Raw genomic sequence first — 42101 nt, 5'->3', positions numbered from 1 at the left:
GGGGGGCCGCCCCCCGCCATGACCGGCGGGTTTGTCGCCACAGGCCAGGCGAAATAGCCAGACTTGGCCACCGAGTAGACCCGCCCTTCCTTTTCCAGCAAAGAGTAAGCGTACTGAATCGTCGAGATCGACACGTTCATCCGTGTCGACAACTGACGCAACGACGGCAACTTGACCGGCGTTTCCAGGCTGACTTCGTTGATCAGGTTGATCATGTAGCGGTACACCGCCTGATAGGCAAAGTCTGCCTGCCGCTCTCCCCTCAGGTTCATCGCCGCTCACCGGCATCTATACGCCAATGCACGGTGCTAGCGCCCCGACACTTGGGCGATCCGGGCCTCGGGCCGGCTAAACAGTTGTTTGTGGATGCGAGAGCCGTGCGCAGCCGGCAATGTTCGCTTGCGATACAAATGCTGCAATAAGGCCAGCGGCAAACCACTGGTGTCTACCAGCCACTGATGCAACATGTCCGCAGCAGGCTTGCCCTGCAGCGCCTTGTGCAGTTCGGGCAGTGCCACCAACATGCCGGGATGGCATTGACGCAAGAAGCCCTCCAGCCGTTCGCCATGCTGAACGAAAGGCGCGAACAGCAGGCAAGTCAACTGACTTTCGTCCAGACCAAAAAACGCCTGGGCGTAGGTGGTCGACAATACCCGCCCATCCGGGCTGGACGCCTCGGTGATCAACTCAATGGGAACGCGTCTGCGCAGCATGTAGTCTGCCGCGTGACGAACAAAACCTTCGACACCGTGCTCATAGGAGAGCTCACGCAGGCATTGGGCCTGCAAGCCATACATATGAGCCATGAGCAACGGGTTTGGATAGGCTGGGTGGCTGAACTGGAACTCGAACGGGTCGCGCTTGTGAGCCAGAAACTCTGCAAGCAGCGGCGCGCGCGCGACGTCGACATCGTCGAGCAGGTCGGCAATACCGATGTAGGCCAAATGCCGGTGCCCGCCCCGGCCTGGGTTCTCGGTGCCCGCGTAGTGCTCGCCATAGAGGTCGCGGTAGCAGCCGACGCTCCATTCTTCCATGCGTGCAAACAACCCGTTGAGCGATGTCGGCTTGCCGGACGCGAACGCGAGACCGGTTGCCAGGGCATTTTTCTTCAGCCACGCGATGTATTGGCTTTGCTTGCGCACCGAATCGCCGCTGACCACTGCGTGCACACCGCCGTTCCAGGTAGCAACCCGCTGATAGAAATCGCCAAGGGCCAGATACGTGTCGTTGCGCAGGATGGCGCGAATGTCCCCGGACGTCAGGTGCCCTATCATCAGCATATTGCGCTGGCTGACTTCACGCCCGGCACTGGACGCCGGGCGCTGATGATTAAAGGGCAGTACTTCATGGTTTTCGACCATCAGCAGTTCAACCCGAGAATCATCATGGAAGAACAACGCGCCATAGCCCTGATGCAGTGAATCAAGCGTTGCCTGAGTCATACCCGGATGCCGCAACGTTGCCACGCGCAGATGAAAAGTCTTGGGTGCACGCCCGGCGATGCTCAGTTGCGCCGCACGCAACAGCGCCAGGGTGTAACTGCTGACCTCACCCCCGCCGTGAGCAATCAGCACTTTGTAGTTGCCTACTTGTTCCATGCCACCGGCCGCTACCACAATTCGCTGGATCAACAGTTGCAGTGCGGTACGTTCGTCACGGGTAAAGTGCCCGACCAACCGTTGCAGAACTTGCTGGTAAACATAGTTCATGGCTTGCTCATGAATAGCGCTCATCGTTCTACTACCTGAATTGAAATATTAGCTTCAAGCAATTATCAATTGTCATTGCTCGACCCATTACATCTATAAGTTTGTCGTCAGTTGCATCGTGCGAGGTTGATTCAACATTAGCACCCTGCAACAAAATCGCAGGACCGCTCACCGGAGCAGTCAATGGCGCCACCGATGCTGAGTCGTGGGCGTGCACGGCTTCCAGCGCGGCTGGCCGCATGTCTTAGGAATATTCCGACAACGCCCTACACCACTTTAACTAAGCAACTAAGGAAACGTCCGACGCATATTAGTTACCCCCTCATTGTTGGCTCAGGTAAAGCGACTGCGTATTTGTTTTGCACTTTCGAGAAGGCGACCCGTGCATCGCTAGTTTCAGAGGTGCGAGACGTTAATGTCAGGTATTCAATCATTGCTCAATCCTTGAGATGACAGCGAAGACACAATTATCGGCACTCAAATAATGATTAACAGATACAGAACAACGCCTGAAAGCAGTTCAGATGGGCAGGCGACCGAACTTTTTTGGCGCGCACGCAACAGCGCCGCGCTGGAATTCAGGGCGGCGTAAGGAAAAAAGGTATTGTTTGCAGGGCGCAACACCCTCGCGGCGGCTCAACCCCGATGCGGGTTAAGCCCTGTCAAATGGCGCATTTGCCTCATAGGCTCAGACGCCAACGTATTCATTTACGAATACTCCTACAGCTCAAACAGCTTCAACCTGCAACGCCACACGCTCGCGACACGGGCATTCGTCCATGTATCGATGTGCTTCGACGAACTTACCGAACGGAAACACCGTGGTTTTCAGTGGGACCAGCACCCGGTCGGCCGTCAGTTGGTTGATCTCACGCAAGGCGCGCTGCACTGCCACCTGGTCCTGGATGATGCCCAGTTCCGGCTTGCCCGTGAAGTTGCCGATACAGTGCACGAAGAACTGAATGTTCTTCTGGAACGCCGCACAGGCCGGGAACGGCGTCTGGTTGCCGCCTTGCAGGCCATACAGCACCAAGCTGCCACGCGGTGCCAGCACATCACCGAGCAGCGACATCTGCGGGCCACCCAGGCCATCGAATACCACGTCCACGCCACGGTTATCGGTGAACTTGTTGATCTGCATGAGCAGGTCTTGTTCTTCGGTGACGATGACTTTTTCTGCCCCAAGGGACAGCAGGTATTCGCGCTCGGCACTGTCTTTGGTAGCGGCGATCACCCGCACACCCAAGGCCTTGCCCAGCTGTACAAACGATGGGCCGGAACAATGGCTGGCATCGGTCACCAAGGCAAACTGCCCCGGTTTGACCCGCGCCAGATCCATGTAGGCAAAGTAGGCAATCAGCAACGGCGTGTAGTGCACGCTGGCTTCAATCGGGCTCAAGACATCCGGGTAACGGGTCAGGGCCGAACGGGGCAGGACGATCTGCTCGCCGTACACCGGGTAATCATTGGGGCTCTCTGCCGGAAAACTGGCCACCTTATCGCCCACTGCCAAGTCATCCACGCCGTCACCGAGGGCGACAACAACGCCGGCCATTTCATGACCAAGGCCCGAAGGCAGGCGCGCATGGGAAGACGCCAGGTTCTGGCGCCACAGAATGTCGTACCAACTGATGCCAATTGCCTCGACACGCACCTGCACTTCGCCCGGTGCGGGCTGCGCGGCTGCATGCTCTTCGCATTTGAGCACCTCGGCCGGACCAAACTTGTGAAAACGGATCGTGCGGGACATCGCAAACCTCGTCAAAGTAACCTCTAATGCCATGAACTTTATCTGGGCTTTCCAGGTAAGACCACCGGTCGCCATTAATAGTCGACATGTCTGTCATTGATTCCGCGAAGGAGGAGCAGACCTCAACTATCGTAGGAAAAATCAATTAGCCGGTGCAGAGTACCAGCCTTTCCCCGTAAGATTCATGCCGGTCATGCTTCTGAATAGGACCTTATGGGTTCCTGTGTGACCGCTCACATCAAGTTTGCAGACTCTTCCAGGACACAAGATGAACCGTAACGACCTGCGTCGTGTCGACCTTAACCTCTTGATCGTATTCGAAACCTTGATGCATGAGCGCAGTGTGACCCGCGCGGCCGAGAAATTGTTCCTCGGCCAGCCGGCCATCAGCGCGGCCTTGTCGCGCCTGCGTGGGCTGTTCGATGACCCGCTGTTCGTGCGCACCGGGCGCAGCATGGAACCCTCGGCCCGCGCCGTAGAAATCTTCGCCCTGCTCTCCCCGGCCCTGGACTCGATTTCCACCGCCGTCAGCCGCGCCGCCGAATTCGACCCGGCCACCAGCACCGCCGTGTTCCGTATCGGCCTGTCCGATGACGTGGAATTTGCCCTGCTTCCGCAATTGCTCAAACGCCTGCGTTCCGAAGCCCCCGGCATTGTGCTGGTGGTACGCCGCGTCAATTACATCCTGATGCCCAGTCTGCTCGCCTCCGGTGAAATCTCCATCGGCGTCAGTTACACCGCCGACCTGCCGGCCAATGCCAAGCGCAAGGTACTGCGGCGCAGCCTGCCAAAACTGCTGCGCGCCGACAGCGTGCCCGGCTCGCTGAGCCTGGACGACTTCTGCTCACGCCCCCATGCATTGGTGTCATTCGCCGGCGACCTGAGCGGGTTTATTGATGAAGAGCTGGAGAAACTCGACCGCAAACGCCACGTAGTACTGGCCGTGCCGCAGTTCAACGGGCTGGGCACGTTGCTGGCGGGTACCGACATTCTGGCCACCGTGCCGGATTATGCGGCTGAAGCGTTGACCGCGGCGGGAGGGTTGCGCGCCGAAGACCCGCCGCTGCCCGTGCGCTCGTTTGAGCTGCATATGGCATGGCGGGGGTCGCAGGATAATGATCCGGGGGAGCGGTGGTTGAGGTCGCGGATTCAGATGTTTTTCGGCGACCCGGATAGCCTCTAGCAAGCGTCGGCTAGATATGCATTCGCTGTGCAACGAAAAGACAGCGACCCAGCGCCACGCTTGAATCCAGACCTGTGCAGGCCTACCCTGCACGCGTCGAACAATCACCCAACACGTCAAGGAAGACTTCAAATGTGGGATGGCAGCGTTACCTTTGGCGACTCGTGGGCCGGCTACATTGGCCGTGCGGATCAAAACACTGCTCACTCCCATGTCGCCATCCAACTGTGCATCGGCGTAGGTCATCCCGCCACCCTTGAGTTGCCCGGAAGGGTGCTGCGTGCGGCAGGTGTGATCATCGGTCCCAACGTCGAACACCGTGCCGTGGCGGAGAGTCATCCGGTAGCGTTTTTATATGTCAGCCCGGACACGGCGTTGGGCCGTGCACTCAATGCGTTGCTCCAGGACGATGGCATCGCCCTGGCCAGTGATGAACTGCTGACGTGCTTTCGCCGTAGTACATCCCTGTCGCACTTTGTCGATGCCCTCTCGCGTTTGCTGGCAATTACCGCGCCGATCGACCATAGGCTCCACAAAGCCCTGAATATTTTGCGCCTGGACCGCGACGGCCCAGGTTGCGTCAGTCGCGCTGCCCAGGCGGTGGGGTTGTCCAGCCCCCGGTTGCGCTGCGTCGCCACCCACCAGATGGGGGTTTCCCTCTCCCAGTGGATCATCTGGAACAAATTGGAACGGGCCTCCAAATCCCTGGCCGGCGGTTCGACGTTATCGGACGCGGCCGCCGACGGCGGTTTCTCCGACCAGGCGCATCTGGCTCGCATGATGCGCCGCATGATTGGCATGACGCCGCGCACCGCCGCTGAGGTTTTGCGTAAGACAAGCGTTTCGTTCAAGACGCACTGATATCAAAACGCCAATATCGATCGCATCTTATTCGCGACAACGTTAAGCGCTGATCACCTCCTCCCAGAGCACCTCAGCGCCACCGAAAGTGAATAGAAGAGTGTTCGCCCGGGGCACCTGTGCCTGCAATTCGGCGAAACGCACCATGAATTCTTTCGATGAATCCGCAGGATGCGCCCTACATGTCAGCACAGCAAAAACTAACCGTCCTTCTCACTGGAGGCTCAGGGGTGCTCGGTGAGTCACTGATCGACTGCCTGGCAGAGGACTTTCACCTGGTCTGCCTGGCGCGCAAGAGCCGTATCCGCGATCCCCGAGTGGAAGTGCTCAAGGGTGATATTTGCAGCGCTGACCTGGGCTTGGCCTGCGACGTTTATGCGGCGCTGGTTGAGCGTGTCGACTGGGTGATCCACGCCGCGGCAGTGACGCGCCTGGACGGTGATATCGATCAGATCTTTTCGGTGAACTACCTTGGCACCGAAAACGTCGTGGCCTTCGTGCAGCAAGCCAAGGTGCCGCTGTATCACATCAGCACCGCCTTTACCCACCCTTGCGACTATTACGAAGGCGTGCAAGCGGAAACGCCATACGAAGTCGCCAAGCGCCAGGCCGAAACCCTGGTGCGCTCGGCTGGCATCGATGTGTCGATCTTTCGTCCGTCCATCATTATCGGTGACGCCAGCACAGGGCATATGCCCAACTTTCAGGGTTTCCATATGACCATGGGGCTGATGATGTCTGGCGTACTGCCCATCGTACCCTGCCCGCCTGCTGGCTATGTCGACCTGATCGCCCGTGACGTCGCGGCCCGAGCGATTGCCAACGCGCTGCACCAGCGTTTGATCGGCGACGACTACTTTCTCACCAGCGGCCCACAGGCTCTGGATCTGACGGGGCTGCTGGACCTGATGTGCCAATCCATGGAAGCCCAGATGCAACCCTTCACACGGCCACGCTGCATGGCGCCGGATATTTACGAACGGTTGATCCGCCCGGTATTTCTGCCGGCGCTGAGCGGCAATATCCAGGCTGCCCTGACCCGTGCCACTCAGTTGTGCCGCTATGCCTGCCTGCGCACGCCACTGCCCACTTCATTGCCACAGTTACTCGGTGAGCCGGCGTTCAGCCAGCGTGATGTTGGCCGCGAGTTGCTGCTGTCGCTCAACCACCTGGCACCCAAGCTGGGGGCACTGACGCGCATGCTCAAGCAGCCGGTGACACCGAACACAGAAGTGAGCGTGGCATGAACCCGACAGTCATCGAACCCACCCTCGACGCCGCACAGGTCGACCAATACCTGCGCCAACACGTCAACTCGGGCTACGCACGCCTCGCTTCGCTGATGAACCTGCCGATCGAGCAATCCAGCCGTGGCGTCTACATCTACGACGAGCAAGGCCGTCAATACCTGGATGCAGGCGGCTATGGCGTGTTTTTCCTCGGTCATGGCCACCCGGTAGTCGTGGAAGCGGTTACCCGGCAACTGCAGCAAAACGCTTTGGCCAGCAAGTTGTTGCTCAACCCGCAACAGGCCTTTGCCGCACGCGCCCTGGCAGCGCAGTGCCCGGGTGACCTGGACTATGTGTTCTTTTGCAATTCAGGCGCCGAGGCCACCGAAGCCGGCTTGAAGCTCGCCCGCCTCAACGGTTGCCGCCGTACGCTGTCGACCTTCGGGGGGTTCCACGGCAAGACCCTCGGTGCCCTCGCCGTCACCGGCCGCGAGAGCTACCGAGAACCCTTCAATGGGTTGCTCAGCGACAGCGAGTTCGTGCCGTTTGGCGACAGCGTCGCACTTGAGCAGCAACTACGCGCATCGCCGGACAAGGCCTGCGTGATCCTCGAACCGATCCAGGCCGAAGCGGGAGTCATTCTGCCGCCATCGGGTTACCTCAGGCGTGTGCGCGAGCTGTGCAATCAGTATGGCGCCGTGCTGATTATCGACGAGATCCAATCTGGCCTGGGTCGCACCGGCTATTGGTGGGGCTGTGACCAGGAACAGGTGGTGCCCGACATCATGCTGGTAGGTAAAAGCCTGTCCGGCGGTTGCGTACCGGTGAGCGCCATGGTCGCCAGCGCCACGATCTATGCGCCGTTCAATCGCAACCCTACGGTCCACACCTCGACCTTCGGCGCCAACCCGCTGGCCATGGCGGCCGTGCAGGCCACGCTGCAAGTGATGGTGCAAGAAGACCTGGTCGCGCGTGCCCGGTTACTGGGCCAGGACCTGCACGCCCGCTTCAGCGCGCTGTTGCAACAAAGAGGTTGGGCCGAACGTGTGCAACTGCGCAGTGCGGGTTTGCTGTTGGGCTTTGAGTTCGCCGAGGCCTCAATCGCCGCCAACATGGTCATGGCCCTGATCGAGCAACGCATCATTGTGTGCCACTCGCTCAATGATCACCGAGTGATAAGGCTCACGCCGTCGTCATTGCTGACGGCCCAGGATTGCAACTGGTTGATCGAAGGCTTCACCCAGGCACTGACCACTTCGATGCCATCCCTTTAAATGGAGTTTTCCCCCATGCAAGAAGTCAACGTGCAGGCCCATATTCCCCATGCCTGCGCTGATGAAGTATTTGCGGTGATCAGCGATTTCAGCAATTACGTCGAGCTCTGCGAGTCGGTGCGCGATATCAGCATCAACAAGGTCAGCGACCAGGTGTCGTTTACGTCCTGGGAGGTCAACTTCCACAGCGGCATTCTCAAGTGGCAGGAGCGTGACACCTTCAATGCCGACACCCGGGAAATTCATTTCGAGCAGATGGCCGGCGACGTCGATCACTTCTCCGGCACCTGGCACGTCTTGCCGGACGGCAAGGACGCGATCATCTCCTTCAAATCGCGCTTCGACCTGGGCCTGCCGATGCTCGCGGACATGCTCGACCCTGTGGCCAAACAAGCCATCCGGGACAACATTCACTCGATCATCACCGGCCTGTTTCCGGCGAGCTACTTGAAGGCCTGAACCATGTCACTGTCGTTACTGAATCGCTCACGCGATCTGCTTCAACGCTACGCCCCTGGTTTTGACGAGCGTCTGGCGGCCATTCCTCCGGCCCAGCGTGAGGCGCCACAGAGCGAGGTCATCGCCCTGTTCAAGCAACATGGCCCGGTGGGTTTGCTGGTCAACCGCGAAGCCGGCGGGCTGGGCGCGAATATCCTCGACGCGGTGCATGTGCAGATCGCCCTGGGGGCCCGCTCGCCCTCGCTGGCAGTGGCCAGCACCATGCACCAGTTTTCCGTGGCGAGCTTATTGGCACTCACGCAGAACGGTGGCGGCGCCGAAGGCCTGTTGCTGGCTGCCGTCGCGCAAAAACGCTTGTTGCTGTCTTCGGGGTTTGCCGAGGGCACCAGCGGAGCGGGCATTCTCGACTCGGCCATGCAAGCGGTGCACACCCCAGAGGGGGTGTTACTCAGCGGCAGCAAGAAGCCCTGCTGCCTCGGACAGTCGATGGACTTGCTCACCGCCAGCTATATCCGCCAAACCCCTGGCGGCGAAGAGCTGATGGTCGCATTGATTCCGGCCACTGCGCCGGGCATCAGCCGTAATCCCTTCTGGCAGAACAGCGCCTTGGCCGGCGCTGAAAGCATCGAAGTGCGCCTCAACGAAGTGCTGGTGCCCGAGCGCATGGTGTTTTCCGCCGGTTACACCCACCAGCTGGGCGACGTGCAAACCGTGGGTTTTATCTGGTTCGAACTGTTGATTTGCGCATCCTATGTGGGTGCCTGCGCCGGCCTGATCGAGTCGGTCACAGACGCCGCCCGCTGGACCGCGCATCACCGCGTGGACCTGGCAGCCGACCTGCAATTGGCGATCAGCGCGCTGGAAGGCGCGGCCCTGGATATCGAGCGCAACCCACAGGACTTGCCTAACGTGCTGGCCCGTCTGCTGCTGGTGCGTTACGGCATCGAGCAACGCCTTGCCCAGCTCTCCGACCAGGCTCACGCCATGTTGGGCGGGATGGCGTTCATCACCAGCAACCTGAGCTCCAACGGGTTGATGGCCTGCCGCGGTCTGCAATTTCATCCACCGGCCAGGATCTCGATGGCGACCAACCTTGACACCTACTTGTCCGCATCAACCTTCAGCATGACCGGAGCGCACTCATGAATCTGCTCGGAAAAACCATTGTTATCACCGGCACCGCGCGCGGCCTGGGTTTCGCAGCGGCCTGCAAACTCAAGCAACTGGGCGCCACCGTGATTGGCCTTGACATCCTCGCACCGCAAGACAGCAGTCTGCTGGACGCGTTTTATCAAGTCGACCTGTGCGACCGCCACGCCGTGGCCAACGTGATCAGCGCTATCAGCACCGATTTCGGCGACATCGACATTCTGGTCAATAACGCCGGCACCCTGACGCTGGAACGCGGCGAAACCGGCGTCACCGATGAGGTGACCCGCGCGGTGGATGTCAACCTGTTCGCGCCTTGGCAACTGACTTCGGGGTTCCTGCCGGGGTTGCTGCGAAAGCGCGGCAAAGTGGTCAACGTGTCCTCACTGTTCGCGCTGGTGAATGCACCCTACGTGGCCGCCTATGCTGCGAGCAAACGTGCGCTGAGCGCTTATTCGGATGTGCTGCGCATGCAGTATCGCGGGGAACTTGACGTGGTCACGGTGTACCCGGGGTTCATCGACACGGCGATCCACTTGCCCGCGCAGCGTGTTGGCCTGTCGGTCAAACGCCTGGTGACCTTCAAGTGGGGTGACAAGACCCTGCTGTCCCTCGAAGAAAAGCTGGATGCCGCCGCGAACGGCCTGGTACGTGCCTGCCAGAAAAATGGCCTGCGCAACCGGGGGCTGACGTTCATGGGCACGCTGGCCATGTATACCGCACGCAGCGTGCCGAGCGTGGTGGATGGCTTTATCGCCATGCGCCTGCGCACGCTCACGCGCGGCGGCCACCTGGTGCTCAACCCTGAACTGATCGAGTAAGCCGTCGCCAATGGCCAGCCACCTGCACCCCAAGCCCCAGGTCCGTCTCGACCGGGCCTTGTTCAAGGCCCGGCCGAGGGAGTCCTTGCTGATCATCGCCTACGCCTTGAGCCTGTACCTGTTGCCACTGGCACTGTTTGTGTGGGTGACGACCACAGCTTCCACCCTGTGGACGCTGGTGTGTTTGCCGTTGGTGGTATTGGCGGGATACGGGTTATTTCTGCAAGCGATCCTTGGGCATGAAGGTTTCCACTTCAACCTGAGTGCGAACCCCATGCGCAGTTGCTACCTGGGCATTGCCACCAGTTCGCTGCTGCCGGGGTTCTATGTGACCGGTTACTTTGTAGACCATTGGCAACACCACCGTTACAGCAACAGCACGAAGGACCCGGACTACCGGCTCTTTTCGCGTTACCACACACTGGTAAGCCGCATCACCCTGTCGCGCTTGATCGCCACCTTGAGCTATCTGCAGACCACCTGGCGCCTGGCGTTCGGGCCATTGGGCAATCCCTCGGCGCTGCCGTTGAGTTCAGCCCAGGTGCAATGGCTGGCGCGCTGCAATATCGCCTGTCAGGTTGTATGGCTCAGCCTTTATGGGCTGGCCATGTGGCTCATCGACGGGTTGCTGCTGGGGTTTTCCTTGAGCCTGGCGGTGGCGTTCATGCTGTCGGCGGTCAATGCCTATCAAGAACATGCTTTCGACGCAGGCCCGCACTTGCCGCCAGCGCGTTCACGCACTTCGCGCCTCAACACCTGGCTGCACGCGGGTTCGAACTTTCACCTGGAACATCATTTTTACCCCGCGGTGCCTTGCTGGCGACTGCCCAAGGTACACCGTCAACTGCTGGACGCGGGGTGGTACGAAAACCGGCAATACCTGCTGGAAAAGCACTTCGTGCGGTCTTTCCGGTATGCCACCGGGCGCCACCCCTACCGTACAAACACGGTAAACGACACACACCCTTAATTTCCGCTGGATTTTCTGCCTGACCCTTCAGGCCGCAGGAGCACGCATGCCTTTTGATATCGATAGCCACATTGAAACCGAGCGCGAGCAGCTGTTCAGTCACCCCTTGTTCGCCAGTATCCGCACGGTAGAAGACGTGCGCACCCTGATGGAATTTCACGTGTTCGCCGTCTGGGACTTCATGACCTTGCTCAAGCGTATCCAGCGCGACCTCACCTGCGTGGAGTTGCCCTGGGTACCGCCGGTACACATCACCGCCGCCCGCCTGATCAACGAAATCGTGGTCGGTGAAGAGACCGACGAGCATCCCGAGGGCGGTTTTATCAGCCACCTGGACCTGTACCTCGCGGCCATGGATGAAATCGGCGCCGACAGCAGCGTATTCCGCCGCTTCCTGGCCGCTATCCAGGCCAAGGTTCCGCTGGCCAAGGCGCTCAACCACGGAGAGATTCCAACGGCGGCCAAAGTGTTCATGTGCCAGACCCTCGATATTGCGCAACACGGCAGCACCGAAGCGGTCCTGGCGTACTTCTTCTTCGGGCGTGAAGACATTATCCCCGACATGTTTGGTCGCCTGCTGTCGCAATGGTCGGTCAGTGAAAGCGAGGTACCGATGCTCACGTATTACTTGAAGCGCCACATCGAGATGGATGGTGACGATCACGGCCCGGCGGCCAAACGCATCATCGCCGAAATCGTCACCAGCCCCGCGCAACACCTGCACATGGTCGAGAGTGCGAAAACCGCAATCAACTCACGGATTGACCTGTGGAATGGCGTGCATCAGTTCCTGTTGGACAAGGCTCAGCCGACGGTGAGCCGTCCTGCGCGGGAGGTCCACACCGTTTCTGAGCCTGCTTGACCTCAACGTGCATCGACAGGGAGTACCACATGACCAAAGGCAAGTTGATAAAACTGACGCTGTGCGGCGTCGTGGTCGGCGGGTTGCTGATACTGGGCTGGCAGCGCTGGCAGTATTCCAGCACCTACGTGAGTACCGACAACGCCGAACTCGACGGGGTGATCATCCCGGTACGGGCCAAGCTCTCGGGCGTGGTGATCAGTGTGCCGGTGGTGGACAACGTCACGGTACAAAGCGGCGACCTGCTGTTTCAGATCCGCGACAGTGAATACCGCTACCAGCTGCAGCAGCGCGAAGCACAGTGGCAAGCGCTGCTCGCCGCCGCCGGGCGCGCAGGCGTGCCGGGGGCGCTGGACAGCCAGGTGCTCGGTGCAGTGGCCATGCGCGAGGCCGCGCAAGCGGCCCTGGCTCAAGCGAGCGCCAACCTTGAGCAAGCGCGTAACGACTACCAGCGTGCCCGTCGCCTCGGCGCTCAAGGCGTGCTGAGCACCCAGGACCAGGAAGTCGCCAAGGCGCGTTTCGATGCCCTCAGCCATGCCCAGGGGGTAGCGCGCAGCAACGCCCAGGCCGCGGCCCAAAGCACCTTGGCCAACAAGGCCGAACTCAAGGTGCAGGACTATCGGATCGCGGCCGCGCAAGCTGAGCTGGAACAATCCAGGATCCAGCTCAACGACACCCGCCAGACCGCGCCGTTGCGCAGCATTGTCTCGAAAAAAGAAGTGGAGCCTGGCCAGTTTGTGGTCGCCGGCCAAAAGCTCATGAGCCTGATCGCCACCGAACCGCTGTGGATTACCGCCAACTTCAAGGAGACCCAGGTGGGCCGCGTGCGCGTCGGCCAGAATGCCCGAGTTACCGTGGACGCCTTTCCCGGGCACGCCTTCGACGGCGTCGTCGAAAGCCTGGCACCGGCCACCGGGGCGAAGTTCTCATTGCTGCCCCAGGAGAATGCCACGGGCAACTTCACCAAAGTGGTGCAGCGAGTGCAGGTGCGCATCGCGCTCAACGCTGTGCCGGATGACTACAAGTCGCTGTTGAGCCCGGGCATGAGCGCGTTCGTCGAAGTGGCCGCACCTGACGACGCCGGCCAGACGCTATGAGGTCGCCCTACCTGATTGCGTTTACCGTCACGCTGGTCTCGATGATGGAGCTGCTCGATGTCACCATCGTCAACGTCGCGATTCCCAGTCTGATGGGCACCTACGGGGCGTCGGTGGATGAAATCTCCTGGGTCTCCACCGGTTATGTGGTGGCCAACGTGGTGATTCTTCCGGTCAGTGGCTGGCTATCGGCGTGGTTCGGCCGGCGTACTTATTACCTGGTCTCTACTGCGCTGTTCGTACTGGCATCGTTGGGTTGCGCGATGTCTGCCGAACTCTGGCAACTGGTCGCGTTTCGGGTGCTGCAAGGCCTGGCGGGCGGCGGGTTGCTGGGCATTTCCCAGGCCATCATCTACGACGTGTTCCCCAAGGAAAAAGTCAGCAGCGGCATGGCGTTGTACGGCGTGGGGGTGATGATGGGGCCAACCCTCGGCCCGACCGTCGGCGGCTACCTGATCGACACCTTGTCGTGGCACTGGATCTTCTTGATCAACTTGCCGATCGGTGCCGTGGCCTTGTTGCTGTGCTGGCTGTGTATCAACGACTCGCCCAACGAACAAAAACCTTCCAGCGTCGACTACAGCGGCTTCTGCTTGCTGGCTCTGGGCGTCGGCAGCCTGCAGATCCTGCTGGAGCGCGGCGAACACTGGGACTGGATGGCGTCCAACTGGACCGTAGCCTGCCTGTTGCTCAGCAGCTTCAGCCTGGTGGGCTTCTTCTGGTGGGAGCGGCGTGTGGCCAACCCAATCGTTAACGTCGCACTGTTCCAGAATCGCGAGTTCCTGATGGGATGCATCTGTGCATTTTGTGTGGGCTTCGGGCTGTACAGCACGTTGTTCATGGTGCCGCTGTTCTTGCAGACCTTACTGGCGCAGAGCGCTTACCAGAGCGGGCTGGTGATATTCCCCGGGGCAGTGGCCAGCGCCATCAGCACCTTGGTGATCGGCAAGCTGTCCCAGGAAAACAAGATCGACGAGCGCGTGTTCGTCACGCTGGGCATCGTCATGTACTGCTATGCCATGTTCCTGCACACCCAGTTCACCCTCGACAGTAACCCGGACACGCTGTACTGGCCCTTGGTGATCCGCGGCCTGGGCCTGGGCATGATCTTTGTGCCGCTGACCAACCTGGCGATGCGCCGCCTGCCGCTGACATTGATCTCCGGTGCTTCAGGCGTACTCAACCTGATGCGCCAGTTGGGGGGCAGCGTGGGTATCGCCATCGCAGCCACCCTGCTCACACGGTTCTCGTGGGAACGCTACCGCCTGCTTTCCGAACATGTCACCGAATCGAGTCTGGTTGCCAGCGGCTGGGGAGGTGTGGAAACCGACCCGCTGTTTCTTTCCCTGGGCCTGGCGAGCCATCAACAAGCCCTGGCCCTGATGCCTTACCTGCAAGCGCGCGAACAAGGGCAAATGCTGGCGTTCAGCATGCTGTTCGGCACCTTGGGAGCGGTAATGGCCATTGGTATTCCCATGGTGCTGATGATGCGTAGAAGCCACATCAGTCGATAAATCTTTCAGTGGAGCACACCCCTTGCGTATTCCAGGTTTGCATCTCAACACCACCTCGCTGCTCACGCCCCTGTATTGGCTGGCACTCGCCTGCGCGCCCACCCAGGTATCGGCAAATGACTTGTACCACCTGTACCAGAAGGCACTGACCCACGACATGCAGTTCGCCGCCGCACAGGCCCAGCAATTGGCCACGGCAGAAAAGGAACCGCAAAGCCGTGCCAACCTGCTGCCAGACCTGTCTGTCACCGGCGGCGCGGCCTGGGTCGATGCCGAGGACTCTTCCGATTATCATCGTAATCGCAATAACACCAACGCCTACGCGGTGGTCCTCACACAGCCGCTGCTGCGTTGGCAGAATGTGATCGCCCACGACCAAAGCAAACTGTTGATCAGCGCCAGTGAACTGCACACTGAACAGGCGCGCCAAGCGCTGATGCTGCGCGTTGCCCGCGCTTATTTCGACGTGCTGCTCAATCAGGAACTGTTGAACACCCGCACACAACAGCTACAAACCCTGCGCGAGAGCCAGACGCGCAGCCAGCGACTGCTGGCCGACGGGGCTACCACCGCTAACGCGCTCGCGCAGGTTCAGGCCAAATACGACCAGGCATTCGCCGAACAGATTGCCGCCCGTGGTGCATTGGACATCGCCAACGAAACACTCACCCAATTGACTGCCGCACAGGCGGGGCCGTGGTCAGGCAAAGAGCCGCAGTTCAGTGCCCCGGTGCCCGCTGCCATCGATGATTGGGCCACGACCGCGCAACAGGGCAACCTTGCCGTACAGGCGGCGCAGATTGCCCAGCGCCTGGCCGAAATGGACATCGACAAGGAACGGGCCGGCCATTTGCCCACCCTCGATCTGATCGCCGCCCATGGCCGCTTCGCCTCTGTCGGCGGTGATGTATACGATGTGACGTTACCGGAAAATCGCTATAACCAGACCGTGGTCGGGGTCAAACTGAGCGTTCCGCTCTACAGCGGTGGCCGCACCAGCAGTCGCGTGCGCGAAGCCCATGCACTGCAAAGCAAGGCAGCGGACGAAGTCGAAGACGCACGCCGCAACGCCGGGATGAAGGCCCGTCAGGCCTACCTGCAAGTCACCAACGGCATGAGCCAATATCAGGCACTCAAGCAGGCCTTGAACTCCAGCCAGATCAACCTCGCCGCCGTGACCCACGGCTTCGAAGCCGGTTCCCGCATCAACACCGACGTACTGGATGCTCAACAGAAAGTCACCGATACCCAACAACGCCTGGCCCAACAACGCTATGCGATCCTGATGGCCCAGTTGCACCTGTTGGCGTCCACCGGCAACCTGAGCGACGCGCGCCTGCGTGAGGTCAGCCGTACACTGAACTGACGCACGGATGAAAGCGCTGACATTCGCTCAACGTAGGGCCTGAGTTGGATTAAGCTGGGGGCATCTCAAAAATGGAACACTGCCCATGTTCGACCTGAACGAACTCTTCCTTTACGCCAAGGTGGTCGAGCACGGCGGCTTTGCGGCGGCGGGCCGAGCGTTGAACCTGCCCAAATCGACCCTGAGTCGCAGAGTCGGTCAGCTTGAGGCAAGGCTTGGGGCGCGGCTGATACAGCGTTCGACGCGCCAGTTCCAGGTTACTGATATCGGCCAGGCCTATTATCGACATTGTGTGGCGATGATTGCCGAGGCCGAGTCGGCAGAAGATGTGGTGGCCTTCAACAAATCAGAACCACGCGGCTTGATTCGCCTGAGTTGCACCACCGCGCTGCTCAACTATTGGGTGGCGCCGATGCTGGCTCAATTCATGGCGCAATGCGGCAACGTCGAACTGAATGTGAAGAGCTTCAACCGTAAGGTCGATGTGATTGCCGAGGGTTATGACCTTGCCTTGAGCCTGTGTTTCCCACCCCTGGAAAGCAGTGAACTGGTGATGAAACTGCTCGGTAAAAGTACTCAGGTGCTGGTGGCGAGCGCGGCTTTTTTGCAGGACTATGCCCTGCCCTCGCAACCCGCCGACCTTGCCGGGCTGCCCACCGTGCACTGGGGCAACCTGATGATTCAGTACGTGTGGGAGCTGACCGGCCGGGATGGTGCGACGACGCAAATCCAGCACACGCCGCGCTTGGTCAGCGATGATGTGCCGACTTTGAAAAACGCGACACTGGCGGGAGTAGGCATCGCCAACCTGCCGTGGGTGGTGGTCAAGGAGGATGTCGCCGAGGGGCGTCTGGTTGTCTTGCTGCCTGAGTGGCAGCCCGTGCAAGGCGTTATCACGGCGGTATTTCCATCCCGGCGCGGGCTGATGCCGTCGGTGCGCGCCTTGATCGACTTTCTGGGTGAAGCATTCGATGCACCTTAGGCAACAGTCTTTTGTCATCAAAGCTATTGATAGCTCCCTAACGAAACCCCCATGCTAGAGGGCTGACTCCCCTCTTATATCATTCCGAATGATAGTTACCTTTGCTTCATTCGATTCGTGACATAGCACCCCGCCGCGCATGATCCGCCCATCTCAAATACATTGGCGGATGCACCTCATGGAACAGTCACTCAAACTTTTGCGCTTCCCCCTGGCGATTCTGGCCGTGGTGGTGATGAGCGCGTGCGGCAAGTCTCCCGAACAAGCGGCCGCCATGCCCCCAGCCAAGGTCAGCGTGGCCAAGGTACTGGAACAGCCGGTCAACGAGTGGGACGAATTTACCGGACGGCTGGAAGCCCCGGAAACCGTGCAAATTCGTCCTCGGGTGTCCGGCCAGATTGACCAAGTCGCTTTTACTGAAGGCGCTTTGGTCAAGAAAGGCGACCTGCTGTTCCAGATCGACCCGCGCCCGTTCCAGGCCGAAGTGCGCCGCCTGGAAGCCCAGTTGGCTCAGACCAAAGCCGCCGCCACCCGCAGCGAAAACGAAGCGCAACGCGGCGAACGCCTGCGCCAGAGCAATGCGATCTCCGCCGAACTGGCCGACTCGCGCACCACCGCCGCCCAGGAGGCCCGCGCCGCCATGGCCGGGATCCAGGCGCAGTTGGACCTGGCCCGCCTGAACTTGAGCTTTACCCGTGTCACTTCACCGATCAGCGGCCGCGTCAGCCGTGCCGAAATCACCGCCGGCAACCTGGTGACCGCCGACACCACTGCGCTGACCAGTGTGGTGTCCACCGACAAGGTCTACGCCTACTTCGACGCCGACGAGCGTGTGTTCCTCAAGTACACCGAACTGGCCCGTGAAGGCCGTCGCGGCGCAACCACCCCGGTGTATCTGGGCCTGTCCAACGAAACCGGCAACCCGCACCTGGGCCAGATGAACTTCGTCGACAACCAGGTCAACCCGTCCACCGGCACCATCCGTGGCCGTGCGGTGTTTGACAACAGCAAGGGCGAATACACCCCTGGCCTGTATGCGCGCTTGAAGCTGGTCGGCAGCGGCACCTACTCCGCCGTGCTGATCAACGACGAAGCCGTCGGTACCGACCTGGGCAAGAAGTTTGTGCTGGTGATGGACGGCGACAAGCCGGCTTACCGCGCGGTGGAATTGGGGCCCAAGATCGAAGGCTTGCGCATCGTACGCAGCGGCCTGACCAAGGACGACACCGTGATCGTCAAGGGCCTGCAGCGTGTGCGCCCCGGCTCACCGGTCGCGCCGGAAACCATTCCGATGGCCAGCAAGGAAACCCTCGCCGCCTTGGCCCAACAACGACAAGCGCTTGAAGCCAGCAACCTGGAGCAAGTGGCGCCGGACACGACCGCGCCCAAGCTCGCCAGCACTGCGACTCCACGCGGTTAAGGGATAAGACTCAAGATGAATTTTTCCAAGTTCTTCATTTCGCGGCCGATCTTCGCAGCGGTGCTGTCGCTGTTGATCCTGATCGCGGGTGCAATCTCGCTGTTCCAACTGCCGATCAGCGAATACCCGGAAGTAGTGCCGCCGACTGTGGTGGTACGCGCCAACTTCCCGGGTGCCAACCCCAAAGTCATCGGTGAAACCGTGGCCGCGCCGTTGGAGCAAGCCATCACGGGTGTCGAGAACATGCTGTATATGTCCTCGCAATCCACCGCTGACGGCAAGCTGACCCTGACCATCACCTTCGCCCTGGGCACCGACCTGGACAACGCGCAGGTGCAGGTGCAAAACCGTGTGACGCGCACCCAGCCCAAGCTGCCAGAGGAAGTGACGCGCATCGGCATTACCGTGGACAAGGCCTCCCCCGACCTGACCATGGTGGTGCACTTGACCTCCCCGGATCAGCGTTACGACATGCTGTACCTGTCCAACTACGCGATCCTCAACATCAAGGACGAACTGGCCCGTTTGGGTGGCGTCGGCGATGTGCAGCTGTTCGGCATGGGTGACTACTCCCTGCGTGTTTGGCTGGATCCGAACAAGACCGCCTCGCGCAACCTGACCGCTACCGATGTGGTCACGGCGATCCGCGAGCAGAACCGCCAGGTGGCTGCCGGTGCCCTGGGCGCTCAGCCTGCGCCGAGTGACACCAGCTTCCAGTTGTCGGTCAATACCCAGGGCCGCCTGGTCACCGAGGAAGAGTTCGAGAACATCGTGATTCGTGCCGGCGCCAACGGTGAAATCACGCGCCTCAAAGACATCGCCCGGGTCGAGCTGGGCTCCAGCCAATACGCGCTGCGCTCGTTGATCGATAACCAGCCGGCCGTTGCGATTCCGATCTTCCAGCGCCCCGGCTCCAATGCCATCGACATCTCCAACGATGTGCGCAGCAAGATGGCCGAGCTGAAAAAGAGTTTCCCGGCGGGCATGGATTACCGCATCGCCTATGACCCGACCATTTTTGTACGCGGCTCTATCGAAGCGGTGGTGCACACACTGTTCGAAGCGCTGATCCTTGTGGTGCTGGTGGTGATTCTGTTCCTGCAGACCTGGCGCGCCTCGATCATTCCGTTGGTGGCGGTGCCGGTATCCTTGATCGGTACGTTTGCGGTGATGCACCTGTTCGGATTCTCGCTCAACGCCCTGTCATTGTTCGGCCTGGTACTGGCCATCGGTATCGTGGTGGATGACGCGATCGTGGTGGTGGAGAACGTCGAGCGCAATATCGAACTGGGCCTGGAGCCATTCCCGGCCACCGAAAAAGCCATGAGCGAAGTTACCGGCCCGATCATCGCTACAGCGCTGGTGCTGTGTGCGGTATTCATTCCAGCCGCTTTTATCAGTGGCTTGACCGGGCAGTTCTACAAGCAGTTCGCGTTGACCATCGCGATCTCGACCGTGATCTCGGCGTTTAACTCGCTGACGCTGTCCCCTGCCCTGGCCGCCGTGTTGTTGCGCGGTCACGATGCGCCGAAGGATCGCTTCTCGAAGTTCCTCGACAAGCTCTTCGGTGGCTGGCTATTCCGTCCCTTCAACCGCTTTTTCGAAAAGGCCAGCCATGGCTACGTGGGTACCGTACGCCGAGTGATTCGCGGCAGTGGTATTGCCCTGTTCGTATACGCCGGGCTGATGGTGCTGACGTTCTTCGGGTTTGCTCACACCCCGACCGGTTTCGTACCGGCCCAGGACAAGCAATACCTGGTGGCCTTCGCCCAACTGCCCGACGCTGCAAGCCTGGACCGCACCGAAAACGTGATGAAGCGCATGTCGGAGATCGCCCTTAAACAGCCCGGCGTGGAGGCCGCGATTGCCTTCCCGGGCCTGTCGATCAACGGCTTCACCAACAGCCCGAACAGCGGCATCGTGTTTGTGACCTTGAAGCCCTTCGATGAGCGTAAAGACGCGAGCATGTCGGCCGGGGCGATTGCCGGGGCGTTGAATGGCCAATACGCCAACATTGAAGAAGCGTACATGGCGATCTTCCCGCCGCCACCGGTACAGGGCCTGGGCACCATCGGCGGGTTCCGTCTGCAGATCGAAGACCGTGGCAACCTCGGCTACGACGAGCTGTACAAAGAAGTCCAGAACGTCATTGCCAAGAGTCACAGCGTGCCTGAACTGTTCGGCCTGTTCACCAGCTACACAGTGAACGTGCCGCAAGTCGACGCCGCCATCGACCGCGAAAAGGCCAAGACCCACGGCGTGGCGATCAGCGACATCTTCGACACGCTGCAGGTCTACCTGGGTTCGTTGTATGCCAACGACTTCAACCGCTTCGGGCGTACCTACCAGGTCAACGTGCAGGCCGAGCAGCAGTTCCGTCAGGACTCCGACCAGATCGGCCAGCTGAAAGTGCGCAACAACAAAGGCGAGATGATCCCCCTGGCGACCTTTATCAAGGTCAGCGACACCTCGGGCCCGGACCGCGTGATGCACTACAACGGCTTTATCACCGCTGAAATCAACGGCAACGCCGCACCGGGCTACAGCTCCGGCCAGGCCCAGGCTGCGATTGAAAAGCTGTTGAAGGATGAACTGCCCAACGGCATGACCTACGAGTGGACTGACCTGACCTATCAGCAAATCCTCTCGGGCAATACCGCGCTGTTCGTGTTCCCGCTCTGCGTGCTGCTGGCGTTCCTGGTACTGGCCGCCCAATACGAAAGCTGGAGCCTGCCGCTGGCGGTGATCCTGATCGTACCGATGACGCTGCTGTCGGCCATTACCGGTGTGATCATCTCGGGCGGCGACAACAACATCTTCACCCAGATCGGCCTGATCGTACTGGTGGGCCTGGCCTGCAAGAACGCGATCCTGATCGTCGAGTTTGCCAAGGATAAACAAGCGGAGGGCCTCGACCCGCTGGCCGCGGTACTGGAAGCCTGCCGCCTGCGTCTGCGGCCGATCCTGATGACCTCGTTCGCGTTCATCATGGGTGTGGTGCCGTTGGTATTGTCCAGCGGTGCGGGTGCCGAGATGCGCCATGCCATGGGTGTGGCGGTGTTCTCCGGGATGATCGGTGTGACCTTCTTTGGGTTGTTGCTGACGCCAGTGTTCTACGTACTGATCCGTCGCTATGTTGAGCGCCAGGAAGCGCGCAAAGCGGCCAAGGCCTTGAAGCTGGAGACACAGCAATGAGTGTGAAAGTATTCCTGCCGAGCTTGCTGGTACTGGCGCTCGCCGCCTGTGCCGTAGGCCCGGACTACAAGACCCAGCAACTGGAGGCGGCCAACATCACGGCCGCCGCCGACAGCAAAAGCTACGACCATGCCAAGTACGAAGGCATCTGGTGGCAGCAGTTCGAAGACCCGACGCTCAACCAGCTGGTAACCCAGTCGCTGAGCGGCAACCGTGATTTGCGCGTAGCCTTTGCCCGCCTGCGGGCGGCACGGGCTATCCGTGACGACGCGGCCAACGACATCATGCCAGTGGTCACCTCCCGCGCCAGCAGCGATGTGGGCAAGGGCCAGATTCCCGGCCAGACTACCAAGCGTGTCAACAGCGAGCGCTATGACCTGGGCCTGGACATGGCCTGGGAAGTGGATTTGTTCGGGCGCATCCGCCGCAACCTGGAAGCCAGCGACGCTGACCAACAGGTGGCCGAAGCCGACCTGTACCAACTGCAAGTCACCATGATCGCTGAACTGGTGGATGCCTATGGCCAACTGCGCGGGGCGCAACTGCGTGAACGCATCGCCCTGGACAACCTGAAGAACCAGCAGGAATCACGCACCATCACCGTCAGCCTGCGCGATGCCGGCGTGGGTGATCAACTCGACGTCGAGCGTGCCGACGCACGCCTGGCGGCGGTGGAAGCCAGCGTGCCGCAACTGCAGGCCGAACAAGTGCGCGAGCGCAACCGCATCGCCACCCTCCTCGGCCAGCGCCCCGACAAGCTGAGCGTGGACCTGAGCCCCAAAGACCTGCCGGCAATCGCCAAGGCCCTGCCGATTGGCGACCCGGGGCAATTGCTGCAACGGCGCCCGGACATCCTCAGCGCCGAACGCAAGCTGGCCGCCGCCACCGCGCGTATCGGCGTGGCCAAGGCCGACCTGTTCCCACGGGTCAGCCTCAGCGGCTTCCTCGGCTTTACCGCCGGGCGTGGTTCGCAGATCGGCTCGGCTGCAGCGAATGCCTGGTCCCTGGGCCCGAGCATTACCTGGGCCGCGTTTGACCTGGGCAGTGTGCGTGCGCGTTTGCGCGGTGCGAATGCCGAGGCCGACGGCGCCCTGGCAACCTACGAGCAGCAAGTGCTGCTGGCCCTGGAAGAGTCCGAGAACGCCTTCAGCGATTACGGCAAGCGTCAGCAACGCCTGGTGTCTCTGATCCGCCAAAGCGAATCCAGCCGCGCCGCCGCCGACCTCGCCGCGATCCGCTACCGCGAAGGCACCGTGGACTTCCTGGTACTGCTCGACGCCCAGCGCGAACGCCTGGCCGCAGAGGACTCCCAGGCCCAGGCCGAAGTGGATCTGTATCGCGGCATTGTGGCGATCTACAAGGCCTTAGGGGGTGGCTGGCAGCCGGATACGGTGGTGGCCAGCAGCAAGTGAGGTAAAGAGCTCCTTTGGTTGGTCGCATCCAGCCAATTTTTAGCCCTGCGATCCATTCGGTCGCGGGGCTTTTTTTTGCCGGGACTTCCTAAAATGTTGAAAGTAACTTCTGTAAGTCAAATAAGAAGGCCTTCGTAGGTAATGTCCTAGTCCCGCGCTGTACCTCGCCGTCAGGCTTTAATGCCTCACAACCAACTCACATTTCAGACGCCACGCGCCATTAAAGTAATACGCACATGCGTCGACAACGAAGTGTCACTTACTAATGGAGGAAGGGACATGGCTATCTTGTTGACTGCTGAACAGATGCGGTATACCAAGGCAACCAATGCGTTCGCGATCAAAAATCCAGAGCAGACAATGAATGCATTCACAATTACAGAGAAGAAGGTGGCAGCTGACACCCTACAGCTCAATGATAACAATCAAATCACCCAGCTGAAGGCTTATTTGAAAGATTATGACATGACGTCCATAAGTTCAGATGACCTAAGAAAAGTAGGGCGCACACTATTTGAGCACGAAATGATTGATATCTATGCATTCAGAATGTTCATAGGTGGTAATTTGCATACCGATGCGAAAGGTGTTCCAACAGAGACGCACGTAAAATTCAACGCAATTGCCTTATTTAATGAGCGACTGGTGGAGTACAGTGAATTCCTGGAAGACAACCCTGCAACCGCAAACGAGCATACGTTGAGATGGCGGCAGGGAATGGTTGCAGCTAATCACGCCATGGGGGCACTGGTCTATTTTGTAAACTCTTCCAATACGGCTTTATCCATAGATGAAAAAGCTTGACTCAGATGCTCGCAAATAGTGCGCCAATAACCTCGTGGCGCACTGTTTAGCTTAACGACTCAGCGACCGTATCGTGCGGTGCCAGAGTAAGATTGCACCTCCGAACCAGAATTAATCATGACGACTCGATAGGTTCCAAACACACCTTAGAAGGACGTACTACTTCCAAAGGTTCCAGCAACATCTCCCCAGGAAGCCCCGGTCTGCTTTTGAATTATCAACTGCGGCGCCCTCCCCCCACCGCTTGTGGAAGCAGAAACATCAATGGTCGCACCAGCACACCCATTAGCCGACGTTATTGTGAACGGACCATAAACTGCCGTTTCCACGCCTGGCTGCAAAAGCCCGCTATAGCTATCAGTTATATACAGACACAAGGCGGACACCTGAGCAGACAAAAGCATTAACGCAAGACACGGCAACGCAATAAGACCTTTCATAATCTCACCTCAAATCAATAAATAATTTATTTGAAAGCAGCTGATCACTTTATTTGCCCATAAGCGCACTCCACGATAAAACCACGGATCCCAGTACGCGAAGTTCAATGTTCACCAAGCAGACATTAAGTGCCCGAAAACATGGATAGGAACACGTTGCTTACAGTGCACGAAATCAAGCGCCAAATATGCCGGCCGCGTCCTAAAATATCGAAGGAGCGTTCTGTCATACTGGGGTGAAGGTATGAGTAAGAAATGTCTTACTTGCGCATAACGAAGGTTAGAACCGACTCGAGTCGCTCAAAATCAAACTCCGATAATGCCCCGGATTCGACCCCGCCCACTTGCGAAACGCCTTGTAGAACGAACTCGCATCGGCAAACCCCAGCCGCGTGGCAATCTCGGCAAAGCTGATCTGCGGTTCAGCCAGCCACACAATCGCCAGTTCTTTGCGCACACTGTCTTTGAGGCCCTGATAAGTCTGCCCCTCTTCCGCCAGGCGCCGACGCAGGGTGGACGCAGAAATACATAGCCTGGCGGCAAGGCCCTCCGTTTCCGGCCAGGTGTCGGGAGGCATCTGCCGAAGGTCGTGCTTGATGCGCGTGGCGAGACTTTCAGGGTCGCGGTATTTGACCAGGATGTTAGCGGGTGCATGGGCCAGAAACCGTTGGAGCTCCTGCTGACTGCGTTTGATCGGCAGGTCCAGGCAGTCGGCAGAAAAGATCATGCGGGTACGAGGTCGATCAAAGCGCAGGTTGTCGGAAAACATTACCTGGTAATCGTCACAGAAGTCCGGCTGCGCGCAACGCAGCTCAATGGCCAGGATCGGGATGCGACGCCCCGCCAGCCAGCACGCAACGCCGTGGACGATCATCCAATAAGTGAAATACGTGAACGCACGCTTGGGCTCATCGGGTTCGAGCAGGACGATCTCCGCCAGGCTCTGTTGGCGAACCAACTGGCCTGGCATGTGCTCCAGCATCAACGAAAGAAACCCCAGGCCGGTTTCCAGGCCCGCCGCCAGGCTAGGTTGCGCCATGGCGGCGCGACACAGAAACGCCAGGCTACCGGATTTGAGTGCGCGCGGGTCCATGCCAAAAAACTCGTCATCCCTGCGCCGCGCCAGCAAACGCCAAAGGCGCGCATAGGCCGTGGCCGGGACACGGGCATTGGGCTGCTCAAGCAACGCAGGGTCAATCCCGACTTTGCTCAATGCCTCGACAGTGGCCGCACCAGGCGCACAGCTCTGCAACAGCGCTTCGCGCACAAGGTGGATGGAGATGGTGTCTTTTTCCGACATGGGATGTTGAGTTATCCGACTGCAAACCAGGTGGCCTGCATCATAAGGGCGGTCGCGCTTCGCCACCACTGTTCAGCCCTCGTTCAGCAAAGGTCAATATTTCTTGTTTAGCAATGAGTATCATTATGTTACAACTTAGCTTCCTAACTAGTTACGCCCTGGTGCCCGATGCTCGTTCCTTTTTTAATCATGCTGCGCGAAGGCATTGAAGCCGCCTTGATCGTTGGCATCATCGCCAGTTACCTGCAACAGACCGGGCGTGGCCAATGGATGCCCGCCGTGTGGATCGGCGTATTCCTTGCCGCTGCCCTGGCCTTGCTGGTCGGTGGCGGCCTTGAGTTGGTCAGCGCTGAATTCCCGCAAAAGCAGCAGGAATTGTTCGAAGGGATCGTAGGGCTTGTTGCAGTGGGCATCCTCAGTTCCATGGTGTTTTGGATGCGCAAGGTGGCGCGTTCGATCAAGCATACCCTGCACGAATCCCTTGACCTCGCCCTGACCGGCTCCAGGAACCAAGTGATCGCGTTGATCGCCATGGTGTTTTTCGCCGTGGCCCGCGAAGGCCTGGAGACTGTATTTTTCCTGTTGGCCGTGTTCCAGCAGAGCGAAGGCCCGGGCGCGCCGGTCGGTGCCCTGCTCGGCCTGATCCTGGCCATCGTCGTCGGTTTCCTCATCTATTCCGGCAGCATGCGCCTGAACCTCGGCGCGTTTTTCCGCTGGACCGGCCTGTTTATCCTGGTGGTGGCGGCCGGCATTCTCGCCAATTCGGTGCAAGCCCTGCATGAGGCCGGTGTGTGGAACCACTGGCAAACCGTGCTGTTCGATTTCAGCGCTGCGCTGCCCATGGATAGCCCGTTGGGCTCGGTACTGGCCGGCATGTTCGGTTATCAGGAGGCGCCGACCGTCAGCACCCTGGGTGCCTATGTGATTTACCTGGTGGTGGCCCTGGTGATGTTCTTCCTGCCCTCGGCCCCCGCCAAGCCTGTCGCCACGACTTCTTCCGTTTCCAGCCAGTAAGGACCGTCTCTTGTCCAACCCAACCCCTCAATCGGCCCCGCCATCCCGCGCCTTGCGCTGGGGTGTGGCCGGCTCGGTGGTGGTGATGATCGCCGCCGGTGGCCTGTTCTACTACGCCTCGCAATTGGCCGCGACCAAGCGCCAGACCAACCACAATGAAATCGCAGTCACGATTCACAGCCACGCCTGCGAGCCCAGCGCCCTCACCGTGCCGGCCGGGCGCGCAAGCTTTCGTATCATCAACCGCTCCGACCGTGCGGTGGAGTGGGAAATCCTCGACGGTGTGCTGGTGGTCGAGGAACGGGAAAATATTGCTCCGGGCCTGAGCCAGGTGATCAACGCCAATCTGTTGCCCGGTGACTACGCCATCACCTGTGGCCTGTTGAGCAACCCGCGTGGCACCTTGCATGTCACCCCCACCGCGGAGTCCGACGCCCAGGCCAAGGCCAAGCCGTCGATGGTGGCGTTTATCGGCCCGTTGTCGGAGTTCCGTGTGTACTTGAGCGGCCAGAGCGGTGCACTGATCAAGGCGGTGACGGCGCTGCAACAGGCTATCGACGCCGGTGATCTGGCCCAGGCGCAGGCCCTGTATGTGCCGGCCCGTGAGGCGTATCAGCGCCTGGCGCCTGCCTCTCAACGCCTGGCCGAATTGGATAACGCAATCAACGCCCGCGCCGACTACTTTGAAAAGCGCGAGCAGGACCCGGCCTTCAGCGGCTTCCATCGCCTCGAATACAGCCTGTTCCAGCAACACAGTCTCGACGGCCTGGCGCCGGTCGCGCAACGCCTGGTGGCCGACGTCACCAAGCTCAAGCAACAATTGCTGGCGCAATCGCTGCCCCCAGAGCAACTGGTGAGCATTGTGGTACGCAACCTCAACAGCCTGGCGGATGTACGTGCCCGCAGTGGTGAAGAGGAGCGCTACAGCCATATCGATCTGAACGGCTTTGCCGCCAACCTGGACGTCGCTCGTAAAGTGGTCGACTTGATGCGCCCGCTGCTGGGCAAGTCCGCAGCCGGCTTGCTGCCCGATATCGACAGCGCGCTGAATGCCTTCGACGCCGAACTCGCTGCATTCAAAGTCGGCAATACCTACAGCACGTACGACAGCATCGCCGCCGATCAGCGCCAGCAGATCGCCGACAAGGCCAAGGCACTGGCCGCCGCACTCGATGGAATCGACCCCGCCCTTGGCCTTTCCGGCCTGCAGTGAGACGAACGCATACATGAGTGATTCAAAACAGCTAAACCTTGCGCGTCGCCGCGTCCTGCTGGGCATGGCGGCCACCGGCGCGGCCATCGCCGGCAGCACCTTGACCTGCCCGGCCATGGCCGCAGCGGCCGAGCAAGTCACCAGCGCTCCGCGCAGCGACAAGACCCACGACCACCAGGCTTTTTTCGGTCAGCATCAGAGCGGCATTGTCACCCCGCGCCCGGCCTGCGGCATGGTGGTGGCCTTCGACGTACTGGCCAGCGACCGCGAGGACCTCGAACGTTTGTTCCGCACCCTGAACGAGCGTATCGCGTTCCTGATGAGCGGCGGCACCGTGCCGCAGGTCGACCCGAAACTGCCACCCACCGACTCCGGCATCCTTGGCCCGGTGGTTACCCCAGATAACCTGACCATCACCGTGTCGGTCGGCGAATCGTTGTTCGATGAGCGCTTCGGCCTCAGTGCCGTCAAGCCCAAGCGCCTGATCCGCATGGTGGGTTTCCCCAACGATGCACTGGAGCCGGCGCAGTGCCACGGCGACCTGAGCCTGCAGTTCAGTTCCAACACGCCCGATACCAACATCCACGCCCTGCGCGATATCGTGAAAAACCTGCCTGACTTGCTGCTGGTGCGCTGGAAACAAGAAGGCAGCGTGCCGCCCCAGGCCCCGGCCAAGCCCGGCGAACCGGCGCAGAGTGCGCGTAACTTCCTGGGTTTTCGCGACGGTTCGGCCAACCCCGACTCCAACGATGCCAAGGCCATGGACCAGATCGTCTGGGTGCAACCGAGCAGCGACGAACCCGCCTGGGCGGCCCATGGCAGTTACCAGGCCGTGCGTATCATCCGCAACTTTGTCGAGCGCTGGGATCGCACCCCACTGCAAGAACAGGAAAGCATCATCGGCCGCGTCAAACCCACCGGCGCCCCCATGGATGGCCAGCATGAAACCCAGGTGCCGGACTACAGCAAAGACCCGCATGGCAAGTTGACCAAGCTTGATGCGCACATCCGCCTGGCCAACCCGCGCACCCCGCAGACCCAGGCCAACCTGATCCTGCGGCGGCCGTTCAACTACTCCAACGGCGTCAACAAAAACGGTCAGCTGGACATGGGCCTATTGTTCATCTGCTATCAGGCTGACCTGGAGAAAGGCTTTATCAGCGTGCAAACGCGGCTCAACGGCGAACCGCTGGAGGAATACCTCAAGCCGGTCGGCGGCGGGTATTTCTTCACCTTGCCCGGCGTCACCGGCCCTGAGGATTTCATCGGGCGCACGCTGCTTGCTGCAACGCACTCCACCACCCCTGCCAAGACCTGAAACACACCAGAGCGGAATGCCCCCATGAAGAAGTCGTCTATCGCGTTGTCGTTGTTAATGAGCCTTGCGCCGCTGGCTGCCTTCGCCGCTACCGCGCCGCTCGACCTGGTAGGCCCGGTATCGGACTACAAGATCTACGTTACCGAGGAAATCGGCGAACTGGTCACCCAGACCCAGGCGTTTACCAACGCCATCAATAAAGGTGACCTGGCCACCGCCAAGAAGCTCTATGCGCCGACCCGCGTGCACTATGAGGCCATCGAGCCGATCGCCGAGCTGTTCAGCGACCTCGACGCGTCCATCGATTCGCGTGTCGATGACCATGAAAAAGGTGTAACGGCCGAAGACTTCACCGGTTTTCACCGGATTGAATACGCGCTGTTCGCGCAAAACTCGACCAAGGGCCTGGAAGCACTGACCGCCAAGCTCAATACCGATGTGAACGATCTCAAGACGCGGGTCGATGGCCTGACCTTCCCGCCGGAAAAAGTCGTCGGCGGCGCTGCGGCGCTGCTGGAGGAAGTCGCTGCCACCAAGATCTCCGGCGAAGAAGACCGCTACAGCCATACCGACCTGTATGACTTCCAGGGCAACATCGACGGTGCGAAGAAAATCGTCGATTTGTTCCGTGGCGAGATCGGGCAGCAGGACCAGGCGTTCCTGGCCAAGGTCGATAAAAACTTCGCCACCGTGGACAAGATCCTGGCCAAGTACAAGACCCAGGATGGCGGCTTTGAAACCTACGACAAGGTCAAGGACAACGACCGCAAGGCCCTGGTAGGCCCGGTCAACACCCTGGCTGAAGACTTGTCGATGCTGCGCGGCAAGCTGGGTTTGAATTAAAGGCTACCGGCAAAAAAAATACCCAGGCCCTGTTGAGGGCCTGGGTGTTTTTTGCCTGCGGGATAACGGCTACAAAATGCGGTACAGCAAACGCTCAATGCGCACTCGGCTGACCCGACGCAGGAATTTACCCACTGCCGGCGGGTAATCAACCAACGTCTGCAATTGCTGGTAGCCCCGGATACGCGTGGTGTGCTGGAAAATCTGCGCCAGCTCGGTACGCCGCGGCTCCAGCCATTGGCCCTTGGGGTCGTCGATCAGTAAGCCGTTTTCCAGGTCGAGGCGAAATGCCCTGGGGTTGAGGTTGTTGCCGGTCAGCAAGGTATAGCGCTGGTCAACCCACATGCCCTTAAGGTGGTAGGTGTTGTCGCCATCGCGCCACAGGTGCAGGTTCAACTAGCCGCTGTCGATCATCGGCTGGTGACGCTTGGCAAAGCGCCGCAGGCTGATCTCATATAGATAAGGCAAGGCCGCGATCACCTTGAACGGCTCGCTGGGCGGAATATAGAAGTCGTTGGCCGTCTTGTCGCCGACCACGATGTCGATCTTCACCCCACGTGCCAGTGCGCGGTTGATCTCGCGGGTCACCGGCAACGGCAGGTTGAAATACGGGGTGCAGATGGTCAACTGCTGCTGGGCGCTGGCGATCAGCTCCAGAATGACCCGGCTCAGGGGGTTGTTCTTGCCAACGCCGAGCAACGGGCTCACCGAGAGGTGACCATTGGGCAACTGCCCGGCCGTGGTGTCATAGGCCGCGTGCTTGAGACGGCTGCGCAGGTCGCCGATATCGTTGCGCAGGCTGCGGGTGGTCGGCGGGTTGGGCAGGTCCAGGCGGTGCACGGCCTTGGATGCCACCAGGCCGTGCTCGATCAGGTGTTGCATAGAATCGGCCAGCACCTGGCTATGGATCTGGTGGTAACGATCAAAGCGGTACTTGTCGAACTTGTGCAAATACACATTGTTGAGGCTGGCGCCGCTGTACAGCACGCTGTCATCGATCACAAAGCCCTTGAGGTGCAATACGCCAAACAGCTCGCGGGTTTGCACCGGCACGCCATACACCGGCACTTCGCTGGCGTGGCTTTGCGTCATGGCCTGGTACCAGGCGCTGTTGCCCGGCTGCTTGCCGGCGCCAATCAAGCCACGCTGGGCGCGCAACCAGTCGACCATCACCACGATGTCCAACTCCGGCCGTGCCGCCTTGGCAGCGTGAAGCGCGTCGTAGATCTCCTGCCCCGCTTCGTCGTGCTGCAAGTACAAGGCGACGATGTAGATGCGACGCGTCGCCTGGGAGATTTTTTCCAGCAGGCAGCGACGATAGGCATCGGCGCCGGACAGCACCTCGATGGCCTCCGGGGACAGCGGGAAACCGCGTAGTTTGGGCAACAGGGAGCGTTTGAAGAACGACGGCATAGGGCTCGCAATGGGTCGAATCCGAAGAGGTCCAGAGCTTACACCATGGGGCTGCTCAGGTCTCGCCGTACGGCATGGAAAAAAGCCGGTTGACCAAGAAGAACGATCGTTCTACTGTAATAAGCATGAACGACATAACCCGCGACATTATCCTCGACGTCACCGAAAAGCTGATCTATCGCCATGGCATCGCCGCCACCGGCATGGACTTGCTGGTAAAAACCGCTGGCGTATCGAGAAAAAGCATCTATCGCTATTTCGCCAACAAGGACGAGTTGGTGATTGCCGCCCTGCAGCGCCGCGACGAACGCTGGATGCAGTGGCTGCGCAGCGAAGTGGAACGCAGCGACAACAGCGGCGAGCGCTTGCTGGCGCTGTTCAGCGCCCTGAAAAGCTGGTTCGGTTCCGCGGATTTTCGCGGCTGCGCCTTTATCAACACCAGTGGCGAAACCGGCAACGCTCAAGATCCGGTGCGCCTGCTGGCCAAGGCCCATAAACACAAACTGTTCGAGTACGCACTTGAACTGTGTCAAGCACATGGCACCCCCGACCCGCAACAGCAGGCCGCGCAACTGCTGATCCTGATCGATGGCGCCATTACCGTTGCCCTGATCATGGGTGATTCAACAGCTGCCGATAATGCGCAATGCATGGCGCGAACGTTATTGGGACTTTGAATTCTCGGAATTGGCAACTTCTATCATTCAACCCTATTGTTTTAAGGAGCCACCCCATGTCAGCCAATGCACAAGCCCGCCCGCCCCTACCGCCCTTTACTCGCGAGTCAGCCATCGAAAAAGTCCGGCTGGCCGAAGACGGCTGGAACTCCCGCGACCCAGAACGGGTTTCCCTGGCCTACACCCTGAACACCCAGTGGCGTAACCGCGCCGAATTCGCCCACAACCGCGAAGAAGCCAGGCAGTTCCTGAGCCGTAAATGGGCCAGGGAACTGGATTATCGATTGATCAAGGAGTTGTGGGCGTTCACCGGCAACCGCATCGCCGTGCGCTATGCCTATGAGTGGCATGACGACTCCGGCAACTGGTTTCGTTCCTACGGAAATGAAAACTGGGAGTTCGATGAGAACGGCCTGATGGCCAACCGCTTTGCCTGCATCAACGATAAGCCGATCCAGGAAAGCGAACGCAAGTTCCACTGGCCGCTGGGGCGTCGCCCGGATGATCATCCGGGCTTGTCAGACCTAGGGCTGTAGCTCTCTTACCCTCTGTAGGAGCGAGCTTGCTCGCTCCTACAAAAAGCGATTACCGAAAGGCATCAGTCCTGATTCAGCCCGACCCGATACAACACGCCATTATCCTCATCCGTCAGCACATACAGAAACCCATCCGGCCCCTGCCGCACGTCACGAATTCGCGCTTTCAACTCGCCCAGCAAACGTTCCTCGTGAACGACCCTGTCACCCTCGAACTGCAACCGAATCAACTCCTGAGTGCCCAGCGCACCGATAAACAGATTGTGCTGCCACACCTTGAACCGGTCGGCGTCATAGAACGCCATGCCGCTGATGGCCGGGGACTTCTCCCAGACATGATGGGGCTGCACCGTGCCTTCTGCCGTTTTGCCCTTGGCTTCGGGAATCGGTAGCAGAGAGTAGTTGATGCCGTGGGTCGCCAGCGGCCACCCGTAGTTCTTGCCGCGCTCGATGATGTTCACTTCATCGCCCCCACGCGGCCCATGCTCGTTTTCCCAGATCGTGCCGCTCCACGGGTTCAGCGCCAGGCCCTGTGGGTTACGCTGGCCGTAGGACCAGATCTCGGGACGTACACCGGGTTGACCGACGAAGGGGTTGTCATCCGGTACGCGGCCATCTGGATAGATGCGCACAACTTTGCCTTGCAGCTTGTCCAGGTCCTGGGCGGTCGGGCGGTCGTTGTTCTCGCCCAGGGTCACGAACAGATAGCCGTCACGATCGAACGCCAGGCGCGAGCCGAAGTGGTTGCCGGTAGACAGCTTGGGCTCCTGGCGCAGGATCACCTTGAAGTCCTCCAGGCCGCTCATGTCAGCAGACAGGCGCCCGCGCCCCACAGCGGTTCCGGCTTTGCCATCCTGCCCGCCGCCTTCGGCGTACGACAGGTAGACCATACGGTCCTGCTTGAAGTCTGGTGACAACACCACATCCAGTAAACCGCCCTGCCCCTTGGCCCAGACTTGCGGCACCCCCTTCAACGGAGCGGAAAGCTTACCGTCGGGGCTGACAAATCGCAGATGCCCGGGAAGCTCGGTCACCAGGAAGCCCTGCTGATCCGGTAGAAACGCCAGCGCCCATGGATGATCCAGGCCTTTGGCGATCGGCGTGACGGTGATGCTGCCTTGCTCGCTGGGGAACTGCTGGCTATCGGCGGCATAAACGGTGGTCAGCGGCAGCAGCGTGGCGGCACAGACAGCCGCTAGCAGAGTTTTGCGTAGAAACATAAGGCGAAGTCCTTACCGGCGATTGCCGTTGGCATCATAGGTGGGTGCTTTGGTTTCGGTGGCCGGGCGACTGGGAGCTACGTCGCGCTTGGGATACGTATTGCCGATTCCGCGGTTTTCCACGGTCGGCCGAGGGCCGGTGGGCGCAGTCTGGATACCGCCGGCCGCAGGTGCATTGGGCTGAGTGCCCTGCATGCTATTGGGGTTGGCCCGGTGAATCGGGCTGTTATTGGTGTCGTATTGGCCCGGCAGGTTTTGCGCCTGGGCCCAAGGCGCCAGGGCCAGGCCCAGCGCAAGTACTGCAAGATAACGTACATAAGCATTCATGACGGAGCCTCTCTATGCCGAGTACTACGTGCTTTCGATAACACGCTACGCCATGGGTTCGGGTTGCGACACTAAATAGTTTCTCATCAGGTGTAACACGATCTGTCCGAGCATCTGCCCGCCGAAACTTTTGCCGCGGCCTGCGAGTCACCAGAACAGGCTCACTTTTTAAGGAATCGGAGTTATGCCACGGGCAATCTGGAAAGGCGCTATCAGTTTCGGTCTGGTTCATATCCCGGTGTCGCTGGTCTCGGCGACATCTTCCCAAGGCGTTGATTTCGACTGGCTGGACAAACGCAGCATGGACCCGGTCGGCTACAAGCGCATCAACAAAACCACGGGCAAGGAAGTCACCAAGGAACATATCGTCAAGGGCGTCGCCTTTGAGAAGGGCCGTTATGTGGTGCTCAGCGAAGATGAAATTCGCTCGGCCCATCCGAAATCGACCCAGACCATTGAGATCATCGCGTTTGTCGCCGCTGACCAGATCCCCCTGCAAAACATCGACACGCCCTACTTCCTGGCGCCGGACAAACGTGGCGGCAAGGTCTATGCACTGCTGCGCGAAACCCTGAAGAAAACCGGCAAGGTCGCCCTGGCCAATGTGGTGCTGCATACCAAACAGCACTTGGCCGCGTTGATGCCGCTCGAATCGGCCCTGGTACTGGTGATGCTGCGCTGGCCCGCAGAAGTGCGCAGCCTGGACGAGCTGGAACTCGGTGCCGATGTAACCAAACCGACCCTGGCCAAGGGTGAATTGGACATGGCCAAGCGCCTGGTGGAAGACATGAGTGCAGACTGGCAACCCGACGAGTACCGCGACAGCTTCCAGGACAAGATCATGGCGCTGGTGGCGAAAAAGGCCAAGGCCGGCAAGATCGAAGACGTGGAGTCGAGCCAAGACAGCGAAGTGCGCAAATCCGCCGATGTTATCGACCTGACCGAACTGCTTAAACGCAGCCTGGCGGGCAAACCCGCGGCGAAAAAGCCCGCCGCGAAGAAATCCAACAAAAAGGCCTCTTGAGCCTGCCATTGACTGGAGCGCGACATGGCAAAGCCCCTGAGCGAATACAACCGCAAGCGCGATTTCAAGATCACCGCCGAACCCGCCGGCAGCTCACCCGCCAGCAAGCGGAAAGCCTCGGCGCTGAGCTTCGTGATTCAAAAGCATGATGCGCGCAACCTGCATTATGACTTTCGCCTGGAACTCGACGGCGTGCTGTTGAGCTGGGCGGTGCCCAAGGGCCCGAGCCTGGACCCAAGCCAGAAGCGCCTGGCGGTCCACGTTGAAGACCACCCCCTGAGCTATGGCGGTTTCGAGGGCAGCATCCCAGCCGGCCAATATGGCGCAGGCGATGTGATTGTGTGGGACCGAGGTATCTGGCAACCCCATGACGAGCCGCGCAAAGCCTATGCGGCCGGCAAGCTCAAGTTCACGCTGGTGGGCGAAAAACTCGCTGGGGATTGGACCCTGGTACGCACCCGACTCAAGGGTAGTGGCGACAAGGAGCAGTGGCTACTGATCAAGGAAAAAGACCAGCAGGCACGCCCCGCTTCTGAATACGATATTGTCGACGCCGAGCCTGCCAGCGTGCTCAGCGATGCGGTGGTCGGCACGCCCAAGGCCAAGGTCCAAGTCAAAAAAAAGCCAGCGCCAAAGGCCAAGGCCCGCACGCAAGTGAGCGCCATACCCGAAGAATTTGCCCCGCAATTGGCGACCTTGGTCGATCGCGCCCCCGAGGGCGATTGGAGCTACGAGATCAAGTTCGACGGTTATCGCATTCTCGCGCGCATCCATGACGGTGAAGTGCGCCTGTTCACTCGCAACGGCCACGACTGGACCGAACGCCTGCCGCGGCAGGCCAAAGCCTTGCAAGCCCTCAAGCTCAAGGACAGCTGGCTGGATGGCGAAGTGGTCAGCCTCAACGGCGACGGGTTGCCGGATTTCCAGGCGTTGCAGAATGCCTTCGATATCGGCCGCAGCCTGGACATCGTCTATTACCTGTTTGATGCCCCCTTCCTGAACGGCCGTGATCAACGCGAAGATCCGGTCGAGGAGCGTCGGGCTGCGCTTAAAGCTGCGCTCGCCGGCAGCAAAAGCAAACTGCTGCGTTTCTCCGAAGCCTTTGCCGCCAACCACCGCGATATTTTCGAAAGCGCCTGCGACCTGGCGCTCGAAGGCGTGATCGGCAAGCGTGCAGGCAGCCCCTATGTGTCCCGCCGCAGTGCTGACTGGATCAAGCTCAAATGCCGCCTGCGCCAGGAGTTTGTGATTGTTGGCTACACCCGCCCTCAGGGTTCGCGCAGCGGGTTTGGCGCGCTGCTGCTGGCCGTCAACGATGAAACCGGGCTGGTATATGCCGGGCGTGTGGGCACCGGATTTGATCAGGCCACGTTGAAATCCATCTACGCCAAGCTCACGCCATTGGAGCGCAAGGACTCGCCCTTGCAAAAGCCTTTGACCAGCACCCAGGCCCGTGGCGTGCATTGGGTCGAGCCGCGCCTGGTGGGTGAAGTGCAATTCGCCGAATGGACGCGTGAAGGCGTGGTGCGCCAGGCGGCCTTTGTGGGGCTGCGCACTGATAAGCCTGCGTCGCAGATCATTCATGAACAGCCGCGTGCGGCAAAGTCGGTCAATGCCTCGAAGAAGCAGAAAACCTATAAAGCCGACAAAGCGGTGAAGAACGTGAAAATCACCCACCCCGATCGCATTATCGACAAGCACAGTGGCACGCAAAAACAGCAATTGGCGCAGTTCTACGCCGACATCAGCGAATGGATCCTGCCGTTCCTGCGCGGTCGTCCTGTGTCGCTGCTGCGCGCACCCGAAGGCATCGAAGGGGAGCAGTTTTTTCAGAAGCACTCCGAACGCCTGGCAATTCCCCACATCAAGCAACTGGATCAGGCCCTGGATCCCGGTCATGCACGCCTGATGGAGGTAGACAGCGCAGAGGCGCTGGCCGGCGCCGTGCAAATGGGCACTGTCGAGTTGCATACCTGGGGCGCCACTACGGACAAGATTGAAACCCCTGACCTGTTCGTCCTGGACCTCGACCCGGACCCGGCCCTGCCTTGGAAATCCATGTTGGAAGCGGTCGAACTGACCCTGTCGGTGCTGGATGAGCTGGGCTTGCAAGCCTTCGTCAAGACCAGCGGCGGTAAAGGTCTGCACCTGATCGTGCCGCTGGCCCGGCGTGATGGCTGGGACTCCGTCAAGGCATTCGCCAAGGCCATTGCCCAATTTATGAGCCAGCAACTGCCCGAACGCTTTACCGCCACCAGCGGCCCTAAAAACCGTGTGGGCAAGATCTTTATCGACTACCTGCGCAACGCCCGTGGCGCCAGCACTGTGGCGGCATACTCCGTGCGTGCACGGCCGGGTCTGCCGGTATCGGTGCCGGTCAGTCGGGAAGAATTGAAAGGATTGCGCGGGGCCCAGCAGTGGACGGTGGCGAACCTGCATGAGCGTCTGCAGTGGTTGAAGGGCGACCCATGGGCCGGCTATGCCAATCGGCAGAAAATCGGCAAGAAGATGTGGGACAAGCTGGGCGCAAAACCACCGCAGTGATTCGCGCCCGGCACAGGGTTCAGATAAGAATGAAGATCAGCGCCAGACCGGCAAAGATCGCCCATTTTTCCAGGTAGTAGCGTGTGCGGTTGCGCTTTTTGAGCTCTTTGCCGCGCAGGCGGATCTTGTACAAGCGGGTAAAGGCGCGGTTGAGGCCGCCGGTCTTGTCGCCATCATCATTGGGCGAGCCTGCAGCGGCCATTACATTGCGGCTGAACCAACGGTTGAATGCCGCCGCCCAGCGGTACTTCATCGGGCGTTCGATATCGCAGAACAGAATGATGCGGTTCTGCTGGGTGGTGTTTTCTGCATAGTGAATGTAGGTCTCGTCGAACATCACCGGCTCGCCGTCGCGCCAGTAATAGCTCTCGCCATCCACATTGATGTAGCACCCTGGGTCGTTGGGCGTATCGAGCCCCAGGTGATACCGATAGGAGCCCGCGTACGGGTCACGGTGGCGCACCAGCTTGGAGCCCGGTGGCAGTTCGGCGAACATCGCGGCCTTGATCGAGCCGATCCCTTGCACCAACTCGGTGGTGCGCGGGCACAGCTTCATCGCCGAAGGGTGGCTGTCGCCATACCACTTGAGGTAAAAGCGCTTCCAGCCCGACTTGAAAAACGAGTTGAAACCCACGTCGTTGTACTGATCCGAACGTTTGATCTCCCCGGCCCGCATCAGGTTCTGGCCTTCCTCGCGGATCTCTTGCCAATGTTCCTGCAGGGGGCTCAGGTCTGGAAAATCGCTGGGCGACAGATAGGGACGGCTGGGCTGCTTGGAGAACAAGTACAGGAAACAGTTGATCGGCGCCAGGAACGTCGAGTGATCGCTAAGCTGGCGACCCAGCTTGTGTCGCACCCGACCACGCAGGTGTACATACGCAATGGAGGCAACGTAGAGAGCAACAATGATGAGTTTCAAGGGATTCGTCACAAGTCAGGGAGAGAACAGGCTGCTCCTGCGGGCCCACAATGGCCGAGGATGGATATGCAGCACCTGAAATCACAATTCACGTACAGGTGACACGGCAGGCTGGGCGACCTTGCGGCGTGTAACCATTGGCCGTTATTTAGCCATACTTTGTAACCAAAGGTTAACTAAGAATTGTGAAAAGCTGTCTACTGAGTGTGCTGGGGAAGGGAACAGGCGGGCGTTCCCGCCCACCTGCTTAAAGGTTTTGCTGAAATTATTGCGGGGTGTCCTTAATCTCGCGGCGGGGCAAACTGCCGTCTCCCAACGCCGTAAAGGGTACGGCCTGGCTGCGGCTGCGGATGAAGTAGCGAATCAGCGCGATCATGAGTCCCACCAACAGGCCGCCCACCAGACTCAAAGCAATGATCAGCGATTTTTTCGGTTTGATCGGCGCCAGAGGCTCTTGGGCGCGGCGGTCGACCGTTACCAGCTTGAGGTTGCTCATGTCGATGTTCAAGCCACGCAGCCTGGCAACTTCAGCACGAAGCGGCTCGACGTCCTGCAGGAATATGTCCTCATTGCCGCGCTTGCGCAGCACCTCGACTTCGCGGTTGCTTTCGAGCAGTTGCAAATCCTTGCCGATCTCGGCAATTCGCGGGTTGGTGAAGTCATCGCTGGTGCGCTGTTGCAGCGCAGCGCGTTCGGCTTCCAGAGCCTCGGTGCCCATGAAGTACAGCGGGATCTTCTGATTGTTCACCTCTGTGCGCATGACCTGGCTCGACCCACTGCGCGTGGAGTCCGCCATGGAAGATGGTGTCGTCGGGGTGCGGATGCCCATGGACTTGGCAATAGAGATGGCTTCCGCCAGCTCGGCCAGGCGATTGGTACGCTCCATCTTCATCTGCAGGCGCAGCGCGCTGAGCTCATCCTGCAACTGGGCACGCTTGAGTCGGTCAGCCTCAAGCAGCTTGGCGATCTTGGATTCCTTTTCCGTATCGTAGTTGTCACGGGCGGCGTCGATCTTGCCTTTGAGTTCGCTCAAGCGGTTATTGACGATCACCTTGAGGTCGGCGCCAACCTGCTGACGCTCGGCGGCGATGGCGTAGTCTACAAAGCCGTTGAGGATCGCGACACCATCAACGTCTGTCGGGTATTGCAGTTCCAAGCGAATATAGCTGCTCAGCGAGTCTGATTTCTTCGGGTCCGGCAAGATCAGGTTGACAGAGTTTCGATTGAACGCCTCAAAGCTTTGCTCAAGGCTCTGCCCCGGCTTCTTGAACGCCTTGAACAATTCCTCGTGTTCCTTGAAAAATCCCAAGCGCGCCTCGTAAGAGTCTAACTGTGCTCCCACTTTCATCAGGGCGTCAGCGGGAGGCAACTTATAGACTTCCGAACGGTTCAACGCATCCAGTTCATTGATTGCCGCAGGCCGCAGCACACTGCTGACTTCATAAGTCTTGGGTGCCAGGAACGCGTACCCTGCCCCTAATACGCCCACCAGAAGCGTACATCCGACTACCAGCTTTTTTTGTCGCCAGATGGCGTGAAACAATTCAAACAAGTCAATTTCATCAGACGCTACGGAGGGCGGGAGCGGGGAAGTGCGATTCAAAATAAGAACACCTTAAAATAATACTAAAAGGCCATCATTCTCAGAAACCTAAATGGCTTCAAAAATCAGGGACAACGCCCTGGATACGCCGGACCGGTGGCGATGTGACCACTTAGCCAGCCGAAATATCCCACATTTCCAAGGATTATTTCGGTTTTATATCGAGGAGTAGTACAAATGGCGCAGCATTGTCGGACTTGCGCGCTTGCAAGCATAGTCAATAGAACATCAAAATGCTGTCAAATAGCTGTCTTCTAAAGAAAAAACTTATCCGCCTACGTCGTGGTTGCGTACCTGATGCAACGGGGCGCTTCCCTGATCAGCAATAAGGAATTTGCATGCTGTCTGTTTCAACTCTCGATTTACGCGGCTTACAAGGCACCTGGGAGCAGACTGCCCTTGAAGACAGTGGCATCCTCAACCCCGCCGACGCCCACAGTGCGCCAGGGGCTATTACCACCATCACGGGCGATTGCTTCGAAGTGACCACCGTCAATGGTGATCAACTGCTGGCGGGCCGTTTTTTCCTGGATGCCAGTACCACGCCCAAAAGCATTACCTGGATTGACGCTATCGGCGATGACGCGGGCAAGCAGCTTCCCGCCAGTTACCGGCTCGACGGCGATGATTTCGTATTTATCGCAGCGGATGAAGGCATGCCCAGGCCCACCGTATTCAGCACCGGCCCTGGGCAAACCATGCGCACCTTCGTGCGGCGCTCATGAGTTACCTCTGTAATTAGATGGACTCGCCCAAGCCGAGGCGTCTATGCGCCACGGTGGCATTCTTATAGAAGCCAACGACAGCGAGGGCGAGCCCATGAAAAAGCATACGACGATCAATCAGTCTTTGTTAGCCGATGTATCTACTTGCGTAAACGTCGCGGTAGACCTTGCCAAAAAGGTCTTCCAGGTGGCCGGTGAGAATGCGCTCGGCCAGGTGATATTCGAGGATCGGATTAAGTCACGAGAGGCCTTTCAAACCTTTCTTCTTAAGCTTCCAGCAAGCGTGACGGTGCTGGTGGAAACCGGGCCAGGTGCTCAGGCATGGGCGCGATTACTGCAAGCACAGGGCAATTTCGGCAAGATGAGCAAGAAGGGTGATGCGTATTTGCGCAGCCTGGCGGTCCAGGGGGCCCACGCCGTGTTAAGACAGGTGCGACCGGATTCAGAACAGCCCGACGACCAGCGGCTACAGCGTTGGGTATCTCGCCTTAGGGCGCAAGGAAGCGGCGGTGCGTTTGGCCAACCGCAACCTGCGTATCCTCTGGCGGCTCTTGCAAAACGACCAGACTTATCGACGTCAGCCAGGCAATAGTCAGGAGGCTGCGATGAGCCACTGATTTACAGAGTTCTGCCACCGGGGCGTTTAGCCGCTCCAACCCGTGCTAACGAACATTGACCCCTGGTCAGACCGTCGCGAATTGATGCCTGTGCTCCTACCGGCCCTTTCGGCCTTTTTGTAATGGGCAGATCGCGAGCTGATCCAATGTTGGCCAGAAGCTGTTTGGAGCTTCCTCGGATAGGCCTGATACATAGATGCAACCGGGTACCAATGTTTGAAAAGCGGGTTGAAAGTGGGGGCGAGTCCATACATACATAGCCGACTACCCGGCCCACTGACCGGTGCTGATGGGTTACCTGGGGCTGTTCG

34 protein-coding genes and 2 pseudogenes are annotated in these 42101 nt (G+C 59.6%); 27 read left to right on the top strand and 9 right to left on the bottom strand.

Annotated elements, in window-relative coordinates:
* From E4P01_RS20210 to E4P01_RS20200, 3 genes are all read right to left on the bottom strand, one after another.
* Nucleotides 1–272: GntR family transcriptional regulator (locus tag E4P01_RS20210; protein ID WP_248130119.1), on the bottom strand; the 272-nt coding region annotated here is incomplete at its 3' end.
* A 36-nt stretch (nt 273–308) separates the two neighbouring features.
* Nucleotides 309–1733, bottom strand: coding sequence for a hypothetical protein (locus E4P01_RS20205; protein ID WP_179119830.1), 1425 nt, complete (start codon nt 1731–1733; stop codon nt 309–311).
* Nucleotides 1734–2436: 703 nt separating this feature from the next.
* The gene (locus E4P01_RS20200; RefSeq protein ID WP_005788465.1) at nt 2437–3459 is read right to left on the bottom strand and encodes a zinc-dependent alcohol dehydrogenase family protein; all 1023 of its coding nucleotides are present in this window, start codon (nt 3457–3459) and stop codon (nt 2437–2439) included.
* A gap of 268 nt (nt 3460–3727) precedes the next feature.
* Here E4P01_RS20200 and E4P01_RS20195 point away from each other — a divergent pair, with 268 nt between their 5' ends.
* From E4P01_RS20195 to E4P01_RS20115, 17 genes are all read left to right on the top strand, one after another.
* Nucleotides 3728–4642: a LysR family transcriptional regulator gene (locus E4P01_RS20195; RefSeq protein ID WP_078821402.1), complete on the top strand. Its 915-nt coding sequence runs from the start codon at nt 3728–3730 to the stop codon at nt 4640–4642.
* A gap of 132 nt (nt 4643–4774) precedes the next feature.
* Complete coding sequence (locus E4P01_RS20190) at nt 4775–5503, top strand: AraC family transcriptional regulator (RefSeq protein ID WP_216091327.1); 729 nt, start codon at nt 4775–4777, stop codon at nt 5501–5503.
* A 182-nt stretch (nt 5504–5685) separates the two neighbouring features.
* Nucleotides 5686–6750 carry an SDR family oxidoreductase gene (locus E4P01_RS20185; protein ID WP_081883348.1) on the top strand — a complete coding sequence of 355 codons (1065 nt, stop codon included), beginning with the start codon at nt 5686–5688 and terminating at the stop codon, nt 6748–6750.
* Nucleotides 6747–8006, top strand: coding sequence for an aminotransferase class III-fold pyridoxal phosphate-dependent enzyme (locus tag E4P01_RS20180; RefSeq protein ID WP_216091326.1), 1260 nt, complete (start codon nt 6747–6749; stop codon nt 8004–8006). The genes E4P01_RS20185 and E4P01_RS20180 overlap by 4 nt, the downstream gene beginning before the upstream one ends.
* Nucleotides 8007–8021: 15 nt before the next feature.
* Nucleotides 8022–8465 carry an SRPBCC family protein gene (locus E4P01_RS20175; protein ID WP_032875168.1) on the top strand — a complete coding sequence of 148 codons (444 nt, stop codon included), beginning with the start codon at nt 8022–8024 and terminating at the stop codon, nt 8463–8465.
* A 3-nt stretch (nt 8466–8468) separates the two neighbouring features.
* Complete coding sequence (locus tag E4P01_RS20170) at nt 8469–9611, top strand: acyl-CoA dehydrogenase family protein (protein ID WP_032875165.1); 1143 nt, start codon at nt 8469–8471, stop codon at nt 9609–9611.
* Nucleotides 9608–10435 carry an SDR family NAD(P)-dependent oxidoreductase gene (locus E4P01_RS20165; protein ID WP_032875162.1) on the top strand — a complete coding sequence of 276 codons (828 nt, stop codon included), beginning with the start codon at nt 9608–9610 and terminating at the stop codon, nt 10433–10435. The genes E4P01_RS20170 and E4P01_RS20165 overlap by 4 nt, the downstream gene beginning before the upstream one ends.
* Before the next feature lie 10 nt (nt 10436–10445).
* Nucleotides 10446–11405, top strand: a complete 960-nt coding sequence (locus E4P01_RS20160; protein WP_216091325.1) for a fatty acid desaturase — start codon at nt 10446–10448, stop codon at nt 11403–11405.
* A gap of 46 nt (nt 11406–11451) precedes the next feature.
* A complete protein-coding gene (locus E4P01_RS20155) occupies nt 11452–12267 on the top strand; it encodes a DUF3050 domain-containing protein (protein WP_032875157.1) in 816 nt (271 codons plus the stop codon).
* Between the two features lie 29 nt (nt 12268–12296).
* Nucleotides 12297–13364 carry an HlyD family secretion protein gene (locus tag E4P01_RS20150; protein ID WP_032875154.1) on the top strand — a complete coding sequence of 356 codons (1068 nt, stop codon included), beginning with the start codon at nt 12297–12299 and terminating at the stop codon, nt 13362–13364.
* A complete protein-coding gene (locus E4P01_RS20145; RefSeq protein ID WP_148853193.1) occupies nt 13361–14878 on the top strand; it encodes a DHA2 family efflux MFS transporter permease subunit in 1518 nt (505 codons plus the stop codon). Before E4P01_RS20150 ends, E4P01_RS20145 begins: the two co-directional genes overlap by 4 nt.
* Before the next feature lie 22 nt (nt 14879–14900).
* Nucleotides 14901–16244: a TolC family outer membrane protein gene (locus E4P01_RS20140; RefSeq protein WP_216091324.1), complete on the top strand. Its 1344-nt coding sequence runs from the start codon at nt 14901–14903 to the stop codon at nt 16242–16244.
* Nucleotides 16245–16329: 85 nt separating this feature from the next.
* A complete protein-coding gene (locus E4P01_RS20135) occupies nt 16330–17226 on the top strand; it encodes a LysR substrate-binding domain-containing protein (RefSeq protein ID WP_216091323.1) in 897 nt (298 codons plus the stop codon).
* A gap of 178 nt (nt 17227–17404) precedes the next feature.
* Nucleotides 17405–18646: a multidrug efflux RND transporter periplasmic adaptor subunit MexE gene (gene mexE, locus E4P01_RS20130; RefSeq protein WP_216091322.1), complete on the top strand. Its 1242-nt coding sequence runs from the start codon at nt 17405–17407 to the stop codon at nt 18644–18646.
* 15 nt (nt 18647–18661) lie between these two features.
* Nucleotides 18662–21841, top strand: a complete 3180-nt coding sequence (locus tag E4P01_RS20125; RefSeq protein ID WP_032875142.1) for an efflux RND transporter permease subunit — start codon at nt 18662–18664, stop codon at nt 21839–21841.
* Nucleotides 21838–23253, top strand: coding sequence for a TolC family protein (locus tag E4P01_RS20120; RefSeq protein WP_216091321.1), 1416 nt, complete (start codon nt 21838–21840; stop codon nt 23251–23253). The genes E4P01_RS20125 and E4P01_RS20120 overlap by 4 nt, the downstream gene beginning before the upstream one ends.
* Nucleotides 23254–23532: 279 nt before the next feature.
* Nucleotides 23533–24057 carry a hypothetical protein gene (locus tag E4P01_RS20115; protein WP_078821409.1) on the top strand — a complete coding sequence of 175 codons (525 nt, stop codon included), beginning with the start codon at nt 23533–23535 and terminating at the stop codon, nt 24055–24057.
* Between the two features lie 720 nt (nt 24058–24777).
* Here E4P01_RS20115 and E4P01_RS20110 read toward each other — a convergent pair.
* Entirely contained in the window at nt 24778–25797 is a 1020-nt protein-coding gene (locus E4P01_RS20110; protein ID WP_078821410.1) for an AraC family transcriptional regulator, read from the bottom strand.
* A gap of 168 nt (nt 25798–25965) precedes the next feature.
* Between E4P01_RS20110 and efeU the strand changes: the two genes are divergently transcribed.
* Genes efeU through efeO (E4P01_RS20090) form a run of 4 tightly spaced genes read left to right on the top strand, consistent with a single transcriptional unit; the run spans nt 25966 to nt 30185 of the window.
* The gene (efeU, locus tag E4P01_RS20105; protein ID WP_103735213.1) at nt 25966–26811 is read left to right on the top strand and encodes an iron uptake transporter permease EfeU; all 846 of its coding nucleotides are present in this window, start codon (nt 25966–25968) and stop codon (nt 26809–26811) included.
* A 10-nt stretch (nt 26812–26821) separates the two neighbouring features.
* Nucleotides 26822–28024, top strand: a complete 1203-nt coding sequence (efeO, locus tag E4P01_RS20100) for an iron uptake system protein EfeO (RefSeq protein ID WP_216091320.1) — start codon at nt 26822–26824, stop codon at nt 28022–28024.
* Nucleotides 28025–28037: 13 nt separating this feature from the next.
* On the top strand, nt 28038–29342 hold the full coding sequence (efeB, locus tag E4P01_RS20095) for an iron uptake transporter deferrochelatase/peroxidase subunit (protein WP_216091319.1): 1305 nt from the start codon (nt 28038–28040) through the stop codon (nt 29340–29342).
* 24 nt (nt 29343–29366) lie between these two features.
* A complete protein-coding gene (gene efeO, locus E4P01_RS20090; protein WP_216091318.1) occupies nt 29367–30185 on the top strand; it encodes an iron uptake system protein EfeO in 819 nt (272 codons plus the stop codon).
* Between the two features lie 69 nt (nt 30186–30254).
* Here efeO (E4P01_RS20090) and pssA read toward each other — a convergent pair.
* Nucleotides 30255–31598: pseudogene (pssA, locus tag E4P01_RS20085) on the bottom strand (CDP-diacylglycerol--serine O-phosphatidyltransferase).
* A 125-nt stretch (nt 31599–31723) separates the two neighbouring features.
* On the opposite strand from pssA, the gene E4P01_RS20080 reads away from it, so the two are divergent.
* The gene (locus E4P01_RS20080; RefSeq protein ID WP_005788500.1) at nt 31724–32275 is read left to right on the top strand and encodes a TetR/AcrR family transcriptional regulator; all 552 of its coding nucleotides are present in this window, start codon (nt 31724–31726) and stop codon (nt 32273–32275) included.
* A 56-nt stretch (nt 32276–32331) separates the two neighbouring features.
* Nucleotides 32332–32811, top strand: a complete 480-nt coding sequence (locus tag E4P01_RS20075) for a nuclear transport factor 2 family protein (RefSeq protein WP_216091316.1) — start codon at nt 32332–32334, stop codon at nt 32809–32811.
* 62 nt (nt 32812–32873) lie between these two features.
* Here the strand turns inward: E4P01_RS20075 and E4P01_RS20070 are convergent, their stop codons facing one another.
* Both E4P01_RS20070 and E4P01_RS20065 read right to left on the bottom strand, forming a co-directional pair.
* Nucleotides 32874–34031 carry a PQQ-dependent sugar dehydrogenase gene (locus E4P01_RS20070; protein WP_103735217.1) on the bottom strand — a complete coding sequence of 386 codons (1158 nt, stop codon included), beginning with the start codon at nt 34029–34031 and terminating at the stop codon, nt 32874–32876.
* Between the two features lie 12 nt (nt 34032–34043).
* A complete protein-coding gene (locus tag E4P01_RS20065) occupies nt 34044–34358 on the bottom strand; it encodes a hypothetical protein (protein ID WP_078821416.1) in 315 nt (104 codons plus the stop codon).
* Nucleotides 34359–34542: 184 nt separating this feature from the next.
* Here E4P01_RS20065 and E4P01_RS20060 point away from each other — a divergent pair, with 184 nt between their 5' ends.
* Both E4P01_RS20060 and ligD read left to right on the top strand, forming a co-directional pair.
* A complete protein-coding gene (locus E4P01_RS20060) occupies nt 34543–35382 on the top strand; it encodes a Ku protein (RefSeq protein ID WP_216091315.1) in 840 nt (279 codons plus the stop codon).
* 24 nt (nt 35383–35406) lie between these two features.
* Nucleotides 35407–37926 carry a DNA ligase D gene (gene ligD / locus E4P01_RS20055; RefSeq protein WP_216091314.1) on the top strand — a complete coding sequence of 840 codons (2520 nt, stop codon included), beginning with the start codon at nt 35407–35409 and terminating at the stop codon, nt 37924–37926.
* A gap of 19 nt (nt 37927–37945) precedes the next feature.
* Here ligD and lpxO read toward each other — a convergent pair whose 3' ends face one another.
* Nucleotides 37946–38845, bottom strand: coding sequence for a lipid A hydroxylase LpxO (lpxO, locus tag E4P01_RS20050; RefSeq protein WP_032875099.1), 900 nt, complete (start codon nt 38843–38845; stop codon nt 37946–37948).
* A 265-nt stretch (nt 38846–39110) separates the two neighbouring features.
* A complete protein-coding gene (locus tag E4P01_RS20045) occupies nt 39111–40448 on the bottom strand; it encodes a Wzz/FepE/Etk N-terminal domain-containing protein (RefSeq protein WP_216091313.1) in 1338 nt (445 codons plus the stop codon).
* 338 nt (nt 40449–40786) lie between these two features.
* Here E4P01_RS20045 and E4P01_RS20040 point away from each other — a divergent pair, with 338 nt between their 5' ends.
* Together E4P01_RS20040 and E4P01_RS20035 are read left to right on the top strand one after the other, a co-directional pair.
* A complete protein-coding gene (locus E4P01_RS20040) occupies nt 40787–41173 on the top strand; it encodes a TIGR03067 domain-containing protein (protein ID WP_032875090.1) in 387 nt (128 codons plus the stop codon).
* Between the two features lie 94 nt (nt 41174–41267).
* A pseudogene (locus E4P01_RS20035) lies at nt 41268–41790 on the top strand (hypothetical protein).
* Nucleotides 41791–42101 lie beyond the last annotated feature (311 nt).

This window comes from Pseudomonas sp. NCIMB 10586, assembly GCF_023127895.1.
GTDB lineage: Bacteria > Pseudomonadota > Gammaproteobacteria > Pseudomonadales > Pseudomonadaceae > Aquipseudomonas > Aquipseudomonas synxantha_A.
Note: the sequence above shows the minus strand (reverse complement) of the source record. Positions and strands in the feature narration are given on the sequence as shown.

Coding starts and splice junctions, on each gene's coding strand:
- E4P01_RS20120 (WP_216091321.1), top strand. CDS start 21,838: ATGAGTGTGAAAGTATTCCTGCCGAGCTTGCTGGTACTGGCGCTCGCC.
- efeU (WP_103735213.1), top strand. CDS start 25,966: ATGCTCGTTCCTTTTTTAATCATGCTGCGCGAAGGCATTGAAGCCGCC.
- E4P01_RS20135 (WP_216091323.1), top strand. CDS start 16,330: ATGTTCGACCTGAACGAACTCTTCCTTTACGCCAAGGTGGTCGAGCAC.
- E4P01_RS20170 (WP_032875165.1), top strand. CDS start 8,469: ATGTCACTGTCGTTACTGAATCGCTCACGCGATCTGCTTCAACGCTAC.
- E4P01_RS20175 (WP_032875168.1), top strand. CDS start 8,022: ATGCAAGAAGTCAACGTGCAGGCCCATATTCCCCATGCCTGCGCTGAT.
- E4P01_RS20110 (WP_078821410.1), bottom strand. CDS start 25,797: ATGTCGGAAAAAGACACCATCTCCATCCACCTTGTGCGCGAAGCGCTG.
- efeB (WP_216091319.1), top strand. CDS start 28,038: ATGAGTGATTCAAAACAGCTAAACCTTGCGCGTCGCCGCGTCCTGCTG.
- E4P01_RS20180 (WP_216091326.1), top strand. CDS start 6,747: ATGAACCCGACAGTCATCGAACCCACCCTCGACGCCGCACAGGTCGAC.
- ligD (WP_216091314.1), top strand. CDS start 35,407: ATGGCAAAGCCCCTGAGCGAATACAACCGCAAGCGCGATTTCAAGATC.
- efeO (WP_216091318.1), top strand. CDS start 29,367: ATGAAGAAGTCGTCTATCGCGTTGTCGTTGTTAATGAGCCTTGCGCCG.
- E4P01_RS20040 (WP_032875090.1), top strand. CDS start 40,787: ATGCTGTCTGTTTCAACTCTCGATTTACGCGGCTTACAAGGCACCTGG.
- E4P01_RS20165 (WP_032875162.1), top strand. CDS start 9,608: ATGAATCTGCTCGGAAAAACCATTGTTATCACCGGCACCGCGCGCGGC.
- E4P01_RS20195 (WP_078821402.1), top strand. CDS start 3,728: ATGAACCGTAACGACCTGCGTCGTGTCGACCTTAACCTCTTGATCGTA.
- E4P01_RS20150 (WP_032875154.1), top strand. CDS start 12,297: ATGACCAAAGGCAAGTTGATAAAACTGACGCTGTGCGGCGTCGTGGTC.
- E4P01_RS20155 (WP_032875157.1), top strand. CDS start 11,452: ATGCCTTTTGATATCGATAGCCACATTGAAACCGAGCGCGAGCAGCTG.
- E4P01_RS20185 (WP_081883348.1), top strand. CDS start 5,686: ATGTCAGCACAGCAAAAACTAACCGTCCTTCTCACTGGAGGCTCAGGG.
- E4P01_RS20070 (WP_103735217.1), bottom strand. CDS start 34,031: ATGTTTCTACGCAAAACTCTGCTAGCGGCTGTCTGTGCCGCCACGCTG.
- mexE (WP_216091322.1), top strand. CDS start 17,405: ATGGAACAGTCACTCAAACTTTTGCGCTTCCCCCTGGCGATTCTGGCC.
- E4P01_RS20125 (WP_032875142.1), top strand. CDS start 18,662: ATGAATTTTTCCAAGTTCTTCATTTCGCGGCCGATCTTCGCAGCGGTG.
- E4P01_RS20115 (WP_078821409.1), top strand. CDS start 23,533: ATGGCTATCTTGTTGACTGCTGAACAGATGCGGTATACCAAGGCAACC.
- E4P01_RS20205 (WP_179119830.1), bottom strand. CDS start 1,733: ATGAGCGCTATTCATGAGCAAGCCATGAACTATGTTTACCAGCAAGTT.
- E4P01_RS20160 (WP_216091325.1), top strand. CDS start 10,446: ATGGCCAGCCACCTGCACCCCAAGCCCCAGGTCCGTCTCGACCGGGCC.
- E4P01_RS20065 (WP_078821416.1), bottom strand. CDS start 34,358: ATGAATGCTTATGTACGTTATCTTGCAGTACTTGCGCTGGGCCTGGCC.
- E4P01_RS20080 (WP_005788500.1), top strand. CDS start 31,724: ATGAACGACATAACCCGCGACATTATCCTCGACGTCACCGAAAAGCTG.
- E4P01_RS20200 (WP_005788465.1), bottom strand. CDS start 3,459: ATGTCCCGCACGATCCGTTTTCACAAGTTTGGTCCGGCCGAGGTGCTC.
- E4P01_RS20060 (WP_216091315.1), top strand. CDS start 34,543: ATGCCACGGGCAATCTGGAAAGGCGCTATCAGTTTCGGTCTGGTTCAT.
- E4P01_RS20190 (WP_216091327.1), top strand. CDS start 4,775: ATGTGGGATGGCAGCGTTACCTTTGGCGACTCGTGGGCCGGCTACATT.
- E4P01_RS20075 (WP_216091316.1), top strand. CDS start 32,332: ATGTCAGCCAATGCACAAGCCCGCCCGCCCCTACCGCCCTTTACTCGC.
- E4P01_RS20145 (WP_148853193.1), top strand. CDS start 13,361: ATGAGGTCGCCCTACCTGATTGCGTTTACCGTCACGCTGGTCTCGATG.